Origin of the sequence: Streptomyces sp. NPDC005483 (assembly GCF_040606035.1) — a bacterium.
Classification (GTDB): Bacteria; Actinomycetota; Actinomycetes; order Streptomycetales; family Streptomycetaceae; genus Streptomyces.
In genome coordinates this window covers 1-55,731 of the sequence record NZ_JBEXEA010000023.1, presented here as the reverse complement: position 1 = coordinate 55,731, position 55,731 = coordinate 1, and the positions used below count along the sequence as shown (strand labels likewise).

General features: G+C 70.8%; 54 protein-coding genes (1 of these 54 only partly in view). 24 read left to right on the top strand and 30 right to left on the bottom strand.

Annotated features, from left to right (window positions below):
* Positions 1-561, top strand: partial view of a maleylpyruvate isomerase family mycothiol-dependent enzyme gene (locus ABZT06_RS35065; protein ID WP_355750393.1) — the 3' portion only. 174 nt of this gene lie to the left of the window's left edge; the window shows 561 of its 735 coding nt (coding positions 175-735); its start codon lies off the left edge, out of view; the stop codon is at positions 559-561.
* Here ABZT06_RS35065 and ABZT06_RS35060 read toward each other — a convergent pair.
* A complete protein-coding gene (locus ABZT06_RS35060) occupies positions 558-941 on the bottom strand; it encodes a MarR family transcriptional regulator (protein WP_355750390.1) in 384 nt (127 codons plus the stop codon). The two genes, ABZT06_RS35065 and ABZT06_RS35060, sit on opposite strands and share 4 nt — an antisense overlap.
* A gap of 86 nt (positions 942-1,027) precedes the next feature.
* On the opposite strand from ABZT06_RS35060, the gene ABZT06_RS35055 reads away from it, so the two are divergent.
* Both ABZT06_RS35055 and ABZT06_RS35050 read left to right on the top strand, forming a co-directional pair.
* The gene (locus ABZT06_RS35055) at positions 1,028-2,515 is read left to right on the top strand and encodes an MFS transporter (RefSeq protein WP_355750387.1); all 1,488 of its coding nucleotides are present in this window, start codon (positions 1,028-1,030) and stop codon (positions 2,513-2,515) included.
* A 73-nt stretch (positions 2,516-2,588) separates the two neighbouring features.
* Positions 2,589-2,876 carry a DUF6332 family protein gene (locus ABZT06_RS35050; RefSeq protein ID WP_355750384.1) on the top strand — a complete coding sequence of 96 codons (288 nt, stop codon included), beginning with the start codon at positions 2,589-2,591 and terminating at the stop codon, positions 2,874-2,876.
* Here ABZT06_RS35050 and ABZT06_RS35045 read toward each other — a convergent pair.
* The 3 genes from ABZT06_RS35045 to ABZT06_RS35035 all read right to left on the bottom strand — a co-directional run bounded on the left by ABZT06_RS35045 (position 2,837) and on the right by ABZT06_RS35035 (position 5,518).
* Positions 2,837-3,502, bottom strand: a complete 666-nt coding sequence (locus ABZT06_RS35045; RefSeq protein ID WP_355750382.1) for a response regulator transcription factor — start codon at positions 3,500-3,502, stop codon at positions 2,837-2,839. The two genes, ABZT06_RS35050 and ABZT06_RS35045, sit on opposite strands and share 40 nt — an antisense overlap.
* Positions 3,499-4,737 carry a sensor histidine kinase gene (locus ABZT06_RS35040; protein ID WP_355750379.1) on the bottom strand — a complete coding sequence of 413 codons (1,239 nt, stop codon included), beginning with the start codon at positions 4,735-4,737 and terminating at the stop codon, positions 3,499-3,501. Before ABZT06_RS35040 ends, ABZT06_RS35045 begins: the two co-directional genes overlap by 4 nt.
* An 82-nt stretch (positions 4,738-4,819) precedes the next feature.
* Entirely contained in the window at positions 4,820-5,518 is a 699-nt protein-coding gene (locus tag ABZT06_RS35035) for a TetR/AcrR family transcriptional regulator (protein WP_355750376.1), read from the bottom strand.
* 127 nt (positions 5,519-5,645) lie between these two features.
* On the opposite strand from ABZT06_RS35035, the gene ABZT06_RS35030 reads away from it, so the two are divergent.
* Positions 5,646-6,095, top strand: coding sequence for a nitroreductase family deazaflavin-dependent oxidoreductase (locus ABZT06_RS35030; RefSeq protein WP_355750373.1), 450 nt, complete (start codon positions 5,646-5,648; stop codon positions 6,093-6,095).
* On the opposite strand, the gene ABZT06_RS35025 is transcribed toward ABZT06_RS35030, so the two are convergent.
* Positions 6,085-7,311: a geranylgeranyl reductase family protein gene (locus ABZT06_RS35025; protein ID WP_355750548.1), complete on the bottom strand. Its 1,227-nt coding sequence runs from the start codon at positions 7,309-7,311 to the stop codon at positions 6,085-6,087. The two genes, ABZT06_RS35030 and ABZT06_RS35025, sit on opposite strands and share 11 nt — an antisense overlap.
* A 193-nt stretch (positions 7,312-7,504) precedes the next feature.
* Between ABZT06_RS35025 and ABZT06_RS35020 the strand changes: the two genes are divergently transcribed.
* From ABZT06_RS35020 to ABZT06_RS35010, 3 genes are all read left to right on the top strand, one after another.
* The gene (locus ABZT06_RS35020) at positions 7,505-8,860 is read left to right on the top strand and encodes a dipeptidase (protein WP_355750370.1); all 1,356 of its coding nucleotides are present in this window, start codon (positions 7,505-7,507) and stop codon (positions 8,858-8,860) included.
* A 73-nt stretch (positions 8,861-8,933) separates the two neighbouring features.
* Complete coding sequence (locus ABZT06_RS35015) at positions 8,934-9,641, top strand: MBL fold metallo-hydrolase (RefSeq protein WP_355750367.1); 708 nt, start codon at positions 8,934-8,936, stop codon at positions 9,639-9,641.
* A complete protein-coding gene (locus ABZT06_RS35010; protein WP_355750365.1) occupies positions 9,581-10,678 on the top strand; it encodes a protein kinase family protein in 1,098 nt (365 codons plus the stop codon). Before ABZT06_RS35015 ends, ABZT06_RS35010 begins: the two co-directional genes overlap by 61 nt.
* On the opposite strand, the gene ABZT06_RS35005 is transcribed toward ABZT06_RS35010, so the two are convergent.
* From ABZT06_RS35005 to ABZT06_RS34975, 7 genes are all read right to left on the bottom strand, one after another.
* A complete protein-coding gene (locus tag ABZT06_RS35005; RefSeq protein WP_355750362.1) occupies positions 10,579-11,700 on the bottom strand; it encodes a dipeptide ABC transporter ATP-binding protein in 1,122 nt (373 codons plus the stop codon). The genes ABZT06_RS35010 and ABZT06_RS35005 overlap by 100 nt on opposite strands.
* Complete coding sequence (locus tag ABZT06_RS35000) at positions 11,697-12,773, bottom strand: ABC transporter ATP-binding protein (protein WP_355750359.1); 1,077 nt, start codon at positions 12,771-12,773, stop codon at positions 11,697-11,699. The genes ABZT06_RS35005 and ABZT06_RS35000 overlap by 4 nt, the downstream gene beginning before the upstream one ends.
* 27 nt (positions 12,774-12,800) lie before the next feature.
* Positions 12,801-13,793 (bottom strand): ABC transporter permease, encoded by a 993-nt coding sequence (locus ABZT06_RS34995; RefSeq protein WP_355750355.1) that lies wholly within the window; start codon positions 13,791-13,793, stop codon positions 12,801-12,803.
* Between the two features lie 103 nt (positions 13,794-13,896).
* Positions 13,897-15,564 carry an ABC transporter substrate-binding protein gene (locus tag ABZT06_RS34990; protein WP_355750352.1) on the bottom strand — a complete coding sequence of 556 codons (1,668 nt, stop codon included), beginning with the start codon at positions 15,562-15,564 and terminating at the stop codon, positions 13,897-13,899.
* An 80-nt stretch (positions 15,565-15,644) separates the two neighbouring features.
* The gene (locus tag ABZT06_RS34985; RefSeq protein WP_355750349.1) at positions 15,645-16,673 is read right to left on the bottom strand and encodes an ABC transporter permease; all 1,029 of its coding nucleotides are present in this window, start codon (positions 16,671-16,673) and stop codon (positions 15,645-15,647) included.
* 376 nt (positions 16,674-17,049) lie between these two features.
* Positions 17,050-18,090, bottom strand: a complete 1,041-nt coding sequence (locus ABZT06_RS34980; RefSeq protein WP_355750345.1) for an NUDIX domain-containing protein — start codon at positions 18,088-18,090, stop codon at positions 17,050-17,052.
* 303 nt (positions 18,091-18,393) lie between these two features.
* On the bottom strand, positions 18,394-18,588 hold the full coding sequence (locus ABZT06_RS34975; RefSeq protein WP_355750342.1) for a hypothetical protein: 195 nt from the start codon (positions 18,586-18,588) through the stop codon (positions 18,394-18,396).
* 153 nt (positions 18,589-18,741) lie between these two features.
* On the opposite strand from ABZT06_RS34975, the gene ABZT06_RS34970 reads away from it, so the two are divergent.
* Positions 18,742-20,757 carry an NPCBM/NEW2 domain-containing protein gene (locus tag ABZT06_RS34970; protein WP_355750339.1) on the top strand — a complete coding sequence of 672 codons (2,016 nt, stop codon included), beginning with the start codon at positions 18,742-18,744 and terminating at the stop codon, positions 20,755-20,757.
* Between the two features lie 89 nt (positions 20,758-20,846).
* On the opposite strand, the gene ABZT06_RS34965 is transcribed toward ABZT06_RS34970, so the two are convergent.
* Positions 20,847-21,797, bottom strand: a complete 951-nt coding sequence (locus tag ABZT06_RS34965) for an ROK family protein (RefSeq protein ID WP_355750336.1) — start codon at positions 21,795-21,797, stop codon at positions 20,847-20,849.
* Between the two features lie 195 nt (positions 21,798-21,992).
* Between ABZT06_RS34965 and ABZT06_RS34960 the strand changes: the two genes are divergently transcribed.
* Complete coding sequence (locus tag ABZT06_RS34960; RefSeq protein WP_355750333.1) at positions 21,993-23,042, top strand: LacI family DNA-binding transcriptional regulator; 1,050 nt, start codon at positions 21,993-21,995, stop codon at positions 23,040-23,042.
* A gap of 7 nt (positions 23,043-23,049) precedes the next feature.
* The gene (locus ABZT06_RS34955) at positions 23,050-23,850 is read left to right on the top strand and encodes a hypothetical protein (RefSeq protein ID WP_355750331.1); all 801 of its coding nucleotides are present in this window, start codon (positions 23,050-23,052) and stop codon (positions 23,848-23,850) included.
* On the opposite strand, the gene ABZT06_RS34950 is transcribed toward ABZT06_RS34955, so the two are convergent.
* Positions 23,796-25,772: a protein kinase gene (locus tag ABZT06_RS34950; protein WP_355750328.1), complete on the bottom strand. Its 1,977-nt coding sequence runs from the start codon at positions 25,770-25,772 to the stop codon at positions 23,796-23,798. The two genes, ABZT06_RS34955 and ABZT06_RS34950, sit on opposite strands and share 55 nt — an antisense overlap.
* Positions 25,773-25,867: 95 nt before the next feature.
* Positions 25,868-27,196: an aldolase gene (locus tag ABZT06_RS34945; protein WP_355750325.1), complete on the bottom strand. Its 1,329-nt coding sequence runs from the start codon at positions 27,194-27,196 to the stop codon at positions 25,868-25,870.
* Between the two features lie 191 nt (positions 27,197-27,387).
* Between ABZT06_RS34945 and ABZT06_RS34940 the strand changes: the two genes are divergently transcribed.
* Entirely contained in the window at positions 27,388-28,281 is an 894-nt protein-coding gene (locus ABZT06_RS34940) for an endonuclease/exonuclease/phosphatase family protein (RefSeq protein ID WP_355750322.1), read from the top strand.
* Between the two features lie 69 nt (positions 28,282-28,350).
* Here the strand turns inward: ABZT06_RS34940 and ABZT06_RS34935 are convergent, their stop codons facing one another.
* From ABZT06_RS34935 to ABZT06_RS34920, 4 genes are all read right to left on the bottom strand, one after another.
* Positions 28,351-29,313, bottom strand: coding sequence for an electron transfer flavoprotein subunit alpha/FixB family protein (locus tag ABZT06_RS34935; RefSeq protein WP_355750319.1), 963 nt, complete (start codon positions 29,311-29,313; stop codon positions 28,351-28,353).
* 72 nt (positions 29,314-29,385) lie between these two features.
* Entirely contained in the window at positions 29,386-30,174 is a 789-nt protein-coding gene (locus tag ABZT06_RS34930) for an electron transfer flavoprotein subunit beta/FixA family protein (RefSeq protein ID WP_355750316.1), read from the bottom strand.
* Between the two features lie 223 nt (positions 30,175-30,397).
* The gene (locus tag ABZT06_RS34925) at positions 30,398-30,907 is read right to left on the bottom strand and encodes a flavin reductase family protein (RefSeq protein WP_355750313.1); all 510 of its coding nucleotides are present in this window, start codon (positions 30,905-30,907) and stop codon (positions 30,398-30,400) included.
* Positions 30,908-31,114: 207 nt separating this feature from the next.
* Positions 31,115-31,528 carry a thioredoxin family protein gene (locus tag ABZT06_RS34920; protein ID WP_355750545.1) on the bottom strand — a complete coding sequence of 138 codons (414 nt, stop codon included), beginning with the start codon at positions 31,526-31,528 and terminating at the stop codon, positions 31,115-31,117.
* A gap of 75 nt (positions 31,529-31,603) precedes the next feature.
* Here ABZT06_RS34920 and ABZT06_RS34915 point away from each other — a divergent pair, with 75 nt between their 5' ends.
* Entirely contained in the window at positions 31,604-32,020 is a 417-nt protein-coding gene (locus tag ABZT06_RS34915; RefSeq protein WP_355750310.1) for a DUF4395 domain-containing protein, read from the top strand.
* A gap of 184 nt (positions 32,021-32,204) precedes the next feature.
* Entirely contained in the window at positions 32,205-32,933 is a 729-nt protein-coding gene (locus ABZT06_RS34910) for a lysophospholipid acyltransferase family protein (protein WP_355750307.1), read from the top strand.
* A gap of 87 nt (positions 32,934-33,020) precedes the next feature.
* Here the strand turns inward: ABZT06_RS34910 and ABZT06_RS34905 are convergent, their stop codons facing one another.
* The 5 genes from ABZT06_RS34905 to ABZT06_RS34885 all read right to left on the bottom strand — a co-directional run bounded on the left by ABZT06_RS34905 (position 33,021) and on the right by ABZT06_RS34885 (position 37,851).
* Positions 33,021-33,593, bottom strand: a complete 573-nt coding sequence (locus tag ABZT06_RS34905; RefSeq protein ID WP_355750303.1) for a transglutaminase family protein — start codon at positions 33,591-33,593, stop codon at positions 33,021-33,023.
* A 43-nt stretch (positions 33,594-33,636) separates the two neighbouring features.
* Positions 33,637-34,173: a GNAT family N-acetyltransferase gene (locus tag ABZT06_RS34900; protein WP_355750300.1), complete on the bottom strand. Its 537-nt coding sequence runs from the start codon at positions 34,171-34,173 to the stop codon at positions 33,637-33,639.
* 380 nt (positions 34,174-34,553) lie between these two features.
* A complete protein-coding gene (locus tag ABZT06_RS34895; RefSeq protein ID WP_355750297.1) occupies positions 34,554-35,624 on the bottom strand; it encodes a low specificity L-threonine aldolase in 1,071 nt (356 codons plus the stop codon).
* Entirely contained in the window at positions 35,621-36,370 is a 750-nt protein-coding gene (locus ABZT06_RS34890) for an SDR family oxidoreductase (protein ID WP_355750294.1), read from the bottom strand. The genes ABZT06_RS34895 and ABZT06_RS34890 overlap by 4 nt, the downstream gene beginning before the upstream one ends.
* A gap of 83 nt (positions 36,371-36,453) precedes the next feature.
* Positions 36,454-37,851 carry a DUF6421 family protein gene (locus tag ABZT06_RS34885; RefSeq protein ID WP_355750292.1) on the bottom strand — a complete coding sequence of 466 codons (1,398 nt, stop codon included), beginning with the start codon at positions 37,849-37,851 and terminating at the stop codon, positions 36,454-36,456.
* Between the two features lie 270 nt (positions 37,852-38,121).
* Between ABZT06_RS34885 and ABZT06_RS34880 the strand changes: the two genes are divergently transcribed.
* Positions 38,122-38,805 (top strand): glycerophosphodiester phosphodiesterase family protein, encoded by a 684-nt coding sequence (locus ABZT06_RS34880; RefSeq protein WP_355750289.1) that lies wholly within the window; start codon positions 38,122-38,124, stop codon positions 38,803-38,805.
* Positions 38,806-38,856: 51 nt separating this feature from the next.
* Here ABZT06_RS34880 and ABZT06_RS34875 read toward each other — a convergent pair whose 3' ends face one another.
* Positions 38,857-39,393: a GNAT family N-acetyltransferase gene (locus ABZT06_RS34875; RefSeq protein WP_355750285.1), complete on the bottom strand. Its 537-nt coding sequence runs from the start codon at positions 39,391-39,393 to the stop codon at positions 38,857-38,859.
* Between the two features lie 71 nt (positions 39,394-39,464).
* On the opposite strand from ABZT06_RS34875, the gene ABZT06_RS34870 reads away from it, so the two are divergent.
* Together ABZT06_RS34870 and ABZT06_RS34865 are read left to right on the top strand one after the other, a co-directional pair.
* Complete coding sequence (locus tag ABZT06_RS34870) at positions 39,465-39,857, top strand: VOC family protein (RefSeq protein WP_355750282.1); 393 nt, start codon at positions 39,465-39,467, stop codon at positions 39,855-39,857.
* Positions 39,858-39,964: 107 nt separating this feature from the next.
* Positions 39,965-41,287, top strand: a complete 1,323-nt coding sequence (locus ABZT06_RS34865) for a diacylglycerol kinase family protein (RefSeq protein WP_355750279.1) — start codon at positions 39,965-39,967, stop codon at positions 41,285-41,287.
* Positions 41,288-41,314: 27 nt separating this feature from the next.
* On the opposite strand, the gene ABZT06_RS34860 is transcribed toward ABZT06_RS34865, so the two are convergent.
* The 3 genes from ABZT06_RS34860 to ABZT06_RS34850 form a co-directional block, all read right to left on the bottom strand.
* Positions 41,315-43,918, bottom strand: coding sequence for a cellulosome protein (locus tag ABZT06_RS34860; protein ID WP_355750276.1), 2,604 nt, complete (start codon positions 43,916-43,918; stop codon positions 41,315-41,317).
* A 123-nt stretch (positions 43,919-44,041) separates the two neighbouring features.
* On the bottom strand, positions 44,042-44,581 hold the full coding sequence (locus ABZT06_RS34855; protein ID WP_355750273.1) for a MarR family transcriptional regulator: 540 nt from the start codon (positions 44,579-44,581) through the stop codon (positions 44,042-44,044).
* Complete coding sequence (locus ABZT06_RS34850; protein ID WP_355750270.1) at positions 44,578-46,194, bottom strand: FUSC family protein; 1,617 nt, start codon at positions 46,192-46,194, stop codon at positions 44,578-44,580. Before ABZT06_RS34850 ends, ABZT06_RS34855 begins: the two co-directional genes overlap by 4 nt.
* A 160-nt stretch (positions 46,195-46,354) precedes the next feature.
* On the opposite strand from ABZT06_RS34850, the gene ABZT06_RS34845 reads away from it, so the two are divergent.
* The 5 genes from ABZT06_RS34845 (at position 46,355) to ABZT06_RS34825 (ending at position 49,801) form a co-directional block, all read left to right on the top strand.
* On the top strand, positions 46,355-46,885 hold the full coding sequence (locus tag ABZT06_RS34845) for a DUF5134 domain-containing protein (protein ID WP_355750267.1): 531 nt from the start codon (positions 46,355-46,357) through the stop codon (positions 46,883-46,885).
* Positions 46,886-47,012: 127 nt separating this feature from the next.
* A complete protein-coding gene (locus ABZT06_RS34840) occupies positions 47,013-47,684 on the top strand; it encodes a phosphatase PAP2 family protein (RefSeq protein WP_355750264.1) in 672 nt (223 codons plus the stop codon).
* The gene (locus ABZT06_RS34835) at positions 47,681-48,199 is read left to right on the top strand and encodes a hypothetical protein (protein ID WP_355750261.1); all 519 of its coding nucleotides are present in this window, start codon (positions 47,681-47,683) and stop codon (positions 48,197-48,199) included. The genes ABZT06_RS34840 and ABZT06_RS34835 overlap by 4 nt, the downstream gene beginning before the upstream one ends.
* Before the next feature lie 9 nt (positions 48,200-48,208).
* Positions 48,209-48,901 carry an HAD-IA family hydrolase gene (locus tag ABZT06_RS34830; RefSeq protein WP_355750258.1) on the top strand — a complete coding sequence of 231 codons (693 nt, stop codon included), beginning with the start codon at positions 48,209-48,211 and terminating at the stop codon, positions 48,899-48,901.
* A 225-nt stretch (positions 48,902-49,126) separates the two neighbouring features.
* The gene (locus tag ABZT06_RS34825; protein WP_355750255.1) at positions 49,127-49,801 is read left to right on the top strand and encodes a helix-turn-helix domain-containing protein; all 675 of its coding nucleotides are present in this window, start codon (positions 49,127-49,129) and stop codon (positions 49,799-49,801) included.
* Here ABZT06_RS34825 and ABZT06_RS34820 read toward each other — a convergent pair.
* A complete protein-coding gene (locus tag ABZT06_RS34820; RefSeq protein ID WP_355750253.1) occupies positions 49,789-51,291 on the bottom strand; it encodes a hypothetical protein in 1,503 nt (500 codons plus the stop codon). The genes ABZT06_RS34825 and ABZT06_RS34820 overlap by 13 nt on opposite strands.
* Before the next feature lie 119 nt (positions 51,292-51,410).
* Between ABZT06_RS34820 and ABZT06_RS34815 the strand changes: the two genes are divergently transcribed.
* On the top strand, positions 51,411-52,070 hold the full coding sequence (locus ABZT06_RS34815) for a DUF305 domain-containing protein (RefSeq protein WP_355750542.1): 660 nt from the start codon (positions 51,411-51,413) through the stop codon (positions 52,068-52,070).
* A gap of 107 nt (positions 52,071-52,177) precedes the next feature.
* Here the strand turns inward: ABZT06_RS34815 and ABZT06_RS34810 are convergent, their stop codons facing one another.
* Complete coding sequence (locus tag ABZT06_RS34810) at positions 52,178-52,633, bottom strand: DUF6214 family protein (RefSeq protein ID WP_355750250.1); 456 nt, start codon at positions 52,631-52,633, stop codon at positions 52,178-52,180.
* Positions 52,634-52,791: 158 nt separating this feature from the next.
* Here ABZT06_RS34810 and ABZT06_RS34805 point away from each other — a divergent pair, with 158 nt between their 5' ends.
* Positions 52,792-54,126 carry an FAD-dependent oxidoreductase gene (locus tag ABZT06_RS34805; RefSeq protein ID WP_355750247.1) on the top strand — a complete coding sequence of 445 codons (1,335 nt, stop codon included), beginning with the start codon at positions 52,792-52,794 and terminating at the stop codon, positions 54,124-54,126.
* Positions 54,127-54,251: 125 nt separating this feature from the next.
* The gene (locus ABZT06_RS34800; RefSeq protein ID WP_355750244.1) at positions 54,252-55,640 is read left to right on the top strand and encodes a nucleobase:cation symporter-2 family protein; all 1,389 of its coding nucleotides are present in this window, start codon (positions 54,252-54,254) and stop codon (positions 55,638-55,640) included.
* The last annotated feature ends 91 nt before the right edge of the window (positions 55,641-55,731 follow it).

Below are 55,731 nucleotides of genomic sequence, written 5' to 3'. Positions count from 1 at the left end.
GAGCTGACCGCCTTCCGCCCCTTCGACGACGAACCGACCCTCGACGGGGAGGAGTTGCTGGCCTGGTTCCGTGCCGGCCACCGCCGCCTGGTCGACACGCTGGACTCCGCCGCACCCGACGTCCGGTGCTGGCACTTCCTCCCCGCCCCTTCACCGCTCGCCTTCTGGGCCCGGCGGCAGGCGCACGAGACGGCCGTGCACCGCTTCGACGCCGAGGCGGCACGCGGCGGCACCCCCGAGGAACCCGGGCGGGACTTCGCGGCCGACGGCATCGACGAGTTGCTGCGCGGCTTCCACGCCCGCGCGAAGAGCCAGGTCCGCAGCGCAGAGCCCCGGGTGCTGCGGGTGCGGGCGAGCGACACGGACGGCGCCGTGTGGACCGTACGACTGACCGACGAGCCGCCCGCGACCGGGTACGGCGAGGCGGGGGACGCCGACTGCGAGGTGTCCGGGCCCGCCTCGCGGCTGTATCTGGCGCTGTGGAACCGGCTGCCGTTCCCGCAGGTGAGCGGGGACGCGTCGGTCGCCGCGCTGTGGCGGGAGAAGTCCGCCGTGGTCTAGGAGGAGGGTTCCAACATCCGTGTGAGGACCGCGCGTTGCACCGGCAGGGCGGCACGGTGCAGCGCGTGTCCTTTGGAGGTGAGCGAGACGCGTACGCCCCGTCGGTCCTCCGCGCACATCCCGCGCTCGACGAGCCCGTCCTTCTCCAGCCGTGCGATCAGCCGCGACAGCGCGCTCTGACTCAGGTGGACCCGCTCGGAGATCTCCTGCACGCGGTAGGCGCAGCCGCCGTCGGCCAGGACATCCAGCACCTCGAAGTCGCTTGCGCACAGGCCGTGTTGATGAAGAGCACGGTCCAGTTCGCACTGCGTGCGCGCGTGCAGCGCCAGGATGTCCCGCCACTGCTTCGCGAGCACCTGCTCGGGCTTCTTCGCCACCATGCGCGGCACCGTAGCAGAGGAGACGAATCATTGCATCAGAATTAAATGCGCTTGCATTCGATGCATACGCATGTAGCGTCTTCCGCATGACCTCTCCGCTCACCACCCCCGCGGACCCGTCCTCCGCGGTCCGCTGGACACCCAGGCTCTGGGGCACCCTGCTGGTGCTGTGCGCCGCCATGTTCCTGGACGCCCTGGACGTCTCGATGGTCGGCGTCGCGCTCCCTTCCATCGGTGCCGACCTGGGCCTCTCCACCTCGACGCTGCAATGGATCGTCAGCGGCTACATCCTCGGCTACGGCGGTCTCCTGCTCCTGGGCGGCCGGGCCGCCGACCTGCTGGGCCGGCGCCAGGTCTTCCTGGTGGCCCTCGGCGTCTTCGCGGTCGCCTCACTCCTCGGCGGCCTCGTCGACTCGGGCCCGCTGCTGATAGCCAGCCGTTTCATCAAGGGCCTCAGCGCGGCCTTCACCGCACCCGCGGGCCTGTCCATCATCACCACGACCTTCGCCGAAGGCCCCCTGCGCAACCGCGCGTTGTCCATCTACACCACCTGCGGCGCTACCGGCTACTCGATGGGCCTGGTCTTCTCCGGCCTGCTCACGGAGGCCAGTTGGCGCTACACCATGCTGCTGCCCGCGCCCGTCGCCCTGATCGCCCTCGTCGTCGGCCTGAGGCTGCTGCCGCGCAGTGAGCGCGAGCAGAGCACCGGCGGCTACGACATCCCCGGTGCCGTCCTCGGTACCGCCTCGATGCTGCTGCTGGTGTTCACCGTCGTCCAGGCGCCCGGAGCCGGCTGGGGCTCGGTCCGCACGCTCCTCTCCTTCCTCGCCGTGGCCGCCCTGCTCGCCGCGTTCGTGGCCGTCGAGCGGCGCAGCCCGAGCCCGCTGATCCGGCTCGGCGTCCTGCGCTCGGGACCACAAGTGCGGGCCCAGTTGGGTGCGTTGACGTTCCTCGGTAGCTACATGGGCTTCCAGTTCCTGGTGACCTTCTACATGCAGCAGGTGCTCGGCTGGTCGGCGCTGCACACCGCGCTGGCCTTCCTGCCGGCGGGTGCGCTGGTGGCCCTGTCCGCGACCAAGGTCGGCACGGTCATCGACCGGTTCGGCACCCCGCGCCTGATCGTGGCGGGCTTCGCGCTGATGGTCGTCGGCTATCTGCTGTTCCTGCGCATCGACCTCGACCCGGTCTACGCGACGGTGATCCTGCCTACCATGCTCCTGGTCGGCGCCGCCTTCGCGCTGACCTTCCCGTCCCTGAACGTCCAGGCCACCAACGGCGTCGACGAGCACGAGCAGGGCATGGTCTCGGGTCTGCTCAACACCTCGGTGCAGGTGGGCGGCGCGCTGTTCCTCGCCGTGGTGACGGCGGTCCTGACCGCGAACGCCCCCGGGGAGGACGCGTCCCCGCAGGCCGTGCTCGACAGCTACCTGCCCGCGCTGACGGTGGTCACCGGGATCGCGGTCGCGGGCCTGCTCATCTCGCTCACGGGACTGCGCGTCCGGCGGCGTCAGCCGTCCGTCGTGGTCGCCAAGTCCCTTTCCCAGGAGGCGGAGCGCGTACCCGTACGCGACTAGGGGGCGCCTCCCACACCGTGTGCCCGGCGTAGCCTGCTTGCTTCGCCGGGCACACGGCTGTGAGACTCGCAGGATGGAGACTTACGGGGGCCGCCGGAACCAGGCGGAACGGGACGCCGTCACCGTGGAGATCGGATACGCGCTGTGCAGTGCGCTGTTCGCGGCGGCGGTGCTCTTCGGGGCGGTGGCAGGACCGGCGCTGCTGTTCGAACTCCCGGTCACCGTGGAGGAGTTGCTGCTGCGTGTCGGGCTCGTCATCGCCCCTGTGGTCTTCGTGGCGCGGGTGATCAGTGTGCTGGTGCGCTTCCGGCGGGAGCGCCCTCAGCCCAGCCAGCCGGGCCGCACCAAGCCCGACTCGTAGGCCAGCACCACCAGTTGGGCACGGTCGCGGGCGCCGAGCTTGACCATCGTGCGGCTGACGTGGGTCTTGGCGGTGAGGGGGCTGACGACCAGGCGGCGGGCGATCTCCTCGTTGGACAGGCCGATGCCGACCAGGGCCATCACCTCCCGTTCCCGCTCGGTGAGTCCGGCGAGGGCGCCTTCGGCCGCGGGCTCCTTGGAGCGGGCCGCGAACTCGGCGATGAGACGGCGGGTCACACCGGGTGAGAGGAGCGCGTCGCCGTCGACCACCGCCCGCACGGCGCGCAGGAGTTCCTCCGGTTCGGTGTCCTTGACCAGGAAGCCGGAGGCGCCGGAGCGGATCGCCTCGAAGACGTACTCGTCGAGCTCGAAGGTGGTGAGCATGACCACCTTCACGTCCTGCAGCGCGGTGTCCTCGGTGATGCGCCGGGTCGCGGCGAGGCCGTCGAGCAGCGGCATCCGGATGTCCATCAGGACGATGTCCGGGCGTAGTTCGCGTACCTTGCGCACCGCCTCCTCGCCGTCGGAGGCCTCTCCTGCCACCTCGATGTCCGGCTGCGCGTCGAGCAGGGCCCGGAAACCGGCCCGCACGAGTGACTGGTCGTCGGCGAGCAGTACGCGGATCACCGGTTGTCCTCCTTGACCTTCATCTCGAGCGGCAGCACGGCGAGCACCTGGAACCCTCCCTCGGGACACGGGCCGGCCTCGATGGTGCCACCGAGGGCTGCGGCCCGCTCCCGCATTCCGGCCAGCCCGTTGCCGCTGCCGCCCGCGTCGGCGCCGGTCGCGGGCCCATCGTCGTCGATACGGAGCCGTAGCGCCTGCCCGTCGTGATCGAGCCGTACGCGCGCGTGCCGCGATCCGGAGTGCCGTACGACATTGGTGAGCGCTTCCTGGACGATCCGGAAGGCTGCGAGGTCCGCGCCGGGCGGCAGCCCCGGCGCGGACCCCTCCACCTCGACCGAGAGCCCCGCGCCCGCGGCCTGCGACACCAGCTCGGGCAGCCGGTCGAGGCCGGGTGCCGGAGCACGCGGTGCGTCCCCGGGCGTACGCAGGGTGTCGAGCACCTGGCGCACCTCGCCCAGCGCCTCCTTGCTGGCGGCCTTGATGGTGGTGAGCGCGGTGCGGGCCTGTTCGGGGTCGGTGTCGAGCAGGGCGAGGCCGACCCCGGCCTGGACGTTGATGACGGAGATGCTGTGCGCGAGGACGTCGTGCAGCTCGCGGGCGATCCGCAGCCGTTCCTCGTCGGCGCGGCGCTGTGCCGCCCGGCCGCGCTCGGCCCGCTCCCGGGCCCACTGTTCACGGCGGGTCCGGACCAGCTCCGAGACGGCGACGATGGCGACGACCCAGGCGGCGATCACGCCCTCCTGTCCCCACGGGGCGGCCGAGTCCCCGGACGGCGGCAGCCACCGGTAGAGCCAGTGGGCCGCCAGGACGTGCCCGGCCCACAGCATGCCGAGCGCCGTCCAGGCGGCCCTGCGGTGCCCGGCCACGACGGCGCTGAAGCAGGCGAGCGCCACGGTGAGGAACACGGGCCCGTACGGATATCCGGCGCCCAGATAGAGCATCGCGGCGGCCGCGGTCCCGAACACGACGAGCACCGGCCGCCGGTGCCGCCACAGCAGCAGTCCGGAGCCGATCACCAGCAGCGCCCGTGCGAACGGATCGAGCGTGGCCCGCTCACCGATCTGCTGGTGTGCCGCGTAGTTCGACCCCCCGAGCACGAAGAACGTGAGCAGCAGCGTGGACGCCCACGGCCACCGGGACGCCCGCTCCCGGTCACCCGAGCGCGTCCACCACGGCGGCCCCTGCCGCCACCATCGCGGGTGACCGGCCCCGCGTACGCGCTGCTCACCGTCCATGACAGCCACGCTAGACGCCCCCGCCGGGCCCGGGCGTCCCCCGGGCGTGGTGATCACACGTACTCCCCGCGAAGTACGCCGGTCACCGCTGCCGCAGCCCCACACTCCGCCCCAGTCGCCGCACCGCGTGCCGGAAGAACGGCTCCCGCTCCTCCACGACCCGGTTGAACTGCCCGAAGAGCTCGAAGCCGACCAGGCCGAAGAGCTGAGCCCAGGCCGCCACCAGGGGCGCGGCCACCTGGGACGGGAGGTCCGGCGCGAGGTCGGCGGCGATGCGGTCGGCCTCCGCGTGGAGGTCCTCGGGCACCGCGGGCAGCTCCTCCAGGCCCCCGGGGCCGTGGTGGGCGTCGCGGACGATGCCGATCAGGAGGAGGCCGACACGGGCGGCGGGCGGGACGGTGGCCTGCGGTGCGGTGTAGCCGGGGACGGGAGAGCCGTAGATCAGGGCGTACTCGTGCGGATGGTCGAGCGACCAGCGGCGGACCGCCTCGCACACCGCGACCCAGCGCTCGAGCGGGGCCGCCTCCCCGACAGCCTCGTGCGCCCGTTCCGCGCTCTCCCCGAGGGAGTCGTACGCGTCGATGATCAGCGCGGTGAGCAGGTCGTCGCGGCTCGGGAAGTAGCGGTACAGCGCCGAGGAGACCATCCCCAGCGCGCGTGCCACGGCCCGCAACGAGAGCTTCGCCGCGCCCTCTGCCGCGAGCTGCCGGCGCGCCTCGTCCTTGATGGCGGCGGTGACTTCGATCCGGGCGCGGGCCCGGGCGCCCTGTGCGGTGCTCATGCGCTCCAGTCTTCCACAGGGAGAGAGCAGTGCACACAAACGAGAGCAATGCTCTTGCCAGCACTCACCAGTCCGTGCACACTGTTCTCGAGCGAGAGCACCGCTCTCTCAAATAATGGGGGTCCACATGTCCACGCACGTCCAGAAGCCCGGCTGGTTCACGGTCAACGTCTTCAACCGCATGGTGGCCTGGCTCACCCGCCGTGGCCTGAGCGTCTGGGGTTCCCGTGTCCTGGCGGTCCGCGGCCGCAAGAGCGGCGAGTGGCGGACCACCCCGGTGAACCTGCTGACGGTGGACGGCCGGCAGTACCTGGTGGCGCCGCGCGGCCATGTCCAGTGGACGCACAACATGCGCGCGGCCGGCGGCGGCGAACTGCACCTCGGCAAGCACGTGGAGGCCTTCACCGCGACCGAGGTGGGCGACGACGAAAAGGTCCCGCTCCTGCGCGCCTACCTCAAGCGCTGGAAGGCCGAGGTCGGCGTCTTCTTCAAGGGAGTCGGCCCCGACTCCCCGGACGCCGACCTGCGACGCATCGCGCCCGACCACCCCGTCTTCAGCATCACGGTCAAGAGCTGACCTCCCCGCCCTCGGGGGCCCCGGCCGGACGCGGGTCCAGCGCGGCCAGCGCCCGCTGGGCCATGGGCCGGCCGCGGACGAGCTCACCCAGTGAGGTCGCGCCCTGGGTGATGTCCTTGAACGCGTTCCACGCGGGCCGGAAACCCGTCAGCGCCGCGTGGAACAGGCCGGGCCGGCGCTCGAACGCGGTCAGGAACCGCTTGCCGACGCTCATCTCGACGCCGAGTCCCGCCTTGATGGCGAACGCGTAGTTCAGCGCCTGGCGGCGGGCGTCCACCGCGTCGTGGGCCTCCGCGATCCTGACCGCCCACTCCCCCGCGAGCCGCCCGGAGCGCAACGCGAAGGAGATGCCCTCGCGGGTCCACGGCTCCAGAAGCCCCGCGGCGTCTCCGCACACCAGCACCCGCCCGCGCGAGAGCGGCGAGTCGTAGGCACGGCAGCGGGTCAGGTGGCCGGAGGAGATGCTCGGTTCGAACCCGGCGAGGCCGAGCCGCCCGATGAAGTCCTCCAGGTACCGCTTGGTGGCCGCGCCTTCACCACGCGCCGAGATCACGCCGACCGTGAGGGTGTCCCCCTTCGGGAAGACCCACCCGTAACTGCCGGGCATCGGGCCCCAGTCGATGAGCACCCGCCCCTTCCAGTCCTCGGCGACGGTCTCCGGCACCGGGATCTCCGCCTCCAGGCCGAGGTCCACCTGGTCGAGCTTCACCCCCACATGCGCGCCTATCCGACCGGCGCTGCCGTCGGCCCCGACGACCGCCCGCGAGAGCAGGGTCTCGCCGCCCTGGAGGACCACGGCGACCGTACGCCGGTCGGGCACCGCCGAACCGTGCTGCTCGACGCGCTGCACGGTGACGCCCGTGCGCAGCTCGGCGCCCGCCTTCTGGGCGTGCTCGACGAGCTGCTGGTCGAACTCGGGCCGGTTGATCAGCCCGAACAGCATGCGCTTGGAGCGCCGGGTCCGCGTGAACCGGCCGTTGTTCGAGAAGGTGACCGCGTGCACCCGGTCCCGGAACGGCAACTCGAAGCCGGGCGGCAACGAGTCCCGCGAGGGGCCGATGATGCCACCGCCGCACGTCTTGTACCGCGGCAGCTCGGCTTTCTCCAACAACAGCACACGCCGTCCCGCGACCGCCGCCGCATAGGCGGCCGAGGCGCCCGCGGGTCCCGCGCCCACCACGACGACGTCCCACACCCGCTGCGCGTCGTCCTGCACGCCGTCCGCCGAAGCGTCGTCCGCCGAAGTGCCGTCCGCCGAAGAGTTCTCGCTGCTCACGATGGTCTGCTGCTCCCGATCAAGCCGTTGCCGCACCTGTCTCCCGCATCCTACGGCGGGCCCGCCCACAGACCACTGTGGGAGGATCTACGGCACTCACAGGTACAACGTCGCACCCACAAGGAGCGTGCCCATGTCGTCGAATCCGGTCGCCGAGACCGTCGCCTCGCTGATGCCGAGGGCGCGGGCGGAGCTCACCGAACTGGTGGCGTTCAAGTCGGTGGCGGACTTCGACCAGTTCCCGAAGAGCGAGAGCGAGGCCGCCGCCCGCTGGATCACGGACGCGCTCACCGCCGAGGGATTCCAGGACGTGGCCCTGCTCGACACCCCGGACGGCACCCAGTCGGTGTACGGCTACCTGCCCGGCCCGGCGGGCGCGAAGACGGTCCTCCTCTACGCCCACTACGACGTGCAGCCGCCGCTGGACGAGGCCGGCTGGACGAGCCCGCCCTTCGAACTGACCGAGCGCGACGGCCGCTGGTACGGGCGCGGGGCCGCGGACTGCAAGGGCGGTGTGCTCATGCATCTGCTCGCGCTGCGCGCCCTCAAGGCCGACGGCGGGGTGCCGGTCCATGTGAAGTTCATCGCGGAGGGCTCGGAGGAGCAGGGCACGGGCGGCCTGGAGCGGTACGCCGAGGCGCATCCCGCGCTCCTGGAGGCGGACGCCGTCGTCATCGGCGACGCGGGCAACTTCCGTGTCGGCCTGCCGACGGTCACCGCCACCCTGCGCGGCATGACCATGATGCGCGTCCAGGTCGACACCCTGGAGGGCAACCTCCACTCGGGCCAGTTCGGCGGCGCCGCCCCGGACGCGCTGGCCGCGCTGATCCGCGTACTGGACTCGCTGCGCGGGAAGGACGGCACGACGAGGATCGACGGACTCACGCCGGACGCGTCCTGGGACGGCCTCCAGTACGAGGAGGAGCAGTTCCGGGCGGACGCCAAGGTCCTGGACGGCGTCGAGCTGATCGGTGACGGCACGGTCGCCGACCGCATCTGGGCCCGCCCGGCCGTGACGGTCCTCGGCATCGACTGCCCGCCGGTCGTCGGCGCCACCCCGTCCGTGCAGGCGAGCGCCCGCGCCCTGGTCAGCCTGCGGGTGCCGCCGGGCATCGACACCGACGAGGCGACCAGGCTGCTCCAGGCCCACCTGGAGGCGCACACGCCGTGGGGCGCGCGGCTGAGCACCGAGCGGATCGGACAGGGCCAGCCGTTCAGGGCGGACACCAGCAGCCCGGCGTACGCGGCGATGGCCGACGCGATGGCGGTGGCCTACCCGGGCCAGGAGATGCAGTACGCCGGCCAGGGCGGCTCCATCCCCCTCTGCAACACCCTCGCGTCGCTCTACCCGCACGCCGAGATCCTCCTCATCGGCCTGAGCGAGCCGGAGGCCCAGATCCACGCCGTGAACGAGAGCGTGTCCCCGGAGGAGCTGGAGCGTCTCTCGGTGGCGGAGGCCCTGTTCCTGCGCAACTACGCGGCGAGCTGATCCAGCGGCTCTGCTGCTCTGCTGTCCGCAGAAGGCCCTCGTCCACGGACGGGGGCCTTTCTACGGTCGTCCCATGGACGTCGTCGAGCTGCTCCCCCACCTGAACCTCCTGCGCTTCGCGGTCGGCCAGGCCTATCTCTGGCGCGACGGCGAGGAGTCGACCCTGATCGATGCGGGCCCGCCGGGTTCCGCCGACTCGATCGCCGCCTGCCTCCAAGGGCGCTTACGGCGGATCGTGCTCACCCACTTCCACGAGGACCACGTGGGCGGGGCGGGCGAGTTGGCCGCGCTGACGGGCGCCGAGGTGCTGGCGCACCGGCTGGACGCGCGCTTCGTACGGGGCGAAGTGCCGGGCCCGCCCCCGGTGTTCGAGGAGTGGGAGCGCCCCTTGCACGCGGAGGCTCTACGACTCCTGCCGCGGGGCGGGTTCGAGCGTCCCTCGAAGATCACCGAGCTGTCCGACGCCGATCTCCTCGACTTCGGCGCCGGGGCACGGGTCGTCCACGTTCCCGGCCACACGCCCGGCAGCGTCGCGCTCCACCTCCCCGAGCACGGTGTGCTGTTCACCGGGGACACGGTGGCGGCCTCGCCGGTGGGCGGAAGGGTGATGCCCGGGGTGTTCAACGTCGACCGGGCCCAAACCCTTCGCTCCTTCGAGAAGTTGGCGGCCCTCGACGCGAACATCACGTGCTGCGGGCATGGCGGGCCGATCATGGGGCCATGGTCTCCCTCACCCGTCTCCGTACCCACGCCGACACCGCCACCACCCTCGCCCTCCTGAGCGACCGCGACATCACGGAACTCGTGGCGTCCGGTACGCCCGCCGGTACGGGGATCGGGGGACGGACGACACTGCTGGAGATGGACGGGGGGCGGGTTTTCGTGAAGCGGATACCGCTCACCGACACCGAGCTCGACCATGTGCGCTCCACCGCGAACCTCTTCGACATGCCGACCCACTGCCACTACGGCATCGGCGCGATCGGCAGCCCCGGCTTCGGCGCCTGGCGCGAGCTCGCCGTGCACGAGATGACGACGAACTGGGTGCGGTCAGGACGCTTCCCGGGCTTCCCGCTGCTGCATCACTGGCGGGTCCTCCCCGATGCGCAGCAGCCGCTTCCCGAGGAACTCGCCGATGTAGAGCGGTCCGTGGCCTACTGGGGCGGCGGACGTGAACACATCGAGGCACTGCGCACCGCGTCCACGAGCCTGGCCCTGTTTCTGGAGTACCAGCCCTACACCGTCCATGACTGGTTCCACGAACAGCTTCGCTCAGACGACCCCGACTCGGCCTGCACCCTCGTGGAACACGGCCTCGAAGCGGTGACCGGCTTCCTCCGGAAGCAGCAACTCGTCCACTTCGACGCCCACTTCCGCAACATCCTCACCGACGGCCACCAGCTCTACCTGGCCGACTACGGACTCGCTCTGTCCAGCCGCTTCCAACTCGCCCCGCAGGAACGCGACTTCTTCGACCGCCACCATCATTACGACCGCGCCTACGCCCTCTCCTACCTGGTCCACTGGCTGGTCGTCGACCAGTACGGCCTCGGTCGGGACGCGCGCGAGGACTTCATTCGGGCGTGCGCCGACGGCAGGCGCCCGGAGGGAATCCCGGGCGCCGCGGCCGACCTCATCTCCCGGCATGCGCGACTCGCCGCCACGGTGGGCGACTTCAACCGCCGTCTGGAACAGGAGAGCAGGCTCACCCCGTACCCTCACGACGAGGTCGACGCACTGTCCTCCAGTGTCGTCAGCGCCGGGTCGAGCACGATGTCCTCGTCCCGGGCCTCGACGCTCGGCTCCTCTGGAAAGTGACAGGCCGTGAGGTGGTCCTCCGCGTTGCCCCTCAGGCGCACCAACGGCGGTTCCTCCGTCGCGCACCGCTCCTGGGCCTTCCAGCACCGGGTCCGGAAGCGGCAGCCGGAGGGCGGGTCCACCGGTGAGGGCACGTCCCCGGCGAGCCGGATGCGCTCGCGGCGCCGGGTGCCGTCCGGGTCGGCCTCGGGGACGGCGGACAGCAGGGCGTGGGTGTAGGGGTGCCGAGGACGGGTGTACAGCGTCTGCCGGTCGGCGACCTCAACGATCTTGCCGAGGTACATCACCGCGACCCGCTCGCAGAAGTGCCGTACGACGGCGAGGTCGTGGGCGATGAAGACGAACGCGATGCCGAACTCCCGCTGGAGGTCCTGGAGCAGGTTGACGATCTGCGCCTGGATCGACACGTCCAGGGCCGACACCGGTTCGTCGGCGACGATGAGCTTCGGCCGCAGCGCCAGGGCACGGGCGATGCCTATGCGCTGGCGCTGGCCCCCGGAGAACTCGTTCGGGTAGCGGTTGTAGTGCTCGGGGTTGAGGCCGACCGTCTCCAGGAGTTCCTGGGCGCGCTTCTTGTGGCCCTGCGGCGGGTTGATGTCGTTGAGCCGCATCGGTGTCTCGACGATCGTGCCGACCGTGTGCCGGGGGTTCAGAGAGGAGTAGGGGTCCTGGAAGATCATCTGGAGGTTCCGGCGGGCCTCCTTCATCCGGTTCTCCGGGGTGTGGGTGATGTCCTCGCCGTCGAACACGACCTTTCCGGCCGTGGGTTCCAGCAGCCGGGTCACCAGCCGGCCCGTCGTCGATTTGCCACAGCCGGACTCGCCGACCAGGCCGAGCGACTGCCCGGCACCGACCGTGAAGTCGATGCCGTCGACGGCGTGCACGGCTCCGATCTGCCGCTGGAAGACGATGCCGTGGCGGATCGGGAAGTGTTTGGTGAGGCCGGTGACTTCGAGCAGGGGTTCCCCGGCAGCGGGCTGGGCGGTGCTCACGGACTGCTCCTGTTCGTCCGCCGCGGTCACTGCGCGGCCCCCGCGGCCGTACGGACGCGGATCTCCTGCCGGGTCTCCGGGGTGAGGTGGCAGGCGGCGAGATGCCGACCGGTGCCGGGGACAGCCACCAGTTCGGGCCGTTCCACCGAGCAACGCCCCTCGGGCACCCAGCCCTTGTAGGTGCAGCGGGGGTGGAAGGCGCAGCCGGCGGGCGGGTTGATGAGGCTCGGCGGGGAGCCGGCGATCGGGTTCAGCCGGCGCTCGACGTCACCGGTGATCTGCGGCATCGACTCCAACAGGCCCCAGGTGTAGGGGTGCTGGGGCTCCTTGAGCACGTCGTGCACGGTGCCGTACTCGATGCGGCGGCCGCCGTACATCACCAGGATGTCGTCGGCGATGTCGGCCACCACGCCGAGGTCGTGGGTGATGAGGATGACGGCTGAGCCGAACTCCTCCTGGAGATCGCGGATCAGGTCGAGGATCTGGGCCTGGACGGTGACGTCCAGGGCGGTGGTCGGCTCGTCGGCGATGAGCAGTGCGGGGTCGCAGACCAGCGCCATGGCGATCATCGCGCGCTGCCGCATGCCGCCGGAGAACTGGTGCGGGTAGTCCCGCACCCGGCGTTCGGGCTGCGGGATGCCGACCCGTTTCAGCATCTCGACGGCACGGTCCCGGGCCTCCTTCTTCGCGACCTTGTGATGGACGCGGTAGGCCTCGGCGATCTGGGCGCCGACGGTGAAGTACGGGTGCAGGGCGGACAGCGGGTCCTGGAAGATCATGGAGACCGTCCGGCCGCGCAGCGCGCGCATGTCGCGCTCGGGAAGGGAGACCAACTCCCTTCCGTCCAAGCGGATCTCGCCGGAGACCTCGGCACGCGTGCCCTTGTGCAGCCCTAGCAGGGCCAGCGAGGTGACCGACTTCCCCGAGCCGGACTCGCCGACGATGCCCAGGGTGCTGCCCTTCTCCAGGGTGAAGGAGACGCCGTCGACGGACTTGACGATCCCGTCCTCGGTCGGAAAGTGCACGCGCAGGTCCCGTACGTCGAGGAAGGGGGCGGCCGCTGGATCGACGTCCGCCGGTTGCGGTGAGATCAGGAGGGACACGGGATTTTCCTTGCTGCGGTGAGGGGCTCAGGCGAGGCGGACGCGGGGGTCGACGAGGCCGTAGACCACGTCGACGACCACGTTGGCGAGCACGACGAAGGTGGCCGCGAAGAGCGTGGTGCCGAGGATGACCGGCAGGTCGGAGTTCTGCACCGAGTCGACCGCGAGCTTGCCGATGCCGTTGATGCCGAACACCGACTCGGTGATGACCGCGGAGCCGCCGATCAGTGAGCCGACGTCCATGCCGAAGATGGTGATGATCGGGGTGATCGCGGCCCGCAGGCCGTGCTTGAGGACGACCTTGCCGCTGGACAGGCCCTTGGCCCGGGCGGTGCGCATGTAGTCCTCGGCGAAGACCTCCAGCATGGAGGAGCGGGTGAGCCGGGTGTACAGGGCGAGGTAGACGATGACCAGGGTGGCCCACGGCAGGATCAGGCCCTGGAACCAGGCGCTCGGGTCCTGGGTGATCGGGGTGTAGCCGGAGGCGGGCAGGATCTGCCACTTGTCGACGAACAGGTAGAGCAGCAGCAGTCCGACGAAGTAGATCTGCACGGAGACACCGAGCAGGGCGAGTCCGACCGCCGCCTTGTCGGCCGCCCTGCCCCGGCGGACCGCGGCGAGCGTGCCGAGGCCGACGCCGAGGATCAGGAAGAACACCGCGGCGCCGACACCCAGCGACAGGTCCGCGGGGAAGTCGCCCAGCAGGGTGCTGAGGACGGGGGTGTCGGTCTGGAAGGAGATCCCGAGGCAGGGCGCGTCGCAGTGCACGCGCACGCTCTGGTCGCCGAAGTCCCGGCCGACGAACAGTCCCTTGAAGAACTCCCAGAACTGCTTGAGGAAGGTCTGGTCGAGCCCGAGCGAATGCTTGATCTCGGCCAGTCGGGAGGGCGAGCAGGTCTTGCCGCAGGCCAGGAGTGCGGGGTCGGACGGCAGCGCGAAGAAGATCACGAAGGTGATCACGGTGATCACCAGCAGGATCGCGGCCGCTGCCAGCAGGCGCCGGATGAGGTAACGAAGCATGTCGTGCTGGACCCTGACGTGAGAGGGGGTGTGCCCGCCGGCCGGGGGCCGCCGGCGGGCTCAGGAGGAGTGCGTCAGCTCTGGACCGTCAAGCTCTGGACCGTCAGCTCTTGACGTACGCGTGGACCAGGCTGGGCTCGGCGAGGATGGGGTCCGAGATGACCCCGCCGACCTTGGAGCCCGCCAGCTCGCTGAAGTTCATGTACATCAGCGGGACCACGGCGGCGTCCTTCATGATCTGCTCGTCCAGGGCGCCGTAGGCGGCGTCGGCCTGCTTGATGCCGGTCATCTTGGCGGTCTTGTCGATCTGCGCGTTGACCGCGGGGTCGTTCAGGTACGACAGGTCCTGATTGGACTGCGGCAGCTTCGCGATCTGCCGTCCGTCGAACAGCACGGGCAGCACGGTGGAGGCGTTCGGCCAGTCCGCGATCCAGTCGCCCCAGGTGAGGTCGTACTGGTTCTTCACGTTGTCGATGGTGCTGAAGTAGTTCGCCGCGTCGATCGGCGTGATGTTGACCGTGATGCCGATCCTGCCGAGCGAGGTCTTCACGGCGTCGGCGAAGTGCTCCTCGGTGGTGGTGTTCTCCACCGCCAGCGACATGGTGGGCTTGGGGTGGCCGGCCTGCTTCATCAGCGCCTGCGCCTTGGTCAGGTCACCGGCGGGGTTGGTGCTGTACAGGTTGAACTTCTGGTAGCCGCCGATGCCGGGGCTGAGCATCGTGCTCGCGTAGCCGCCGTACGCCTTGCCTCCGAACGCGCCGCGGACGGTGGTCTTGTCGATCGCGTCCTCGATGGCCTGGCGGACCTTGATGTCCTTGACACGGGTGGTGTTGATCGCGAGGTAATTGATGCCCGGGGCCGGGATGTTGTAGAGGCGCGACTTCAGGGACGGGTCACCGGAGATGGTCGTCAGGTCGGAGCCCGCGATCGGCCACTGCATGATCGAGGTCTGGGCGGTTCCGGCGTCGGACTTGATCTGCTGGTCGATCGCCGACTGGTCCTGGCCGAGCTTGACGTCGATCTCGTTGACGTTCTGCTGCCGGATCGGGTCGGTCGACTGCTTCCAGTGGGTGTTCCTGACGAGGACGAGTTCCTTGTTCTTCTGGTATGACTTGATCATGTACGGCCCGTCGGACCAGACGTGCGTGTCGTACGTGGAGCCGGTGTCGTGGGCCTTGGGCACCGCGGACCAGCCGGGCATGGCGGTGGCCTGGTTGAAGTCCGTGACGGGCTGGTCGAGATGGAACACGATCGTGGACGCGTCCGGTGTCTGGACGGAGGCGAGTTCCTTGCCCGAGTAGGGCCCCTGGTAGGAGGAGCCGCCGACCAGCCACTGACTGGCGTACGGGGGGCCGCCGTTGATGTCGGGCGAGAAGAACCGCTCGACGCCGTACTTGACGTCCTGTGCGGTGACCGCCTTGCCGTCCTGCCAGGTGACGCCCTTGCGCAGATGAAAGGTCCACACCGTGTCGTTCTCGCTGGGCGTGCCGGTGTCGGTGGCCAGGTCGCCGACGAGCCTCGGCTGGGAGCCGGTCTCGTCCCAGCCGGTCAGGGTGCGCACGAGCTCCTGGTCCATGCTCGAACCCTCGGTCGTGTAGACGCGCTGGGGGTCGAGGTGGTCGAAGTCGGCGTGGTCGAGGACGGTCAGCGTGCCGCCCTTGGTCGGGGAGCCGCTCCCGCTGGTGCTGGAGGAGCCCCCGCATGCGGTGGCCCCCAGGGCGATCGCCACGGCGGTGGCCGCGAGCGCGATCGAGCGCCTTCTGCGCGTCATGAGGTAACACTCCGTTTCTTGTACGGCTCGGCGACGACGGCTCAAGTGGGGCCGTTCGCGCCGGTGTTGAGGGGACCGCGTCAGCCGCGGGCCGCGCGGGGGTCCAGGGCGTCCCGGACGCCGTCGCCGAGGAGGTTCAGCGCCAGGACGAGAATCAGCAGCAGGACTCCGGGGACGAACAGGTACATGGGGTCCTGGAGGAAGAACTGCGAGGCGTCCGAAAGCAGCGCCCCCCAGTCCGGGTTGGGCGGGATGACGCCCACGCCGAGGTACGACAGGGCCGCCTCGGTGGTGATGTTCTGCGGGACGGCCAGCGCGAAGGAGATCAGAACCGGCGCCCACAGGTTCGGCAGCAACTGCCGGAAGAGGATGTGCCACCGCCCGGCGCTCATGATCCGCGCGGCGTCGACGAACTCCCGCTCCCGCAGCGACAGGACCTGTCCGCGCACCAGCCGGGCGGTGTAGGCCCAGGCGAACACCGCGATGTTCAGGACGAGCACCAGCAGCCGGAGGTTCTCGTCGGTGCCGCCGTGGCTGTTGGTCTGCATCGCGTTCTGGATGACCGGGGTCAGCGCGATGATGAACAGCAGCTGCGGGAAGGCCAGCATCACGTCCATGATCCGCGACAGCACGGAGTCGACCCAGCCGCCGGAGTACCCCGCCGCGAGACCGGCCACCACACCGACGACGGTGGACAGCACGGCCGAGGCGAAGCCGACGAGCAGCGAGGTGCGCAGGCCGTAGGCGATCCGGGCGAACAGGTCGTAGCCCGTGCCCGGTTCGACCCCCAGCAGGTGGGTGAGGCCGATGCCGCCCAGCGACCCGCGCGGGAAGTTGCCGGTGTCCGGGTCGATCGCCTTGCCGTCGGGGGTGATCGGCCCCCAGCCGGTGATCGCCGTCAGGACCGGGGCCAGCAGTGCGATCAGGATGAAGAGCACCGTGATCACGAACGCGGCCATGGTGACCTTGTCCCGTCTGATGCGCCGCCAGGCCATGCGGGCGGGCGAGCGCCCGGTGATGACCGTGCCGTCGCTTGGCGGGTCCGGCGACGGTTCACCGGCTTGCGTCGTGCCGGTGTCGGCGGGCATCGGCTGCTGTTGCGTCGTCATCGTGCGGACGTCCCGGGTAGGTGCTGGGGTCGGCGCGGGGGTCTCGTCATGAGGCTGTCCCCTGAAGGAAAGGCGTCGGTCGCCGGCCGTTGTCGGCGCCGTGAGACTGAGCGGACTGTCGCAACACGCCGAGAGACCGGTCAAGGCGGAAAATGACCGAAAAGGGGATTGTTTGCGCTCGTTGCGAAGAGTTGACGAGGGTGGGAAGTTTCGTTAGCTCTGACATGGAGGTACCGCGACGAATCCCTAGGCAGGTTCTCGCACTCCGCTTGCCTGACTCGAACCTGCCTCGAGCTCGCCCCGGACGCCCCGGACCTGCCTCGGACACGGCGAAGCCCCGTCGGCCGTGCATGCCGACGGGGCCCCGTCCCACGTCTCAGCCGGTCGGAACCCCGGCTTCGAGATACAGCGCCGCCCCGCGCTCCCGGGCCCGCAGCGCCCACCGCAGCCGCTCGTAGCGCACCGGCGGCAGCAGCTCCGCGGCCTCCTCCTCGCTGGCGAAACACCAGCCGCGCAGTTCGGGACCGGGCAGCAGGACCTGGCGCGCCTCGGTGGAGCCGAGCCGGCCACCGTCGAAGAGGAGGCGCAGTCCGCCGAATCCGGGAGGCGCGGGCGGTTCCCAGTCGACGACCAGGAGACGCGGTACGTCCTCCAGCCGGATGCCGGTCTCCTCGGCGACCTCGCGCATCCCGGCCTGCGCGGGCGCCTCGCCGGGCTCGACGACACCGCCGGGGAACTCCCAGCCGGCCTTGTAGGTGGGGTCGACGAGCAGCACCCGGTCCTGCTCGTCGAAGAGGAGGACCCCGGCGGCCACCGTCTCGGCGCTGGGCTCCGGGGTCTGCACGATGTCGCACGCGGGCACGGTCCCGGCACCGACGTCCTCGGCGATGCGGGCGGCCGTCTCGTACGGGGTGAGCGCGCTGGTGTCGATCAGATGGGCGTCGGCGGTGAGCCAGGAGGCGAGGGCGGCCCGGTAGGGCTCGATGTGGTCGTACGCCCAGTGCCCCTGCCCCACCTGGCCGAGCGGCAGGGTCGGCGGGGTCTCCCGCCCGGCTATTCGTTCGCGCAGGATCGTTTCCGCCGGAGCGAGGAGAACGTGCCGGACGCTGATCCGGCGGGCGGCGAGACCGCCGAAGATCTCGTCGCGGTACTCCTGGCGCAGCAGGGTCATGGGGACCACGAGGGTCCCGCCCAGCTCGGCGAGCAGCGCGGCCGCCGTGTCGATCACCAGGCGTCGCCAGATCGGCAGGTCCTGGAAGTCACCGACCTCGGCGAGGTGCTTGGGCGGCAGCAGGTGCACGACCGCCGCGCCGATGTCCTCGGGGTCGAAGAGCGTGCTGTTCGGGATCAGTTCGATCAGTTCCCGTGCGGTGGTGGTCTTCCCCGCACCGAACGCGCCGTTGATCCAGACGATCACGGACTCCCCCTCTTCTGTTTGGCCCCCTGTGGCTTGCCCGTTCCACCCTGCCACGGAAACCAGCCCCAGATGAGGGCGCACGAACGCGGCACCGGGGCCCCTCGTCGGAGGGGCCCCGGTGCCGGTGGTGCGGAGCTGCTGTTCGTGGGACCGGTCGGTCCCTCGTCGGCCGCGTGCCTGCCTGTGCGCAGCACGGCTACGGCGTCGACGAGGGCCGTGAAGGCCCCGGCGAGGAGCGGCCGCCGCGACCCTCAGAAAGGCGGCCGTCGCCGGGTCCCCGCAGCCGGAGCCGTCCCGTCCTCGTCAGCCGCCCTGCCCGAGGGCGGTGTCGTCCAGGCCGTCCAGGCTCTCGTCGGCGACGGTGTGGTCGAGGGAGCTGAGGGTCTTGTCGACGTCGAGGTGATCGAGGCCCTCGCCCAGGGCGTGCGAGGGAGTGATCGCCGCGACGACGAAGCCGGTGGCGAGGGAGGCGATGGCGAGCATGCTGCGCTTCTTCATGGCCTGATCAACGGCACCGGACGGTTTGGGTCACGCTGCCGTACGCCGTGCCGCTCCCTTCCACCAGAGTCGAACACGTCCTAACGTAAACGCCCACATGATGACGCGTACATGCCGTCATCGCACCTTCTGCTGGTTCGGAGGAACGTAACGATGCGTCACCTTCACACCCGCACGACCCGCCGAAGGACGGTCGCCGCACTCACGGTGCTGCTGTTCGCGGTCCCCGGGGCGGCTCCCGCCGTCGCGAACGGGGAGAGTCCGAGCTCGCCCGCCCTGGCCGACGGCCTCGCCCTCACCCCGCCCATGGGCTTCAACAACTGGAACTCCACCCACTGCCGGGCCGAGTTCAACGAGTCCATGGTCAAGGGGATCGCGGACATCTTCGTCGACAAGGGCCTCAAGGACGCCGGGTACCAGTACGTCAACCTCGACGACTGCTGGGCCCTGCCGGACCGGGACGCCGACGGTAGGCTCGTCCCGGACCCGGCCCGCTTCCCGAACGGGATCAAGGCCGTCGCCGACTACGTGCACTCCAAGGGGCTCAAGCTCGGCATCTACACCAGCGCCGGCACCAGGACGTGCAGCAATGTCGGTTTCCCTGGGGCGCTGGGCCACGAGTACAGCGACGCCCGGCAGTTCGCCGACTGGGGCGTCGACTACCTCAAGTACGACAACTGCAACAACCAGGGTGTGGACGCCAAGCTGCGCTACACCACCATGCGCGACGCCCTCGAGGCGACCGGCAGACCGATCGTCTACAGCATCTGCGAATGGGGCCAGAACAAGCCCTGGGAATGGGCCGCCGACGTCGGCCACCTGTGGCGTACCACCGGCGACATCAGCGACACCTGGGGCTCGATGCTGTCGATCCTCAAGCAGAACCTGCCGCTGGCCCCCCACGCCGGCCCTGGCCACTGGAACGACCCCGACATGCTGGAGGTCGGCAACGGCGGTATGACGGACACCGAGTACCGCTCGCACTTCTCGATGTGGTCGGTCATGGCCGCCCCCCTGCTCATCGGCAGCGACCTGCGCTCGGCCTCCGCGGAGACCTTCGAGATCCTCGCGAACAAGGAGGTCATCGCCGTCGACCAGGACCCGCTGGGCAAGCAGGGCACCGTGGTCTCGTCCGAGGGCGGACGCTGGGTCGTCGCCAAGGAGATGAAGGACGGCAGCCGTACGGTCGCCCTGTTCAACGAGTCGGGCAGCCCGCAGCGCATCGCGACGACCGCCGCCGCCGTCGGCCTGCCCGACGCCGACGCGTACAGCCTGCGCGACCTGTGGCAGCACAGGAGCTACAACACCGCGGGCACGATCTCGGCGACCGTCCCCGCGCACGGCACGGTTCTCGTACGGGTATCCGCCGACCGCAGGTGGCACCTGTACCCGCCCGCCGTCGAACTCGGCCTGGACAACAGCCCGTTGGTCCAGGTGGGCACACCTGCCGCACTGACGACCACCGTCACCGACCTGGGACGCACCCCGGCCAGGCAGGTCTCCGTACGGTTGTCCGGCCCCGAGGGCTGGACCGTGAAGCCGACCTCACCGACCTCCGCCGCATCCCTGTCCACGGGCCGTTCCCTTCGCACGAAGTGGTCGCTCACCGCGCCCCAGGGGACGCCGACGGGGTCGTACGACCTGACGCTCAGGGCGAGTTACCGCTCACCGTCCGGTGTCCGGGTCGACAGCACACTGCCCTTCAGCGCGACCGTGGTGGTCCCGCCGCCCTCGGGCACCTCCGGCCTCGGTGACCTGCCGTGGCTGTCGGCCGCCAACGGCTACGGTCCCGTCGAACGCAACACCAGCAACGGGGAGAGCGCCGCGGGCGACGGACATCCGATCACCATCGGCTCGGTGGTGTACGCCAAGGGGCTCGGCGTGCACGCGGAGAGCTCCGTCGAGTACTACACGGGCGCGGTCTGCGAGACGGTCACCGCCCAGGTGGGCGTCGACGACGAGAAGGGCGCGAACGGCACGGTCGCCTTCGAGGTGTGGGCGGACGGCACCAAGGTGGCGTCCACCGGTGTCCTGACCAACGCGATGCCGGCCCAGCCGCTCACCGCGGACGTCACCGGCGCCCGGCTGGTCCGGCTGGTCGTCACGGACGGCGGTGACGGCATCGACTCGGACCACGCCGACTGGGGCGACGCGCGGTTGAGCTGCTGAGAGCCGCCGTATGCACGCGGTGGCCGGGCCCGTCTCCGGACCCGGCCACCGCGTGAACGTTTCTCTCGCACCTGTCGTCCCGCGTGTCGTCAGACCACCGCGGCCGTGTCGGTCCGCTTCGCCAGCGCCGCCGCGGCCGCCCCGACCAGCCCGGCGTCCGTGCCCATCTGCGCGGGCACGATCGTCAGCCGCTGGACGAAGGACAGGGTCGCGTAGTCGCCCAGCGCCTTGCGCAGCGGTTCGAAGAGGACGTCACCCGCCTTGCCGACCCCGCCGCCGATGACCGCGATGTCGATCTCCACGAGGGTCGCGGTGGCCGCGATGCCGGCGGCCAGCGCCTGGGCCGCCCGGGCGAAGGAGGCCACGGCGACCGGGTCGCCGCCCCGGGCCGCGTCGGCCACCGCGGCGGCGGACGTGTCACCGTCGGGTCCGGGCCGCCAGCCGTTCTCCAGCGCGCGCCGGGCGATGTTCGGGCCGCTGGCTATGCGCTCCACGCAGCCGCGCCCGCCGCACGGGCACAGGTCGCCGTCGAGCTCGACGCTGATGTGGCCGATGTGACCGGCGTTGCCGGTGGGTCCTGCGTGCAGTTGACCGTTCAGCACCAGGCCGCCGCCGACCCCGGTCGACACGACCATGCACAGCGCGTTGTCGTGCCCGCGTGCGGCCCCCTGCCAGTGTTCCGCCGCCGTGATGGCCACACCGTCGCCGATCAGCTCTACGGGGAGCCCGCCGGCTGCCTCCTGGACCCTGCGGACCAGCGGGAAGTCGCGCCAGCCCGGCACGTTCACCGGGCTCACGGTGCCGGTGGAGGCGTCCACCGGGCCCGCGCTGCCGATGCCGAGGGCGCATGCGCGCCCCCACAGGGGCGAGTGAGTGAGCTCGCCGAGGGTCTCCTCGACGGCGCGCATCACGCTCTCGCCGTCCTCCTGCGCGGGCGTGGCGCGCTGCGCGCGGAGCAGTATCCGGCCGTGGCCGTCCACCAGCGCTCCGGCGATCTTGGTGCCGCCGATGTCGAGCGCAGCCACGAGGTCGGTGTGCATCAGTGTCAGTTCTCCCCGGTCAACCTTGAGGAATGGACAGGCCGGTCTCGCGGTGGGGGCGCTGGCCGACAGATTGCGGTGGACAGTGTCTCCCGCATCTGACAACGTTGTCCAGGCTCTATGCTCGACGCCACATCCTCATACAACATCATGGATCGCCGCATCCCCGTCGACCACAGGACAGGACTCCGTATCGTGCCCGACACCCACAGCCGAGCAGACCGCCTCTCCACGACCCGGTACGGCAACCGCCCGACCATGAAGGACGTGGCCGCGCGAGCCGGCGTCGGGCTGAAGACGGTCTCACGCGTGGTCAACGGCGAACCGGGTGTCACACCCGAGACGGAACACCGGGTCCGGGAGGCCATCGACGCCCTCGGCTTCCGCCGCAACGACAGCGCGCGCGTCCTGCGCAAGGGCCGTACCGCCAGCATCGGCCTGGTCCTGGAGGACCTCGCCGACCCGTTCTACGGCCCGCTCAGCCGCGCGGTGGAGGAGGTGGCCCGTGCCAACGGCGCCCTGCTCATCAACGGTTCCAGCGCCGAGGACCCGGAGCGCGAGCAGGAACTGGTGCTGGCCCTGTGCGCCCGGCGCGTGGACGGCCTGGTGGTCATCCCGGCCGGTGACGACCACCGGTATCTGGAGCCGGAGCTGAAGGCGGGCGTCGCCACGGTGTTCGTGGACCGTCCGGCGGGCCGGATCGACGCCGACGTGGTCCTCTCCGACAACTTCGGCGGGGCCCGCGACGCCGTGGCCCACCTCATCGCCCACGGCCACCGGCGGATCGGCTTCATCGGCGACATGCCCCGCATCCACACGGCCGTCGAGCGGTTGCGTGGATACCGGGCCGCCATGGAGGACGCCGGCATCGAGGTGGCGGACGCCTGGACCTCGCTGGGCGTCACCGATCCGGAGCGGGTGCGCCGGGCGGCCGAGGAGATGCTTGTGGGCCCCTCCCCCGTCACCGCGATCTTCACCGGCAACAACCGGGTGACCGTCACCGTGATCCGTGTCCTCGCCGAACACACCCGCCGGGTCGCCCTCGTCGGATTCGACGACATCGAACTCGCCGATCTGCTCCAGCCGGGTGTCACGGTCGTCGCCCAGGACGCGGCGACGCTGGGGCGTACCGCCGCGGAGCGGCTGTTCCGCCAGCTGGACGGGACGCTGCTGACGCCGGAGCGGATCGAACTGCCGACACGACTGATCACCCGGGGTTCCGGTGAACTGCCGCCCGCGGACTGAGCAGCCGATGGAGGACTTCACCCTGGAGGCCCTCGGTCTGGCCGAGGCTCCTCGCGATCACCCGCTGCTGTATCCCGGCGCCTGGCCGGCGGACTCCGCGCTGCTCGACGGCGACCGGCTCGTCCCCCTGCCCCGCGACGGGCGGTGGCACGAGGACCGTGCGCCCGTCCTGGCGATCGGCTCCAACGCCAGTCCGGGCCAACTGCGGCACAAGATGGCCGAGTTCGAGATCACCTCGCCGATTCCGATGGTCAAGGCACGGGTGACCGGCGTCGGCGTGGGCGTCTCCGCGCACGTGAGCCGCATGGGATACGTGTCCGCGTCGCCCTTCGAAGCTCCGGACGCCGTACGGGAGTTGTTCGTCCTCTGGCTGGACGCCGAGCAGCTCGCGGTCGTCGACGCGAGCGAGGGGGTGCCGCTGCCGAACGGCAACTACGGGCGCGCCTGGCTGCCCGTGCCCGAGGTGCGGGTCGAGCTGCCCGGCGGCCGGACGCTGCCGGGCGTCCACTCGTACGTCAACCGCCACGGCGTCCTGCACGACGGCACCGGCGCGCCGCGCACCCATCCCGGCCAGCGGGAGCTGCTGACCGAACTACTCGTGGGATCGGCCCGGTTGCGGGAGCTGTTCGGCGTCACGCCGGAGGAGTTCGTGGCACGGGCCCGCGCCGACCGGCTGCTGTGCGAGGCGGGCACCCGGCTGTTCGCCGATGAGAAGCGCGGCACGGAGTCCGGCCTCGAGCGGTACGTGAGAGGTCAGCAGACCGGGAGTCCCGGCACCGGCTCGTCGTTGTTCCCGCCCTTGATGTAGACGTCGCTGACGTAGACACCGGTGTTGCCGCTGTCGTCGTCCGTCTTCGCCCACCAGACGTTGGTCCACTGGCCGGACGTCTCGCGGCGGCCCAGGTTCGACTGGCAGTAGAAGTAGTTGGTGCCCGCGCCCAGGACACCGGCCTCGGCGCCGGAGGGGGTGTAGGACTTGGCGGTCTTCCAGACGGTGCAGTTGTACTTGGCGCCGCCGATGGCGGTGCAGGCAGGGGCCGGTGCGGGGGTGCTCGGGTCGCCGTGACCGGTCGTACCGCCGTCCCCGGAGCCGCCGCCGGCATCGTCGCCGTCCGAGCCGCCGCCGTCCGCCGTGGCGGAAGCGGAGGCACGGCTCGTGGGGTCGGCACTGCCGCCCTTGTCCGCCGTCCCCTTCGCACTCGGGGTCTTCCTGGCGTCCCCGTCCGTCAGCGCCGCGCTGCCTGAAGGGTCCGCGTCGGTGCGGGCGGAGGCGGAGACGGAGGCGGACTCACTCGTACCGGACGCGAGCGGCCGGGCGTCGGCTTCGGCTTTGCCCGAGTTGTTCATCAGCGCGACAGCCGTGCCGGCCACCGCGAGAACGGCCGCGACGGCCGCGGCGGCGAGCAGGGCGCGCCGGTTGCGACGGGGCGTACGGGAGGGGGCCATGGGGGCCGTCTCACGAGACGTCCCGTAGCCGTGCGCCGAAGGTTGCGGAGGGGCTGCGGACGTCTCGGGGCCGTGTGCCGGATCGCCGCCTTGAGCGGGGGCACCGAAGCCCTGCTCCGGCGGCGCGGCCTGTCCCTCTCCACCCTGAGCAGCGGACACCAACCACCAGGCGGCCGGGTCCTCGGCCTGCCCGGGAGCCCCGGGCACCAAGGCCGCCGCGGGCCCGGTCGGCCGTGCGGCCCCCGGCGCGGGGGCCGCGCTGGTCCCCGCGGTTTCGGGTGCCCCGGGGCCATGAACCGGCTCAGCCCCTTGCGCCGCGCCCGGACCGGCCGATGCCGCCAGGGCATCCGCTGCGGTCTCGGCCTGGCCCGGCGCCCCCGCCGTACCCCGCAAGGTGGTCGTGGGACTGTCTGATCCGGCGGCCCCGCCCCCGTCCGCCACCGCCTGCAGCAGTACGCGCGCCTCCTCGGCCCCCGGGCGCGCCTCGGGCCGCTTGTCCAGCAGGCGCTGGAGAACGGGGCCGAGGGCGCCGGCGCGGTGGGACTCGGGGAGCGGTTCGCCGACGATCGCGGTGAGCGTGGAGAACGTCGACGTGCGGCGGAACGGCGAGGCTCCCTCGACGGCCGCGTACAGCGTGGCGCCGAGGGCCCATACGTCGGAGGCCGGTCCCGGATCGGCGCCCTGGGCGCGCTCGGGGGCCATGTAGTCCAGGGAGCCGACGAGGTGGCCGGTGCGGGTGAGGCTGGTGGCCGATCCGTCGCCCGGGTCGTCCATGGTGGCGATGCCAAAGTCGGTGAGCAGGACGCGGCCGGAGCGGTCGAGCAGGATGTTGCCGGGCTTGACGTCCCGGTGCAGTACGCCCGCCTCGTGGGCGGCGGCCAGGGCGTCCATGACCTTGGCGCCGATGCCGGCCGCCTCCCGCGGGTCGAGAGTCCCCTGCTTGCGCAGCACCTGGTCCAAGGAGGGGCCCTCGACCAGCTCCATGACGATCAGCGGGCGCCCGTCGACCTCGGCCACGTCGTGCACCGCGACGACGCCGGGATGGCGGATCCGGGCCGCCGCGCGGGCCTCGCGCTGCATCCGCAGCCGCAAATCGGCGAGTTCGGGCCCGTCGGTGTAGGTGCGCAGTTCCTTGACGGCGACCTCGCGGCCGAGGACCTCGTCGACGGCCCGCCAGACCACACCCATACCGCCGCGCCCGAGCTGGGCCACGACCCGATAACGCCCGGCCAGCAGCCGACCGACGTCGTCCTGGCCCTTTCCGTTGGTCTCCCCCGAAGACACCGCTGCCCCGTTCCTGTGACACGTCAATGCGTGCCGTACAGACTACGGGGCAGGAGTGACAACTCCAGTGGGCGGTTGCCACCGTGACAGGGCCGCTACTTCTTCCCCGACTTCGTGGAACTACTGCGGGAGACGGTCAGATCACCGCGCCGGGGCGCCGCGTAGGCCTCCAGGTCGGCCCGGGTCAGACCGGTCAGCCGGGCGACCTCCCCGATGTCCAGGGCACCGCAGTCGAGACCGCGCAGCAGATAGCCGCTGAGCGCCTTGGCGGTAGCGGGCTCGTCCATCACGTCACCGCCGACCCGGCCCGCGTAGCGGGCGAGTCGGCCGGCGGCCTGCTCGAAACCCTCGCGGTAGAAGGCGTACACGGCCGCGTACCGGGTGGGGAGGTGGCCGGGGTGCATGTCCCAGCCCTGGTAGTAGGCGCGGGCGAGCGCCCGGCGCGTCAGGCCGTAGTGCAGCCGCCAGGCGTCGTGGACCTTCGCCGTCGGCCCGACCGGCAGGACGTTCGTGGAGCCGTCCGAGACCCGTACGCCGGTGCCCGCGGCCGCGACCTGCATGACCGCCTTGGCGTGGTCGGCGGCGGGGTGGTCACTGGCCTGGTGGGCGGCGGAGACGCCGAGGCAGGCGCTGTAGTCGAAGGTGCCGTAGTGCAGTCCGGTGGCGCGGCCCTCGGCGGCCTGGATCATCCGGGCGACCGTGGCGGTGCCGTCGGTGGCGAGGATGGACTGGCTGGTCTCGATCTGGATCTCGAAGCCGAGCCGGCCGGTGTCCAGGCCGTGTGCCTTCTCGAAAGCTTCCAGAAGCCGGACGAACGCGGTGACCTGCTCGGCGTACGTCACCTTCGGAAGGGTCAGCACCAGCCCTTCGGGCAGGCCGATCGCCGCCATCAGGCCGGTCAGGAAGACGTCGAGGGTCCGGATGCCCCGGTCCCGGACGGCCGCCTCCATGCACTTCATGCGGATGCCCATGTACGGCGCCGCCGTGCTGTTCTCGTACGCCCCGGCGATCAGCCGGGCCGCGCGGGCCGCCGTCTCGTCCTCCTCGGCGTCCGGACGCGGGCCGTAGCCGTCCTCGAAGTCGACGCGCAGGTCCTCGATCGGCTCGTGCGCCAGCTTGGCCCGCACGCGCGCGTAGACGGGCTCGGCGAGTTCGTCGGACAGCCCGAGGACGGCGGCGAAGGACGCGGCGTCCGGCGCGTGTTCGTCGAGGGCGGTGAGGGCCTTGTCGCCCCAGGAGCGGATGGTGTCGGCGGCGAAGACGTCACCGGGGACGTAGACGGTGTGCACGGGCTGGCGGGTGCCGGGGTCTCCGGGGTAGCGGCGCTCCAGTTCGGCGTCGACCGGCGCGAGGGAGGCGCTGATCTCCTCGCTGACGGCACCCGCGAGGCTGGTCGCCACCTGCTCCTGCTGGCCCTGACCCATCCCACACCCTCCTGTTTTCCGCTCTACGGAATCAACAATCCGTAGAGCGAAGTTATCCGCGATGGTTCCCGACGGTCAACACCCCGTCCACAGCATGAGCCACCCCGTTCATTCAAGGTGCCGAGAACCTCTACGCCCTCTACCGCACTCCGGTTCGACCATTCATCCTGTCCCGTCGGGAGGGAAACAACATGTCGGACACCCACAGAATGACGCGTCGTATGGGTCTCAGAACCGCCGTGGCCGCCGCCGTCACCGTGCCGCTGATGGTCACGCTGCCGGCCTCCGCCGCCAAGTCGTCCCACCGCCGGCTCGATGTCATGACGTTCAATCTGCGCTTCGCCAGCACCTCCGAACCCAACAGCTGGGCCGTCCGCCGCCCGGTGATGCGCCAACTGCTGCGCCAGGAGGCCCCCACCCTGATGGGCACTCAGGAAGGCCTCTACCAGCAGCTGCTCGACATCCACGCCGACCTCGGACCGCACTACGAGTGGATCGGCACCGGCCGCGAGGGCGGCAGCCACGACGAGTCCACGGCGATCTTCTACGACACCCGGCGCCTGGCCCCCGTCGAGCACGACACGCTCTGGCTCTCCGACACGCCCAGGGTGATCGGCTCGAACACCTGGGGCGGCGCTCTCCCCCGGATCGTCACCTGGGTCCGCTTCCGCGACCGGGCCGTCGGCGGACGGGAGTTCTACGTCCTCAACACCCACTTCGACCATGTGGGCCAGTACGCGCGCGTGCGTTCCGCACAGTTCCTCGCCCAGAAGATCGCCGAGTTCGAACGGACGTCACCGGTCCTCGTGACCGGCGACTTCAACGCCGCGGCCCACGACAACCAGGCGTACGACATCCTGCTCGCCACGGGTCTCGTCGACACCTGGGACGCGGCCGCCGAACGCAGCGAGCTGTACGCCACGTTCCACGGCTACAAACCCCTCACCCCCGACGGCGAGCGCATCGACTGGATCCTCGCCACACCCGGCACGACCGTGCACCGGGCCGCCGTCAACACCTTCGAGTCCGGCGGGCAGTTCCCGAGCGATCATCTGCCGGTGCAGGCCACGGTGACCCTGGAATGAGCCGAGGGGACAAGCCGAGGCCCCCGCGACCGCGTCGGCGGTCACGGGGGCCTCGTGAGCCCGGAGGGATCAGCCCTTGCGGGTGTTGATCTCCTCGGTGAGGGCGGGGACGACGTCGAAGAGGTCGCCGACGACGCCGTAGTCGACGAGGTCGAAGATCGGCGCCTCGGCGTCCTTGTTGATCGCCACGATCGTCTTCGAGGTCTGCATGCCGGCGCGGTGCTGGATCGCGCCGGAGATGCCGTTGGCGATGTACAGCTGCGGCGAGACGGACTTGCCGGTCTGGCCGACCTGGTTGGTGTGCGGGTACCAGCCGGCGTCCACCGCGGCACGCGAGGCGCCGACGGCCGCGCCGAGGGAGTCGGCGAGGGCCTCGATGATCGCGAAGTTCTCGGCGCCGTTGACACCGCGGCCACCGGAGACCACGATCGCGGCCTCGGTCAGGTCCGGGCGCCCGGTGGACTCACGCGGGGTACGGCCGGTGACCTTGGTGCCGGTGGCCTGCGCGGAGAAGGTCACGCTCAGCTCCGAGGCGGCGCCGGCGGCCGGGGCGGCCTCGACGGAGGTGGAGTTGGGCTTGACGGTGATGACCGGGGTGCCCTTGCTGACGCGGGACTTGGTGGTGAAGGAGGCGGCGAACACCGACTGGGTGGCCACCGGACCCTCGTCACCGGCCTCCAGGTCGACGGCGTCGGTGATGACGCCGGAGCCGATGCGCAGCGCCAGACGGGCGGCGATCTCCTTGCCCTCGGCGGAGGACGGGACCAGCACGGCGGCCGGGGAGACGGCCTCCACGGCGGCCTGGAGGGCGTCGACCTTGGGTACGACGAGGTAGTCGGCGTACTCGGAGGCGTCGTGGGTGAGGACCTTCACGGCGCCGTGCTCGCCCAGGACGGCGGCGGTGTCGGCGGCGCCGTTGCCGAGCGCGACGGCGACGGGCTCGCCGATGCGGCGGGCCAGGGTCAGCAGCTCCAGGGTGGGCTTGCGGACGGCACCGTCCAGGTGATCGACGTAGACGAGAACTTCAGCCATGGGAATGCTCTCCTGCGGATTGCGAAGGCTTGAGGGGCGGTAAGGGGGTTGAGCCTCAGCGGGCCAGAACCCTTAGATGAACTTCTGGCTCGCGAGGTACTCGGCGAGCTGCTTGCCGCCCTCGCCCTCGTCCTTGACGATCGTGCCGGCCGTGCGGGCCGGACGCTCCGCGGCGGAGTCGACCGTGGTGTAGGAGCCCTCCAGGCCGACCTGCTCGGCCTCCAGGTCCAGGTCGGACAGGTCCCAGGACTGAACCGGCTTCTTCTTGGCCGCCATGATGCCCTTGAAGGAGGGGTAACGCGCCTCGCCCGACTGGTCGGTGACCGAGACGACGGCCGGGAGGGAGGCCTCCAGCTGCTCCGAGGCGGCGTCGCCGTCGCGGCGGCCCTTGACGGTGCCGTCCTCGACGGAGACCTCGGAGAGCAGCGTGACCTGCGGGACACCCAGGCGCTCGGCCAGCAGGGCCGGGACGACGCCCATGGTGCCGTCGGTGGAGGCCAGGCCGGAGATCACCAGGTCGTAGCCGGCCTTCTCGATGGCCTTGGCCAGCACCAGGGAGGTGCCGATGACGTCGGTGCCGTGCAGGTCGTCGTCCTCGACGTGGATGGCCTTGTCGGCGCCCATGGACAGGGCCTTGCGGAGCGCGTCCTTGGCGTCCTCGGGGCCGACGGTCAGGACCGTGACCTCGACGTCGTCGTCGGAGTTCTCGGAGATCTGCAGCGCCTGCTCGACCGCGTACTCGTCGAGCTCGGAGAGCAGACCGTCCACGTCGTCCCGGTCGACGGTCAGGTCATCGGCGAAGTGCCGGTCGCCGGTGGCGTCGGGCACGTACTTCACAGTGACAACGATCCTCAAGCTCACGCCGGCTCTCCTACTGCATCGTCATTTCTCAGCTGCCTCTTGCAGGCAGCATAGGCGCCTCATGCGGCCGATCCCGGTCGGGGCGGCTGCGCTCCGACCGCAATATTACTCACCAGTACATCCAGTTCTTGCCCGCTAAGCAAGCGCTTTGAACTGTGACCTGTGCAACGCAGCGTAATCGGAACTCGACCGCCCCGCACCAGCGGAAGCGCCGATGAGCCGATCAGTCGCGCAGGCCGTTGAACCGACCCTGGTGGTAGAGCAGCGGCCGGCCGGTGCCCGCGGGGTCACCGAGCCTCACCTCGGCCAGCACGATGCGGTGATCACCGGCGGGCACGCGCGCGTGTACCCGGCACACCAGCCAGGCGAGCACGCCGTCGAGGACGGGGACGCCCTCGGGACCCTCGCGCCAGGCGGTGGGCGCGCCGAAACGGTCGGCGCCACTGCGGGCGAAGGTGGCGGCCAGCTCCTCCTGGTGCTCGCCGAGTATGTGCACGCCGACGTGACCGGCCCGGGAGATCGCGGGCCAGCTGGAGGCTCCCGTGCCGATCCCGAAGGACAGCATGGGGGGTTCGGCGGAGACGGAGGCGAGGGAGGTGGCGGTGAAGCCGACCGGGCCGGCGTCACCGCTCGCGGTGATCACGGCGACGCCTGCCGCATGCCGCCGGAAGACGGAGCGCAGGAGGTCGGGAGAGGCGAGCTGGTGGCTGCCGAGGTCGGACGTGGCCGTCATGCGGTGTTCCTTCTGCGAGGAGTGTCGAGCTGGACCGTGGCTGCTCAACAGGCCGGACAGCGCGCGCTCGCGGTGCGGGCCAGGTCGACGTGGACCCGCCCGAACAGAAGGAGTTCCGTAGGCATACGGTCAGGCTGACGATAGGTGCCGTACACAGTCAAGTGAGTACCGACATATGGGAGATGCCTCACCGTGCGCCCACCGGCCTCAGACCGCCTCCCCGATCGCCGCTATGACGTCCGCCTTGCGCGGCTGGCCGGTGGCGCGCCGCACGACCCTGCCGTCGGCGTCGAGGACCAGTACGGTCGGCGTCTTGAGGATGTCGAGTTCACGGACCAGGTCGAGGTTCTTCTCGGCGTCGATCTCGACGTGGGCCACACCCGGGACCATGCCCGCGACCTCGCCGAGGACCCGCCGGGTCGCCCGGCAGGGCGCGCAGAAGGCGCTGGAGAACTGGACCAGCGTGGCTCGTTCACCGAGGTCCTCTCCCAACTCGGCCGCGCCGAGCTTCTTCCCGTCGTCGCGCCCGCGCACCCTCACCCTCCCGCTCCGCCGCTTCTGCAGCACCCCATAGGCGCTCGCCGCCGCGAGCACCACCACGCACACCACAAGTCCGGTCATCACCTGCACAAGCATTCACGAGACTGCAAAGATTCCCGCCTCCCTCCCGTCTGTCCGTTGCGGAATGCTTGATTCATGGACATTGACGTACGAGGGCCGCGCTTCGGAGCGGCCGTGACGACCGTCGTTCTGGCGGCCGCTCTGATCACGGGCAGCTTCTGGCTGCTGGCCTGGCAGACGCTGGCGTTCGCGCTGGGGGCGGCGGGCGGGGTGGGCCGCTCGCCGTACGGCCTGCTGTTCCGGAAGGTCGTACGGCCGCGGATCGGACCGCCGACCGAGTTCGAGGCACCGGAACCGCCCCGGTTCGCCCAGGCTGTGGGCCTCTCCTTCGCGGCCGTCGGACTCGTGGGCTACGGGATCGGACCGGCGTGGCTCGGACTCGCCGCCACCGGAGCGGCACTCGCGGCAGCCTTTCTCAACGCCACGTTCAGTTACTGCCTGGGGTGCGAGATGTACCTGCTCGTCAGGCGGGTGACGGTACGCGCGGAGTAAAGGCGGTTTAAAAAGAGCAGGACGGATCACACGACCGACGTGACGAGAATCTCTCCCTGGGCGGGCACCAAGACTGGCTCCCCGTCCGTTCTTCGGGCACGATCTGCGAGATGCCGTAAACCTACGGCTGCGTAACTTAATGCCGGGAACTTCCCAGGCAGAGCAGGAAGGGCTCACCCCGCCCATGGCAGAGCTTGTCTACCGTCCCGTCGTCGGATTCGCCCAGGCGCTGTTCAAGGTCTGGGACCTCAAGATCGACTGCAAGGGTTCGGAGAACATCCCGCGCTCGGGCGGCGCCGTACTGGTGAGCAACCACATCAGCTACCTGGACTTCGTCTTCAACGGCCTGGCCGCGCTCCCGCAGAAACGTCTCGTGCGTTTCATGGCGAAGGAGTCGGTTTTCCGCCACAAGGTCTCCGGTCCGCTGATGCGCGGGATGAAGCACATCCCGGTCGACCGCGCGCAGGGCGAGACGGCGTACGCCCACGCCCTGGAGTCGCTGCGGTCGGGCGAGATCGTCGGGGTCTTCCCGGAGGCGACGATCTCGCCGTCCTTCACGCTGAAGAGCTTCAAGTCGGGTGCGGCGCGGATGGCGCAGGAGGCGGGTGTCCCCCTGATCCCGATGGCCGTCTGGGGCACGCAGCGGCTGTGGACTAAGGGGCACCCCCGCAACTTCAAGCGCAGCCACATCCCGATCACGATGCGGGTCGGGGAGGCGATCGAGGCTTCCCGGGACAAGTACGCCGGTGCCATCACACGGCAGGTCCGGGAGCGGGTCAACGAGCTCCTCGAAGCCGCGCAGCGCGCGTATCCGGTGCGGCCGAAGGGGCCGGACGACACATGGTGGATGCCGGCGCATCTCGGAGGGACGGCGCCTACGCCGGAAGCGGTGCGTGAGGCTGAGGCGCGGTAGTACGTTCGGCCGCGCGTTCGTGGGGGCCGGACGCGCGGTTCACCGCGCCCCTGAACGGGCGCGTCCGGGACGGGGCCATCAGGTGCTTCAGAGGCCCCCGGGGAGCGTTTTCCAGAGGTACGGGCGGTCGGGGGCGGCCTTGAGGGTGCTCAGGACGGCGGGGTGCGGTTCCGCGTACAGGTCCGGGTAGTCCCTCTCGTCGGACCCCGGTTCGGGCGTGAAGGCCAGCCGCTCGCCGTCCAGGGAGAACTGGGCGTCCACCCCCGGCTTGTTGCCCCGGGGGTCCTGGCGGTGCCAGGCGCCGTTGAACCGCACGGCGACCAGACCGTGCACCACGTCGAACTTCTGGTAGCAGAGCGCGGCCGGGATGTCCTCGGCGCGCAGCAGCGCGGCCAGTGCGTGGGCCTTGGCGTAACAGATGCCGGTGCCCTGCTCCAGGACGTCGGAGGCCCGCCAGGTGACGCGGAGATCCCCGGAGTCCTGGGAGTGCGGGATGGTGTCGCGGACGAACTCGAAGGCCAGCCGCGCATAGTCATACGAGTCGAACGCCTCCTTGGCGAGCCGGGCGGCCACCTCTCGGACGACCGGGTGGTCGTGGTCGATGGCCTCATCGGCTGCCAAGTACGCGGAAAGGTCGGGGGTCTTCTGGATCAGCTCCATGCCCGCAGAGCATAGGAAGACGATCACCCTGCCGTCAATGAATTTACGCTACTCGGTATATGTATGCGGCGTAGCAGTGGACGGTCACCACCTGGGACGTGCTCCATCGCTGCTCGACCGTGGCGAGCCTCGTCCAGCCCAGCCGTTCGTACAGGGCCGCCGCGGCGGTGTCGGACGCGACGACGTCGAGCACCGGGTGCAGCCCGCGGTGCCGTGCTTCCCGCACGACCCGGCCCATCAGCAGGGCGCCGATCCCGTGCCCTCTCGCCTGCGGGGCGACGAACAACCGGCCGACCACCGCGGCCTGTTGACTGCTCGTGCCGTTACGCTCGCTCCAGAGGGCAGGGGCCAGGTCGCCTCCGGTGCTGCGGGAGAGACCGACGTGGCCCACCACCCGGCCGTCCAGATCGGCCACCCAACTGCCCAGCCCCGAGGCCGGAGTCAGCCAATCACCGGGCAGGGCAGGCCAGTTCACCGGATAACCGTCGCGACGGTGCACCTCCGCCAGCGCCCGCGCACATGCTTCGACGTCGTCATCGGTCCTCGGCCGGACCCGAGGCTGGGATTTGGATGTGTCCACACCGGCATGCAAGCACAGCAGGGCCGCAGGGGCCCCAGCCACGTCACCCGCCGTGTCAGCTGCTATCGGCACCGCTCCCCCGCCTCGGAGCCGCACGCACCAGCCATGCGCAACTCGGCCCGGATGCAGGGTTGTTGCAGCCGGGCAGATCCGCCGGACTCAACTCGGCCCGGACGCGCGCTTCGTTGCCGCCGGCCGACCCGATCCGCCGGACACGCCTAGCGCGCCATCTCCTCCTTCAGCGCCGCCACGAACGACGACGCCATCAGCCCTCGCCCGAACCCCGGCCCCCGCCTCCCAGCCGCACAACACCAGACCCGCTCAACTCGGCCCGGACGCGCGCTTCGTTGCCGCCGGCCGACCCGATCCGCCGGACACGCCTAGCGCGCCATCTCCTCCTTCAGTGCCGCTACGAACGCGTCCACGTCGTCCTCGGTGGTGTCGAAGGCGCACATCCAGCGGACGACGCCCGCTGCCTCGTCCCAGAAGTAGAAGCGGAAGCGCTTCTGGAGGCGCTCGCTCACGTCGTGCGGGAGTTTGGCGAAGACGCCGTTGGCCTGGACCGGGTAGAGGATCTCGACGCCGTGGACGGCACGGACACCCTCGGCCAGACGCTGGGCCATCTCGTTGGCGTGGCGGGCGTTGCGCAGCCACAGGTCCTTCGCGAGCAGGGCCTCCAACTGCACCGAAACGAACCGCATCTTGGAGGCGAGCTGCATGGACAGCTTGCGCAGGTGCTTCATGTGGGAGACCGCGTCCTGGTTGATCACCACGACCGCCTCGCCGAACAGCGCGCCGTTCTTCGTCCCGCCCAGGGAGAGGATGTCGACGCCGACCGCGTTGGTGAACGTCCGCATCGGGACGTCGAGGGAGGCGGCCGCGTTGGCTATGCGGGAGCCGTCCAGGTGGACCTTCATGCCGTGGGCGTGGGCGTGGTCGCAGATCGCGCGGATCTCGTCCGGCGTGTAGAGCGTGCCGAGCTCCGTGGACTGGGTGATCGAGACGACCTGCGGCATCGCGCGGTGCTCGTCGTCCCAGCCGTAGGCCTGCTTGTCGATCAGGTCGGGCGTGAGCTTGCCGTCCGGGGTGGGCACGGTGAGCAGCTTGAGGCCGCCCATGCGCTCGGGGGCGCCGCCCTCGTCCACGTTGATGTGCGCGCTCTCGGCGCAGATCACCGCGCCCCACCGGTCGGTGACCGCCTGGAGCGCGACGACGTTGGCACCGGTGCCGTTGAAGACCGGGAACGCCTCGGCCGTGGCCCCGAAGTGGCTGCGGACGACGCCCTGGAGGTTCTCCGTGTAGTCGTCCTCGCCGTAGGCGACCTGGTGCCCGCCGTTGGCCAGGGCCAGGGCGGCGAGCACCTCCGGGTGGGCCCCGGCGTAGTTGTCGCTGGCGAAGCCGCGGATCTCCGGGTCGTGATGGCGACGGGCGTCGGTCTTCGGGGGGGTCACGGCTTCTCGGTGAGCCACAGACGGTTTCCGTTCACTTCGGCGGCGGGCTTGTCCCAGACGGCGACGATGGCCTCGGCCAGTTCCTTGACGTCCGTGAAGCCCGCGAACTTCGCGTTGGGCCGTTCGGCGCGCATGGCCTCGTGCACCAGTGCCTTCACCACCAGGATCGCAGCCGCGGAGGTCGGCCCCTCGGTGCCCCCGGCCTTGCGGAAGGCGTCGGCGAGAGCGAGCGTCCAGGCCTCGGCGGCGGCCTTGGCGGCGGCGTACGAGGCGTTGCCCGCGGTCGGCTTCGTCGCACCGGCGGCGCTGATCAGGAGGTAGCGGCCGCGCTCGCTGCGCTGCAGGCCCTCGTAGAAGGCGAGGGAGGTGTGCTGCACCGTGCGGATGAGCAGCAGCTCCAGGAAGTCCCAGTCGTCCAGGCTCGACTTGATGAAGGTTTCGCTGCCGCGCCAGCCGCCGACGAGGTGGACCAGTCCGTCGACACGGCCGAACTCCTTCTCGATGTGCGCGGCCCAGTCACGGGTGGAGTCCAGGTCGAGCAGATCGACCGGCTCACCGGTCACGGTGGCGCCGCCCGAGGCGTAGCTCGCCGCGTCCACGGCCTCCGCGAGCCGCTCCGGGTCGTTGTCCGCGCCGACGACGGTCGCGCCCGCCTCGGCCAGCCGCAGCAGTGTCGCTCGGCCCGCGGGCCCGCCCGCGCCCGCCACCGCGATCACCGCACCGCTGAGAGCTCCGTTCCCCACCATCTTCTTCGCCTCCTGAGCTGCCGCCGGAGCGGCCTGAGCAGCCGCCTGAACGGCCTGTGCAGTGTTCCCGGTGCCGCGCTCGCTCACGCGGCGACCCGCTCGGCGCTCGTAGCAGTGATGCCCCGGGTCGAGGCGATCACATGACGAAGCTTCTTGGAGAGGGCCTCATAGAACATGCTCAGCGGAAACTCGTCCGGAAGCACGTCATCGACGAGTTTCCGGGGCGGCAGCGACAGGTCGAGGGCGTCGGGGCCCTTGGCCCACTTGGATCCCGGGTGCGGGGCGAGGTAGGTGGAGACGAGGTCGTAGCCGGCGAACCAGTGGACGAGCTTCGGGCGGTCGATGCCGTCGCGGTAGAGCTGCTCGATGTCGGCGCACAGCTGGTTGGTGACCTCGGGGGCGCGCTGCCAGTCGATGAACAGCTTGTTGTCGGTCCAGCGGACGACGTCGTGCTTGTGCAGGTAGGCGAAGAGGAGCTGGCCGCCGAGCCCGTCGTAGTTGCGCACCCGCTCGCCGGTGACCGGGAAGCGGAACATGCGGTCGAAGAGGACCGCGTACTGCACGTCACGGGCCTGCGGGACGCCGTCGGCCTCCAGCTTCACGGCCTCCTTGAAGGCGGTGAGGTCGCAGCGCAGCTCCTCGAGGCCGTACATCCAGAACGGCTGGCGCTGCTTGATCATGAACGGGTCGAAGGGCAGGTCGCCGTGGCTGTGGGTGCGGTCGTGGACCATGTCCCACAGGACGAAGGCCTCCTCGCAGCGCTTCTGGTCGTGGACCATCGCAGCGACGTCCTCGGGCAGCTCGACGCCCAGGACCTCGACGGCCGCGTCGGTGACCCGGCGGAAGCGGGCGGCCTCGCGGTCGCAGAAGATACCGCCCCAGGAGAATCGTTCCGGCGCCTCGCGCACGGCGATGGTCTCCGGGAACAGGACGGCCGAGTTGGTGTCGTAGCCGGCCGTGAAGTCCTCGAACTTGATGCCGCAGAACAGCGGGTTGTCGTAGCGCGTGCGCTCCAGTTCGGCCAGCCACTCGGGCCAGACCATGCGCAGCACGACCGCCTCCAGGTTGCGGTCCGGGTTGCCGTTCTGCGTGTACATCGGGAAGACGACCAGGTGCTGGAGGCCGTCCGCGCGGTTCGCGGCGGGCTGGAAGGCCAGCAGGGAGTCGAGGAAGTCGGGCACCTCGAAGCCGCCCTCGGACCAGCGCAGGAGGTCCTTGACGAGCGCGGCGTGGTAGTCCGCGTCGTGCGGCAGCAGGGGCGACAGCTCCTGCACCGCGTCGACGACACGCCGCACGGCGGCCTCGGCGTCCGCGCGCGCGGGTGCGGCCTCGGCCGCGAGGTCGATCGACCCGTCCTTGGACTGCCATGGCCGGATCCGCTCCACGGCATCCTTGAGCACGGGCCATGCCGGGTGCTCCACCACCCTGGTCACGGGAGGAACCTGGTCCCCCGAAGCCGCCTGCACAAGAATTTCCGTCATGTCCCATCCTCCACGGGAGAAGCTCGCGTATGGAGACCGTATACATACGAGCTTCCGCCCAGCAAGAGCGGTTACGGGAAGTTATCCTGCACACCCCAATGGTCACCGAACTTTTTCCTGTCGAGTGCCATGAACGCCGCGATTCCGGGTAGGAGATCCCGCTCCCCACACGTCACCGCGATCCCTCGTGTACGCACGGGTCCATCACACGGCGTAGCCGTTAGGCTGCGGCTCTGCACCGAGCCGCCGTCGACGGAAGCGAGTTGAACCTTGAACTTCCTTACCATCGGTCATCGCGGGGTCATGGGTACCGAACCCGAGAACACCCTCCGTTCCTTCGTCGCCGCCCAGCAGGCCGGCCTCGACGTCATCGAACTCGATCTGCATCTGAGCAAGGACGGCGCCCTCGTCGTCATGCACGACACCGACGTGGACCGCACGACCGACGGAACCGGCCCGATCGCCGAGAAGACCCTCACCGAGCTGCGCGCCCTGGACGCGGGCCGCGGAGAACGTGTCCCGGTGTTCGAGGAGGTCCTGGACGCCGTGCGCTCGCCGCTCCAGGCCGAGATCAAGGACGTCGCGGCGGCCCGTGCGCTGGCCGAGGTCATGCTCCGGCGGGATCTGGTCTCCCGGGTCGAGGTGTCCTCGTTCCACGACGAGGCGATCGCCGAGGTCGGCCGGCTGGTGCCCGGCGTACGGACCGCGCTGATCGGCAGCCGGTTCGGCCCCGACATCGTGGAGCGAGCCGTCGAGGCCGGTGCGGCGACGGTCTGCCTGAACATCCGCCGGCTGACCCTGGAGGTCGTGGAGGCGGCCCGCAAAGCGGACCTGAAGATCGTCGGCTGGGTGGTGAACACCCAGGACCATCTGCGGCTGGTGCGGGCCCTGGAGCTGGACGGCGCGACGACCGACTACCCGGAGATCAAGCGCACCGGCCGCTTCACCGCGTGAGCCGCGTGAGCCGCGTGAGCCGTGGACATCACGGGACTCGCGGCAGGAACGTCACACCAGCGGCTTGACCAGCAGCTCGAACCGCAGGTCGTCGCGCTGCGGAACGCCGAAGCGCTCGTCGCCGTACGGGAAGGGCGTCATCTGTCCCGTACGGCGGTAGCCGCGCCGCTCGTACCAGGCGATGAGGTCCTCGCGCACGGAGATCACGGTCATGTGCATCTCGGTGACACCCCAGGTCTCCCGGGCGATCCGCTCCGCCTCCGCGATGATCACCTTGCCGAGGCCGCCGCCCTGGAGCGTGGGGCTGACCGCGAACATCCCGAAGTACGCGTAGGTGCCCCGGTGTTCGAGCTGACAGCAGGCGACGACCTGCCCGTCCCGCTCCACCGTCAGCAGCCGGCTGTCGGGCGACTTGATGACCGCGAGCACACCCTCCGGGTCCGTCCGCTGCCCTTCGAGGATGTCCGCCTCGGTGGTCCACCCGGCCCGGCTGTCGTCCCCGCGGTACGCCGACTCGACCAGCGCGACGAGGGTGTCCACATCGGCGTCGGTGGCGTCACGGAAGGTGAGGCCGGCGGTGGTCTCCATGGGGCGCATCTCCACTTCAGGGGCACGACTCGGGCACGGTCGAGAGTAGCGCCCCGGATAGGCTCGCCCGCATGGTGCACGTACTGAGCGGCCGCGTCCTGCTGCGGCCCACGGATCCGGATCGTTCCCGAGTCTTCTACGGCGACCAGCTGGGCCTCGCCGTGTACCGCGAGTTCGGCACGGGGCCGGAGCGGGGCACCGTCTACTTCCTCGGCGGCGGGTTCCTGGAGTTGTCGGGACGCTCCGAGGCTCCGCCGGCCGCGGATGTCCGGCTGTGGCTCCAGGTCGCGGACGTGACCGCGGCGCACGAGGAACTGCTGGCCAAGGGTGTCGAGATCGTGCGGCTCCCGGTGAAGGAGCCGTGGGGACTGGTCGAGATGTGGGTGGCGGACCCGGACGGCACACCGATCGTGCTGGTGGAGGTGCCGGCGGACCATCCGATCCGGTACCGCCCCGGAATCTGAGCCCGGCGTCCACCGGCCGGCATCACGCGTGGTGCCGGCCGTTCCGACGACTTGGATATGCTCCGCCGACCGCCGTGGCCCGAGGGCGTCGAGCAGTGGAGGAGCACATGAGGGTGGACGTGAACGCCCCGGCCTTTCGCGGGCAGCGATGGGCGGCCAGGACTTCCCTGGCAACGGCCGCCCTCGCGGTGCTGCTGCCCCTCGCCTACGGCGGTCTCGGCGGCGTTCTCCTACTGGCGGCCGGGCTCGCGGGCGCGGCCGTCACGGCGGCGGCGGTGTGGTGGACGCTGACGCGGCGCGGCCCGGAGCGCTGGCTGGCAGCGGCGCTCACGGTCGTCGTCCCCGCCCTCGTGCTCGTCCTCTTCGTGGTCACCCTGGGATGGGTGCTCGTGCTCGCGCCGGTGCTGTGGAGTGTGGCCGTGTGGAGCGGGCGCTACGCCCTGCGCAGCACCGGCACCCGCCCGAAGCGTATGAAGGAGCACCGGGCGCGTTCGGTGCGGCGGCCCTTCCTGATCATGAACCCCCGCTCCGGGGGCGGGAAGGTCGAGCGGTTCCGGCTGCGGGAGAAGGCCGAACAGCTGGGCGCGCAGGTGGTGCTGCTCGACCCGGAGGAGCACCAGGACGTGACCGCGCTGGCACGGGCGGCCGTGGCGGAGGGCGCGGACCTGCTCGGCGTCGCGGGCGGCGACGGCACCCAGGCGCTGGTCGCCGCCGTCGCCGCGGAACACGGCCTGCCGTTCCTCGTGATCTCCGCCGGTACCCGCAACCACTTCGCCATGGACCTCGGACTCGACCGCACCGACCCCGCAACGTGCCTCGACGCGCTCACCGATGGTGTCGAACTCCGGGTGGATCTCGGCTTCGTGGCGGACCACCCGTTCGTCAACAACGCCTCCTTCGGCGCGTACGCGGCGGTCGTCCAGAGTCCCGCCTACCGCGACGACAAGATCGGCACCACTCTGGAGCTTCTGCCCGACCTGCTGACCCGGCAGCGCGGCCCGCATCTGACCGCGCGGATCGACGCCATCACGATCGACGGCCCGCAGGCGGTGCTGGTGAGCAACAACGCCTACCGGACCGGTGATCCCGTGGGCCTCGGCCGCCGCGAGCGGCTCGACTCCGGGCTGCTCGGCATCCTCGGCGTCAGGGTGGACAGTGCGGCCGAGGCGGCGGCACTCCTGCTCGACCCCGATCCGGAGGGCCTCTCGGTGCTGTCCGCGCGCGAGGTGGTCGTCTCCGCCGACCAGCCGGAGATCGAGGTCGGCGTCGACGGGGAATCCCTGGTCCTGCCCATCCCGGTCCACTGCCGTATCGCGCCCGGCGTCCTCCGCGTCCGCGTCCCGCGGAAACGACCTGGAGTGCCGGTTGCACAACCCCGCCTGAACTGGCGCCGGTTGCGCAAGCTTGCGGCGCCGGCCGGGCGGGCGTGAGTCTCGGCACGACGCGACCGACCCGCTTTACGGGAGAGGCGTGTCAGCCTCCGCCGGGGCGAGCGGTGTCACCGTCACCTGGTCGATGACGGGGGCGTGGGCGGAGCGCTGCCCGAACTCGTTCCTGGTGTCGCCTGCGAAGTCGGGGAGTTCGTCGGCGGTGAAGGTGAGCGTGTTGAGGCCCGGGCGCAGGGTGACCGGCACGGACAGGTTCCAGAAGTTGTTGAAGTGGAAGGTGGTGGGGAACAGGACGCGGTGCGCGGGGGCGCCGTTGACGGAGACGTCGGCGTGGCGGCAGACGGGGTCGGGGTTGTAGTGGGTGGACGGGGGCTGCTCGCCGTTGGAGTAGCGGATCGTCAGCGCGTGGCGTCCGGCGCGGTCCGCCGTGACCGTGAGGGTGAGCGCATTGGCGGGCCCGGCGCCGACGCCGTCTACCGCCTTGCCGCCCGTGGCGTACGGGTATCCGGTCACCCTCGCCGCTCCGGTCAGGGCGCCTTCCTCGGCGGCGTACACGGTCGCGGGCAGCAGTCCGCGCGAAGGGGCGATCCGCAGCCGGTCGACGATCAGACGGTCCGAAGTGCCGGTGACCGTGACCTTGTTGACGCCTTCGGCGAGGAAGAGCGGTACGGCGCCGCGCTCGACGCGGCCCACCTCCTCGCCGTTGACGCTCAGCACGCCCTCGCCGGGCCCGAGCACGTCGACGGTCACGGAGGCCTCGCCGTCGTCGGCCGCGTACGCCCAGAAGGTGACGGTGCCGCCCCGCGGGAGCACGGCGACCCCGGGCCCCGAGGCGCCGCGGTGCGCGTGGCTGACCCGGGCCCCGCCGCCGAGGTCCGCGAACTCGGCGTCGTACAGCGCGGTTTCGTCCTCCTCTCGCAGCACGACGTCCAGCTTGTCGACGACCGCGTCGCCCTTGGTGACCCCGAGGTCGGGGTCCTGGGCCGCGAGGGTGATCCGGTGGCGGCCCGCGGTCAGCTCCACCCGGGTGTCGGTATGGCCCCACACCGCCGGCTTGTAGCCGAGCGGCAGCCGCAGTTCGCGCGGGTCCTCACCGTCGACGCGCAGGAAGACGTTGGTGGGGCCCTGCTCGCGCACCAGGTCGGCGAGGTTGTGCGAGCCGGCGAACACCACGAGGTCGTAGGTCCCGTCCTGCGGGACCTCGACGTCGAAGGCGAGCACGCCGTCGGATCCGGTGCGCAGTCCGCCCACGTGGTAGCCGCCGGAGGTGGCGAACCGGTCGACGGCGGACGGGGATCCCTCGGGTCCGTTCTTCGAGTAACCGCCGCCCGTGTAGGTCGCGTCCTCGGCCTCGTACGTCCCCCGCCAGCGCACCGCGGGCGGCAGGGCGACGGCTCCGTTGCCGCCCGGTGAGAGGATCACCTGGTAGGCGGACATCGCGTCGAGATCGGTCAGGGCGAGTGTCACCTTCCCGTCCACGACGGGCAGTTCCTCGTCCCGCAGCCGCAACGGTGGTGCACTTGAACCCACTTGGCCGGTCCAGGGGATCTCCACGAGACGCGCGTGGGCCACGGCGCCGAACACCTCCGCGTCCACGCCCTCGAACACGACGTCCGCCGTGCCGCCCGCGCCCCCGAACAGCGCTCTGGCCTGGCGCTTCTCCCGGTCGAGGGTGGCTACTCCCTGCAGCGTGTACTGCACGTTGGGGTGCGGGGCGACGACCCTGACGGTGTTTCCGGTCAGCTGCCCGTAGGCGTTGTACAGCCACCACTGGCCGTTGGCCCTGTTCGCCTCCACCGCCGAGTCGTTGAGGTTGCCGGCGATGTTCCAGTAGGCGAGGTCGGCGTCGACCTTCGACTCCTCGATCGCGGCGATCCACTGGATCATCTGGCCGGGGACGGAGACGTGGTAGTTGTGCGCGTACTCGTTGATGTTGACGGGCAGCGGGCCGATGCCCAACTCCCGTTCCAGCTCCCGGTACTGGGCGATGTTGGTGCGGACCTCGGCGGGTGAGGACAGCTCGTGCCAGGTGACGATGTCGGGCAGCACGTCGTGCGACTTCGCGAACTCCAGGAAGCCCCTGACCTCGGGGTACAGGACGCAGGTGTTGGGTCCGGCCACGCGCGCGTCCGGGTCGAGGTCCTTGATGAGGCGGTACGCGGCTTCCCAGGCGGCGAAGTAGTGGCCTGGCTCCGTCCGCCAGGAGATCTGGTCGTAGCTCCACTCCCCCTCGCCGAACATGTTGCCCTCGGGCTCGTTGAACGGCACGTACACGACGTGCGACCTCAACTCCCCCAAGGTCAGTACGTGTTCGACCTGGCGGCGGATCACGTCCAGGTGTCCGGCGAGCCGCTCCTCGCCGGTGGCGCCCGGCCACTCGTACGGAAATCCCCGGTAGAAGTCGGGCAGGTAGACGTAGATGTCCTTGCCGCCCGCCGCGACGAAGGGCGGCAGTATCTCCAGGGCGTCGCCGCCCGGGTGCTGGGTGCCGTCCTGGGCCTTGGTCGTCACCGTGCGCGGATACATGCCCTCGACCACGACGCGGCTGGGCACGCCGTCGCCGTAGAGGCCGTAGAGCGTGCCGCTCGCTCCCCCGTGGAAGGGGCCGGTCTCGGTGCCGAGGTCGATGGTGAGCTTCTCGGGGGCGGGGCCTTCGGCTGCCACGGCATCCATCCTTCGTTCGATATTCCGTACGACGATCGATGATCCGCACCGACCTGGACGAACGTAGGAAGCGGGGGCAGACCGCGTCAACCGGCCGCGGGGTTCGGACCTTCCGAAACCGCAGGTCGGGACTCAGGCGCGCAGCACGCCGAGGCTGCCCTCCAACCGGCTGAGCAGCTCCCCCAGGCGGGCGGCGAGTTCGTCCCGTGCCTCGGGGGTCAGGACGGACAGCACGGCCGTCTCGTAGGCCAGTTGCTCGGGCAGGATGCCGTCGACCAGGTCCCGGCCGGCGTCGGTGAGCCGGACGTGGGCGACGCGCCGGTCGCGGGTGTCGCCCCGGCGCTCCACCAGGCCCCGTTCGGTCAGTTGCTTGAGGCGCTTGGTGACGGCGGCGCCGGAGGAGAAGGTCTCGCGGGCCAGGTCGCCGGGGGTGAGCTCGTGGCCGGTGCGCCGCAGCGCGCCGAGCAGGTCGAACTCGGGACGGCTGAGCCCGGCCCGGCGCAGGGGGGCGTCCTCGGCCTGCTGGAGGAGGGCGGCGCAGCGGTTGACACGGCCGATGATCTCCATGGGGCCGGTGTCGAGGCCGGGGTGGACGGTCTGCCACTGCCGGACGACGGCGGCGACGGTGTCGTTCCTCGTCGGGTCCGCCGGTCGTCCGTTCGGTGCCGTCATGGGCGTGCGCCCTCCGCTCTGTGGTGCCGGATCGTCGCGGCGAGCGTACGGTGTCCGGCCTGCTCGGCGCGCACGACCCTCTCCTGTGGCAGGGCCCGCTGCCACCATTCGCCGGACGCGGCCTCGACAGTCGTGCGCAGGTCGACCAGGGCGGTGGCGAGGGCACGGCGGGCGGAGTCCAGGGCGCCGGGGGCCGGGCGCGCCTCGGCCAGGAGGCGGGCGGTGTGTTCCCGGGCGCGCTCCACGGCGGCCAGCGACAGCTCGACCCGATCGCCCGCGCGCCGGTTGGTGACGGCTATGGCGGCGAGGAATCCGACCAGCGCCCCGACGAGGGTGTCCACGACCCGCTCGGTGATCAGCCGGCCCGGCTCCTGGTGTCCGGCGAACTCGGTGATGAGGAGGGCCATGGGGGTCACGCAGATGCTGCCGAGCCAGTAGTTGCGGGCGATGAGTGCCTCGGCGCCGAAGTTGAAGGCGAGGCAGCACAGGACGAGCGCGGCGGGCCCGAGGTGGGCGAGCGGGACGACGACGGCGAACACCAGCACCCCGACGAGGTTGCCGACGACCCGCTGGACGCCCCGACTCCAGGTGAGGGTGACGTTGGCCTGGTAGAGGGAGGCCGCGGTGACCAGGGCCCAGTAGGGGCGGCCGACGCCGAGCGCGAGGGAGACGTAACCGGCCAGGGCACAGCCCAGGGCGGTGCGTACGGCGAGCGGGGCGAGCATGCGCCACACCGGGTGGGTGGCGGGGGCGGTGAGCTCGATCTCCACGCCGAGGAGTTCGTCGTCGTCCGGCGCCTGCGGGACCGGTGCCGTGCCGCGCAGTTCCCGGGCCCAGGCGCGGAGGCGGTCCGGGTCCGCGTCGGCCGGGGCGGCCAGGGCGACCTCGGCGCGGACGACGAGGCGTTCGAGGGCACGCCGGGTCCCGGAGCGGGCGCTGGCCGACAGGAGCGTCTGCCAGGCGGCCTGGACGGCGGCGTGTGCGGTTCCGCTCGCTTGCGAGCGCGGGTTCTCCGCGTACGCGGCAGCCGTGTGCAGGGCGCGGGCGGCGGCCCGTCGTTCCGGGCCGTGCGGCCGGAACAGGCCGGGTGCCATACCCACCAGCCAGGCCCAGGCACCCGCCGCGAGGGCCAGGGCGAGGTGGCCGGGGACCTGGCCGAGGGTCTGCGGGGCGAACAGGGAGGCGGAACTGATGAAGGTCAGGACCACATGGCCGGGCGGGCCGATCCGAGACGCGTCGCAGAGCGTCTTCTGCACGGCGGCCACCAGCGCCCCGACGGTGACCAGCACCACCGCGCTGCCGGTGAGCGAGGCGGCGACCAGGCCGACGCCGAGGCCGGCGACCATGCCGAGCACCACCCAGGCCAGGGCGCGGGCCCGGGCGGCGTAGGGCCGGTGGTGGGCGTACAGGGCGCACAGGGATCCGGCCATGGTGTACATCGCCAGGTCGAGGCGGTCGAGGGCCAGCAGGGTCAGGTTGGGCGGGGCGACCGCGACCACCACGCTCAGGGCGGGCTTGAACCAGATGTCGGAGGGCCCGCCGAGGCGCAGCACGCCGGCCAGCGGGAGACGGCGTACGCGCGGGGTGTCGGTGTGGGGGGTCGCACTGCTCATGAGTCAATACTTTAGCAGGTGTTTTACCTATAAACGATAGCTGGTCCACCCCCCTGACCTGCTGTGCTCTGTCGCACGCTCCCCGCGTACACCCTTGCGCTCGATTGCGCGCCGCATGGCCCGGGCATGCCTTGCCCGACCGTCGAGCGGGGAGGTGGGCGTGCACGGACCGGCTTCGCCCGGCTGGCTGCTGGTCGCGCTCTGCGCGGCGACCGGGGCGTACTGCCTGCTGCGGATGCGCAGCAGCGTCGAGGAGCAGCGCCGGGCCGCGGGCGGTGAGGCGCTGATGGGCTTCGGGATGGCCGCGATGGCCGTACCGGCCACCGTGTTCACACCCCCGGCGTGGGCCTGGCCGCTCTGCGCGGCCGTGTTCGGCGGGGCCGCGCTGCGCGCGCTGTGGGCGGCACGCACGAGCACCCATCATCTGCATCACCTGGTGGGAGCGGGTGCCATGGTCTACATGGCGGTGGTGATGGCGGCCTCCCCCGGCCACCACGGCGGTTCGGGAGTCCCGTTGGTGACCGGCGTACTGCTCCTCTACTTCGCGGGATACGTCCTGCTGTCCGGCGCCCGTCTGATACCGGTGACCGCCGGTGGCGGCACCGTCGGCTGGGGCGACCGTCCCGAACTCTCGCGCGCGTGCCGCTTGTCGATGGGCATCGCGATGGTGGCCATGCTGCTGACGCTCTGACTGCGAACTCCCCCGCTACGCCTCTGTGCATACACCCACGGATGTCAGGGAACCCGGCAACGGACCGTCCAGCCCCTCCATGCCCCGGAATTCGCCTCACATCACACAGGTCGGCGAGGATCGCAGTATGCACACCCCGTCCGTCGACGCCCCGCCCCGTCCGCCGGATCACCGGATCGCCGCCCGCGCGAGCGGTGTCCTCGCCCTGTGCTCGGCGCTGCTGCTCGTGCTGGTCGTGGTCAAGTGGCATCCCCTGCTCACCGTGGACGGCGACATCGCCGACACCACCCACGGCTGGGCGGTCGACGAGCCGGGGCTCACCCATGTCTTCCGCGTCCTCACCGACTGGGTCTGGGACCCCTGGGCGATGCGCCTCCTGGCCGCGGTCGCGGCACTCTGGCTGGTGTGGCGGCGCAACGCCCGCTGGACCGCCGTATGGCTGGTGGCCACCTGCGCAGTGGGCACACTGGTGCAGCAGGTCCTGAAGGCCGCGGTAGGCCGCGAACGCCCCGTCTGGCCCGACCCCGTGGACACCGCGCACTTCGCGGCCTACCCGTCGGGCCACGCCCTGACGGCCACGGTCGTCTGCGGCCTCCTCCTGTGGCTCCTCCACCACTACGGCGCCGGCCGCACCCTGTGGCGCACGGCCCTGGCCCTCGCCGTGATCTCCGTCGTGGGCGTCGGCCTCACCCGCGTCTGGCTCGGCGTCCACTGGCCCTCCGACGTGCTCGGCGGGTGGCTGCTGGGCGCGATGCTCGTGACCCTCGCGGTGACGGCCCACCAGCGGTACCGCCCGTGAAGGACGGCCCGCGCCGGGCCTACGCCTATGTGGGCCCACCCGAGTTGCGCGCGACGATACGGCCGGACAGCGCGGGCCGGACCATCGGTTCCGCCGCCGACCTCGCCACGTGGCTGTCCGGGCGCGGGGCGGCCGAAGCCTCGGAGCCGTTCACCTTCGTCGTCGCCCTCGACGGCCTGCTGCGGCTCGCGCCCCGCAGGAGTGAGCACGTGGCCTGCGCAGGCGGTGCGAAGGTGCTGGCCGCCGGTGAGATGGGGTTCGCGCCGACCGCCGGCGGCTGGGCGGTGCACGAGGTCACCAACCACTCCACGGGCTACTGCCCGGACCTCGATTCCTGGCATGCCGTCGGGAGCGCGCTCGACCTGGCCGGCGTCGAGCACCCCGGCCGGTTCACGCACGGGGTGGTGTTCCGGCGCTGCGAGGTGTGCGGGGAGCGGTCGATCGTGCGCGAGGCGGACTTCGTCTGCGTGTTCTGCGGGAGCGAGCTCTCCGCCGTATGGAACGCAGGCCCGTAAGATCATCACATGCGCGCCGTGTTGTTCGACTTCTCGGGAACCCTCTTCCGGATCGAGTCCACCGGGTCCTGGTTGCGGGCCGTCCTCGACGAGGCGGGACTCGCCCTCGACGAGGACGGGGTGACGCGGACCGCGCAGGAGCTGGAGAACGTGGGGGCGCTGCCCGGTGGGGTGGCGCCGCGGGTGCCGATGCCGGAGGAGCTCGCCGCCGTATGGGGAGTGCGGGACGAGAGCGCCGAGCTGCACCGGGCCGCGTACACCGGGCTCTCGCGGCTCGTCACACTGCCGGATCCGGCCCTGCACGACGCGTTGTACGACCGGCACATGCTCCCCTCCGCCTGGCAGCCGTATCCCGATGCCGCCGAGGTGCTGCGCGCGCTGCGCGAGCGCGGGATCGCGGTGGGCGTGGTCAGCAACATCGGCTGGGACCTGCGTCCGGTCTTCCGTGCGCACGGGCTCGATCCGTACGTCGACGTGTACGTGCTGTCGTACGAACACGGCATCCAGAAGCCCGACCCCCGGCTGTTCAAGACCGCCTGCACGGCACTCGGCGTCGAGCCCCGGGATGTCCTGATGGTCGGCGACGACCGGCGGGCGGACGGCGGCGCGGCGGCCCTGGGCTGCGCGGTGCACTTCGTGGACCATCTGCCGGCGGCGCAGCGGCCCGACGCGCTGCGGCCGGTTCTCGGCCTGGTCGGCTGAGCCCCGGGATCGACGCCCCGACCGCCGTCAGGAAGGTGTCCGAAAACCGGGTGGTCACCCCGCCCGAAAGGTCGCCCGAGGACACCATTGGGGCGTATGCTCGCCCACCCTGGACGATCCCCCGCGTCGCCCAGAGCAGGCAGCACCGGGACCAGGCCTTTCTCGGGCCGGTCCGGACGCGTTGAGTATAGTTGGCTGATAGCCAGTCAACGCAGGAGTTCCAGCATGTCCCCGCGCAGCGCCTCGGTCAATGAAGAGTTGCGCCGCCGTTCCCGGGAGCGGCTCCTGCAGGCGGCACTAGAAGTGGTCTCCGAGCGCGGATACGAGGCAACCACCCTCGGCGACATCGCCGACCGGGCCGGCTCGGCGCGCGGTCTGGTGTCGTACTACTTCCCCGGCAAGCGCCGGCTCGTGCAGTCCGCCGTGCACCGGCTCATGCACCGCACGCTGGAGGAGGCGCTGGAGCGCGAGCCCCGCACCGAGGACGGCCGGGAGCGGATGGCCCGGGCCATCGACGCGGTCCTGGGCCTGGCCCGGGACCGGACGGTGCTGATGCGCCAGCACATGGCCGGGCTGCTGGACACCGACGGCTTCGTGGAGTGCCCCGAGCAGCAGCGCCTCGCCGAACTGCTGCGGGACACGATGGAACGGCACGGTTCACAGACGGTCGAGACCGACTACCCGATGCTGCGCTCGCAGCTCATGGGCGCGGTCTACGCGATGGTCGTACCGAACGTCCCGATGCCGCTCGCGACCCTGCGCGCCGAGCTGTTCACGCGCTACCGGCTCGACTGGGAGCAGGGCGTCCCGCCGGGCACCGAGGCACCCGACGGGACGTACGACACGGATCTGTCGCGTTTCTTCGAGACGGGCCAGGAGTCCGAGGGTCAGTCGAAGTAGTCCGGCTGCGTCTGGACGTTGAGCTCGCCGAGCCGCACCTTCCTGGCCGGGTCCGTCCGCTTGTCACTGAGCTTCAGGACGTCGAAGCCCTTGGCGATGTCGTTGGAGTAGATGTAGCCGTTGTAGTAGTACGCCGACCAGGCCCCGCCGGTCTGCATGGTGCTCGTGTTGAGCGGACCGCGCTCGAAGTAGGCGATCTCCCGGGGCTTCGAGGAGTCGGTGAAGTCCCAGACGGACACGCCTCCCTGGTACCACGCCTGGACCATGAGGTCCTTGCCCTTGACCGGAATCAGCGAGCCGTTGTGGGCCACGCAGTTCTCGGTGTCGGCCTGGTAACGCGGGATCTTGAAGTAGCTGCGGAAGACGAGCTTGCGCTTGTCGCCCTTGCCAACGATGTCGTAGATGCCGTCCGCGCCGCGGTTCGGACCGATCTGCGCGTTGCAGGTGGCCGCACCGCCGCCACCCAACTCGTCGGTGAACACGACCTTGTTGGCCTTCTGGTTGAAGGTCGCCGAGTGCCAGAACGCGAAGTTCACGTTGTCCTGCACCCGGTCGATGACCTTCGGGTGCTCCGGGTCCCTGGTGGAGAACAGGATGCCGTCGCCCATGCAGGCGCCCGCCGCCAGATCCTCGTCCGGGAGCACCGTGATGTCGTGGCAGCCGGTGGTCTTGGAGACGCCCGGGTTGGTGGGCGAACCGGGGTTGCCGCCGCCGTCGGGGCCCTCGCCGGGGAAGAGCACCGGGAAGCCGACGACCGCCGCCTTCTCGGGGGCGTTGCGCGGCACCTTGATGACGGAGATGCCGTCGTGCGGCGGCTGGCAGTCGGGGTAGGCGGCGTTCGGGGAGTACGAGGAGACGTAGATGTAGACGTTCCTGCGCTCGGGCACCAGCGTGTGGGTGTGCGATCCGCAGGCGGTCTCCACGGCGGCGACGTACTTCGGGTTCCTCTTGTCGCTGATGTCGAAGACCTTCATCCCCTCCCACGAGGACTTCTCGGTCACGGGCTGGGTGGTGCTGCTGCAACTGCTGTCACTGCGCGAGGAGTCGGTGGACAGGAACAGCAGGTTGCCGGAGACAGAGATGTCGTTCTGCGAGCCCGGGCAGAGCACCTGAGCGATCGTCTTCGGGGCCTTCGGGTTACTGATGTCGAAGACGCGGAAGCCGTCGTAGTTCCCGGCGAAGGCGTACCTGCCCTGGAAGGCCAGGTCCGAATTGGTGCCCGGCAGTGCGTCCTTGGGGATGTTGACGAGGTGTTCGATGTTGTCGGAGTGGACGATCTCGTCCTGCCCGGGTATCTCGCCGTCGGCGATCGCGGCCTTCACCTCGGCCTCGGTGCTCTTGGAGACTCCCTTGCCCGCCGTCGGACCGTCCCCGGGGTCGGGGGTCGCGACGGCGGGGCCGGCGGTCAGCAGTGCGGCCAGGAAACCCGCGGCGGCCGCGGCAACTCCCAGACGTCTGTGGCGGGTTCGGGACTCTTGCAACAGGATCACTGTTTTCCTCCCTGTGCCGTTCATGTGGAACGGTGCACGCGTCACCGCAGTATCGTCTTCACCATGCACAGATCAACAGGGGGCAACGAACTCGTCATGAAGGGACCAAGGTGACCACTGTGCTTTTCCGCCGCGCGCCGTACGCGACGGCCGCCCTGGCCGCACTGGCAGCCCTGGCCCTCGGGAGCTGCGACTCCGACGCGGACCCGAAGTCCGCCTCGGCGACCGGGCCTTCGGTCCTGGTGCCCGGCAGGCCCGGTGAGGCGAACCGCACGCTGTCCGCCGAGGACGCGGAGGAGCAACGGGCCGACGACGACACCCCCAACTCGGCGGACGTGTCGTACGCGCGGATGATGATCGCGCACCACGCCCAGGCCCTGGAGCTGACCGGACTGGCCCCGCAGCGCGCCGAGTCGGCGAAGCTCAAGGCCCTCGCCGAGCGGATCTCGGCCGCGCAGGGGCCGGAGATCGCCGCGATGCGGGCCTGGCTGAAGGAGTACGGCCAGTCCGAGAAGAGCGAGGCCCACGCGCATGCCGCGATGCCCGGCATGGCGACCGAGGCACAGCTGAAGAAGTTGCGCGCGGCGAAGGGGAAGGCCTTCGACGAGCTCTTCCTCACCCTGATGATCACTCACCACGAGGGGGCGATCACCATGGCGACGGACGTGAAGGGGCAGGGCAACAACGTCCGGATCGAGGAGATGGCGGACGACGTGGTGGCCCAGCAGACGAGCGAGATCGACCGGATGCGGGACATGCTGTCGACCACCCGTCGCTGAGCGACGGGCACCTGCCCGCTGTGGTGCTGCGCTTGCGTCCGGTCCCGCCCTCGGCCCTGTCGATGTGGCCGCACTCGGCGTCGGTTCGGGCACCCGAACTTGCTTGATCAGCGGCGTGCGTGACGAGGTGTCAGGAACCCGGCGTCGCGTGCCTGCGAGATGAGCCGGAGCGACTTGCGGCGGCTGTGCCCGGTCGCGCACATCACGGCGAGGACCGGGTCGACGCCGCCCTCCTGGGCCGCCCGGTATTCCTGAGCGATCAGCCAACGCCCTTCCATGCCACGCGGCCAGGAGGGGCGGGCACGGCTGGCCAACTGCTCCGCGGCCACGGAAGGGGGCGCCCCGCAGGCCTCGAGCAGCGGGCCTTCGATCCAGCTCCCGAGTGCGGCCAGGTCGTCGAGCGAGAGCGCCGGCTTCGCCCGTACGTCCTCCAGGGAGGCGCAGCCCCCGGCCACCACGGCGAGCACGTCCACCTGGGCACCGTCGCCGAAGGCCAAGCGGACGTGGAACCACGAGGTCGCGTCCTCGCCCTCCCACACTTCCCACGCGGGCCACACGGACACGCTGCCGTCCGTCGAACAACGATCAGAAAGATTAAGAAAGGATGCTTCTAGCACACACTCAAGGTAACCGCATGATCACATTCCGCAACGAACGGACACGCGCACTCCTGGCGTGCAGCACCCTGTGAGCGCAGCGTCGATGGTGCGATCCTGAAAGCATGCGTGTCGCCGTCGTCGGCTCCGGGCCCAGCGGGTGCTACACCGCCCAGAGCCTCGTCCAGCTGGATCCCGGCGTGCTCGTCGACGTCCTGGACCGGCTGCCGTGCCCGTACGGCCTGGTGCGCTACGGCGTGGCACCGGACCACGAGAAGATCAAATCGCTCCAGAACAACCTGCGGACGATTCTGGAGCATGAGCGGGTGCGGTTCCTCGGCGGGGTCGAGATCGGCCCCGGCGGGGTGCCGGCCGCGCGGCTGCGCGAGCTGTACCACGCCGTCGTGTACTGCGTGGGCGCCGCTACCGACCGGCATCTGGGAGTTCCGGGCGAGGATCTGCCGGGCAGCTGGTCGGCGACCGAGTTCGTCTCCTGGTACAGCGCGCATCCCGACTCCACCGCCGACGGTTTCGTGGCCGGTGCCCGGTCGGCGGTGGTCATCGGTGTGGGGAACGTCGCGGTCGACGTGACGCGGATGCTGGCGCGCGGGCTCGCCGAGCTCAGCCCCACGGACATGCCGCACTCGGCGCTCGCCGCACTGGCGGCCAGCCGGGTGACGGACATCCACATGGTGGGCCGACGCGGCCCCTCCCAAGCCCGCTTCACCACCAAGGAGCTGCGCGAGCTGGGTGCGCTCCCGGACACCGAAGTGGCCGTACACGCGGAGGAGCTGGCGCTGGACCCGGCCTACCTCGACCCCTCTCCCCTGTCGGCACCGCAGCGCCGGAACGTGGAGGTGCTGCGCGGCTGGGCGGCCGCCGAGTCCGGGCGGTCCCCCCGCAGGATCTCGTTGCGTTTCTTCCTGCGTCCCGTCGAACTCCTCGCCGAGGGCGGCCGCGTGGGCGCGGTGCGCTTCGAGAGGACGGTGCCGGACGGCCGCGGCGGTGTGCGCGGCACCGGTGAATTCGAGGCGATCGAGGCGCAGTTGGTGCTGCGCTCGGTGGGCTATCTCGGAGTGCCGCTGGAGGGACTGCCGTTCGACCCGGCGACGGGAACCGTGCCGCATCTCGCCGGCCGGGTGCTGCGTGCGGGCACGGTGTCGCCGGGCGAGTACGTGGCCGGCTGGATCAAGCGGGGTCCGACGGGGGTCATCGGCACGAACCGGCCATGCGCGAAGGAGACGGCGACGTCGCTGGTCGAGGACGCCGAGACTCTCGTACACAAGAGCCTGCCCGGCGATCCGCTGGCCGGTCTGCGGGCGGAGGGGCTCGATCCCGTCGAGTGGACCGGGTGGCAGGCGATCGAGCGGGCCGAGGCCGCACTCGGCGCCTCGTTGGGCCGGGGCGTGGTGAAACTCCCGGACTGGCAGTCCCTTCGCGACGCCGCTCACGGACTTTAGGGGCGCGGGGCTCTGTCGATCCGCCGCTCCGCTGGGTGGCGGGGGCGGCCGGACCCCACACCGGGCAACGAACCGGCAACACCCCCGAAATCAACAATCTGTTCAAAAGGCTTACGGTCTCGGACATGGCCCACACCACCCCTGTGCACCCCGTAGACGAAGTACCCCCGGTACGGCAGCTCGCCGCCTTCGGCCTCCAGCACGTCCTCGCGATGTACGCGGGCGCCGTGGCCGTCCCCCTGATCGTCGGCAGCGCGATGAAGCTGTCACCGGCGGACCTGGCGTACCTGATCACCGCCGACCTGCTGGTGTGCGGCATCGCCACGCTCATCCAGTGCATCGGCTTCTGGCGCTTCGGCGTACGGCTCCCGATCATGCAGGGCTGCACCTTCGCGGCCGTGTCCCCGATGGTCCTGATCGGCACGACGGGCGGCGGACTCCCGGCGATCTACGGCTCGGTCATCGTCGCGGGCCTCGCGATCATGTTGCTCGCACCGGTCTTCGGCAAGCTGCTGCGCTTCTTCCCGCCGCTGGTCACGGGCACGGTGATCCTGATCATCGGCATCTCCCTGCTGCCGGTCGCGGGCAACTGGGCGGCGGGCGGGGCGGGGTCGGCGGACTTCGGCGCACCGAAGAACATCGCACTGGCCGTCTTCGTACTGGCGGTGGTGCTGGGTGTGCAGCGGTTCGCGCCGGCGTTCCTGAGCCGGATCGCGGTACTGATCGGCATCGCGGTGGGCCTGGTGGTGGCCGTCCCCTTCGGTTTCACGGACTTCGACGGGGTCGGGGACGCGGACTGGGTGGGGATCAGCACGCCGTTCCACTTCGGTGCACCCGCCTTCGAGTTCTCGGCGATCGTGTCGATGCTGGTCGTGGCGCTGGTGACGATGACCGAGACGACCGGTGACCTGATCGCGGTCGGCGAGATGACGGACCGCGCGGTCGAGCCGCGCTCGCTGTCGGACGGCCTGCGCGCCGACGGCCTGTCGACCGTGCTCGGCGGCATCTTCAACACCTTCCCGTATACGGCGTACGCCCAGAACGTGGGCCTGGTCGGCATGACCCGGGTCCGCAGCCGCTGGGTCGTCGCCACGGCCGGCGGCATCCTGGTGCTGCTGGGCCTGCTGCCCAAGCTGGGCGCCGTGGTCGCCGCGATTCCGGCGCCGGTGCTGGGCGGGGCCGGCCTGGTGATGTTCGGGACGGTCGCGGCGAGCGGCCTGAGGACTCTCACCCAGGTGGACTTCAAGGGCAACAACAACCTGACGGTGGTGGCCGTCTCGGTGGCCATGGGCGTGCTGCCGGTCGGGGTGCCGACGATCTACGGGAAGTTCCCCGACTGGTTCCAGACGGTGATGAACAGCGGCATCAGCGCGGGCTGCCTGACGGCGATCGTGCTGAACCTGCTCTTCAACCACCTGCCCGCGAAGGCCGGTTCAGCCGCTCCCGAGCCGGACGGTCTGGCGGGCGGCGGAGTCGGGGAGGGCGTCGGGGTGCCCCGGGAACAGATCGTCTAGTGCTGCCCCGCGCAAGTTCGTGGAGGGGACTGGAGGCCTAGGAGCACACTGAAGATCTTGAAATCGCGCCCGACTTGCACCATTACAGGCT

Excerpts from the sequence above, each read along its gene's own strand:
- ABZT06_RS35060 (WP_355750390.1), bottom strand. The coding sequence starts at position 941 with ATGGTGGCGAAGAAGCCCGAGCAGGTGCTCGCGAAGCAGTGGCGGGAC.
- ABZT06_RS35055 (WP_355750387.1), top strand. The coding sequence starts at position 1,028 with ATGACCTCTCCGCTCACCACCCCCGCGGACCCGTCCTCCGCGGTCCGC.
- ABZT06_RS35050 (WP_355750384.1), top strand. The coding sequence starts at position 2,589 with ATGGAGACTTACGGGGGCCGCCGGAACCAGGCGGAACGGGACGCCGTC.
- ABZT06_RS35040 (WP_355750379.1), bottom strand. The coding sequence starts at position 4,737 with ATGGACGGTGAGCAGCGCGTACGCGGGGCCGGTCACCCGCGATGGTGG.
- ABZT06_RS35035 (WP_355750376.1), bottom strand. The coding sequence starts at position 5,518 with ATGAGCACCGCACAGGGCGCCCGGGCCCGCGCCCGGATCGAAGTCACC.
- ABZT06_RS35030 (WP_355750373.1), top strand. The coding sequence starts at position 5,646 with ATGTCCACGCACGTCCAGAAGCCCGGCTGGTTCACGGTCAACGTCTTC.
- ABZT06_RS35020 (WP_355750370.1), top strand. The coding sequence starts at position 7,505 with ATGTCGTCGAATCCGGTCGCCGAGACCGTCGCCTCGCTGATGCCGAGG.
- ABZT06_RS35015 (WP_355750367.1), top strand. The coding sequence starts at position 8,934 with ATGGACGTCGTCGAGCTGCTCCCCCACCTGAACCTCCTGCGCTTCGCG.
- ABZT06_RS35010 (WP_355750365.1), top strand. The coding sequence starts at position 9,581 with ATGGTCTCCCTCACCCGTCTCCGTACCCACGCCGACACCGCCACCACC.
- ABZT06_RS34995 (WP_355750355.1), bottom strand. The coding sequence starts at position 13,793 with ATGCTTCGTTACCTCATCCGGCGCCTGCTGGCAGCGGCCGCGATCCTG.
- ABZT06_RS34990 (WP_355750352.1), bottom strand. The coding sequence starts at position 15,564 with ATGACGCGCAGAAGGCGCTCGATCGCGCTCGCGGCCACCGCCGTGGCG.
- ABZT06_RS34985 (WP_355750349.1), bottom strand. The coding sequence starts at position 16,673 with ATGACGACGCAACAGCAGCCGATGCCCGCCGACACCGGCACGACGCAA.
- ABZT06_RS34975 (WP_355750342.1), bottom strand. The coding sequence starts at position 18,588 with ATGAAGAAGCGCAGCATGCTCGCCATCGCCTCCCTCGCCACCGGCTTC.
- ABZT06_RS34970 (WP_355750339.1), top strand. The coding sequence starts at position 18,742 with ATGCGTCACCTTCACACCCGCACGACCCGCCGAAGGACGGTCGCCGCA.
- ABZT06_RS34965 (WP_355750336.1), bottom strand. The coding sequence starts at position 21,797 with ATGCACACCGACCTCGTGGCTGCGCTCGACATCGGCGGCACCAAGATC.
- ABZT06_RS34955 (WP_355750331.1), top strand. The coding sequence starts at position 23,050 with ATGGAGGACTTCACCCTGGAGGCCCTCGGTCTGGCCGAGGCTCCTCGC.
- ABZT06_RS34945 (WP_355750325.1), bottom strand. The coding sequence starts at position 27,196 with ATGGGTCAGGGCCAGCAGGAGCAGGTGGCGACCAGCCTCGCGGGTGCC.
- ABZT06_RS34940 (WP_355750322.1), top strand. The coding sequence starts at position 27,388 with ATGTCGGACACCCACAGAATGACGCGTCGTATGGGTCTCAGAACCGCC.
- ABZT06_RS34935 (WP_355750319.1), bottom strand. The coding sequence starts at position 29,313 with ATGGCTGAAGTTCTCGTCTACGTCGATCACCTGGACGGTGCCGTCCGC.
- ABZT06_RS34925 (WP_355750313.1), bottom strand. The coding sequence starts at position 30,907 with ATGACGGCCACGTCCGACCTCGGCAGCCACCAGCTCGCCTCTCCCGAC.
- ABZT06_RS34920 (WP_355750545.1), bottom strand. The coding sequence starts at position 31,528 with ATGACCGGACTTGTGGTGTGCGTGGTGGTGCTCGCGGCGGCGAGCGCC.
- ABZT06_RS34915 (WP_355750310.1), top strand. The coding sequence starts at position 31,604 with ATGGACATTGACGTACGAGGGCCGCGCTTCGGAGCGGCCGTGACGACC.
- ABZT06_RS34910 (WP_355750307.1), top strand. The coding sequence starts at position 32,205 with ATGGCAGAGCTTGTCTACCGTCCCGTCGTCGGATTCGCCCAGGCGCTG.
- ABZT06_RS34905 (WP_355750303.1), bottom strand. The coding sequence starts at position 33,593 with ATGGAGCTGATCCAGAAGACCCCCGACCTTTCCGCGTACTTGGCAGCC.
- ABZT06_RS34890 (WP_355750294.1), bottom strand. The coding sequence starts at position 36,370 with ATGGTGGGGAACGGAGCTCTCAGCGGTGCGGTGATCGCGGTGGCGGGC.
- ABZT06_RS34885 (WP_355750292.1), bottom strand. The coding sequence starts at position 37,851 with ATGACGGAAATTCTTGTGCAGGCGGCTTCGGGGGACCAGGTTCCTCCC.
- ABZT06_RS34875 (WP_355750285.1), bottom strand. The coding sequence starts at position 39,393 with ATGGAGACCACCGCCGGCCTCACCTTCCGTGACGCCACCGACGCCGAT.
- ABZT06_RS34870 (WP_355750282.1), top strand. The coding sequence starts at position 39,465 with ATGGTGCACGTACTGAGCGGCCGCGTCCTGCTGCGGCCCACGGATCCG.
- ABZT06_RS34865 (WP_355750279.1), top strand. The coding sequence starts at position 39,965 with ATGAGGGTGGACGTGAACGCCCCGGCCTTTCGCGGGCAGCGATGGGCG.
- ABZT06_RS34860 (WP_355750276.1), bottom strand. The coding sequence starts at position 43,918 with ATGGATGCCGTGGCAGCCGAAGGCCCCGCCCCCGAGAAGCTCACCATC.
- ABZT06_RS34855 (WP_355750273.1), bottom strand. The coding sequence starts at position 44,581 with ATGACGGCACCGAACGGACGACCGGCGGACCCGACGAGGAACGACACC.
- ABZT06_RS34850 (WP_355750270.1), bottom strand. The coding sequence starts at position 46,194 with ATGAGCAGTGCGACCCCCCACACCGACACCCCGCGCGTACGCCGTCTC.
- ABZT06_RS34840 (WP_355750264.1), top strand. The coding sequence starts at position 47,013 with ATGCACACCCCGTCCGTCGACGCCCCGCCCCGTCCGCCGGATCACCGG.
- ABZT06_RS34830 (WP_355750258.1), top strand. The coding sequence starts at position 48,209 with ATGCGCGCCGTGTTGTTCGACTTCTCGGGAACCCTCTTCCGGATCGAG.
- ABZT06_RS34825 (WP_355750255.1), top strand. The coding sequence starts at position 49,127 with ATGTCCCCGCGCAGCGCCTCGGTCAATGAAGAGTTGCGCCGCCGTTCC.
- ABZT06_RS34805 (WP_355750247.1), top strand. The coding sequence starts at position 52,792 with ATGCGTGTCGCCGTCGTCGGCTCCGGGCCCAGCGGGTGCTACACCGCC.
- ABZT06_RS34800 (WP_355750244.1), top strand. The coding sequence starts at position 54,252 with ATGGCCCACACCACCCCTGTGCACCCCGTAGACGAAGTACCCCCGGTA.